General features: G+C 65.9%; 51 protein-coding genes (1 of these 51 only partly in view). 18 read left to right on the forward strand and 33 right to left on the reverse strand.

Going from position 1 to position 56718, the window contains the following annotated elements; genetic code table 11:
• The 12 genes from D5687_RS04775 to D5687_RS04830 form a co-directional block, all read right to left on the reverse strand.
• Nucleotides 1-1371, reverse strand: a 1371-nt coding sequence (locus D5687_RS04775) for a sensor histidine kinase (protein ID WP_148097305.1), incomplete at its 3' end; no start/stop codon positions are given.
• Nucleotides 1368-2048 (reverse strand): response regulator transcription factor, encoded by a 681-nt coding sequence (locus tag D5687_RS04780; protein ID WP_125198633.1) that lies wholly within the window; start codon nt 2046-2048, stop codon nt 1368-1370. The genes D5687_RS04775 and D5687_RS04780, both read right to left, overlap by 4 nt.
• A 3-nt stretch (nt 2049-2051) precedes the next feature.
• Complete coding sequence (locus D5687_RS04785) at nt 2052-2432, reverse strand: PepSY domain-containing protein (protein ID WP_125198634.1); 381 nt, start codon at nt 2430-2432, stop codon at nt 2052-2054.
• Nucleotides 2429-2731 carry a DUF3240 family protein gene (locus D5687_RS04790; RefSeq protein ID WP_125198635.1) on the reverse strand — a complete coding sequence of 101 codons (303 nt, stop codon included), beginning with the start codon at nt 2729-2731 and terminating at the stop codon, nt 2429-2431. The genes D5687_RS04785 and D5687_RS04790 overlap by 4 nt, the downstream gene beginning before the upstream one ends.
• Nucleotides 2728-5826, reverse strand: coding sequence for an efflux RND transporter permease subunit (locus D5687_RS04795; RefSeq protein ID WP_125198636.1), 3099 nt, complete (start codon nt 5824-5826; stop codon nt 2728-2730). The genes D5687_RS04790 and D5687_RS04795 overlap by 4 nt, the downstream gene beginning before the upstream one ends.
• Nucleotides 5826-6953, reverse strand: a complete 1128-nt coding sequence (locus tag D5687_RS04800) for an efflux RND transporter periplasmic adaptor subunit (protein WP_125198637.1) — start codon at nt 6951-6953, stop codon at nt 5826-5828. Before D5687_RS04800 ends, D5687_RS04795 begins: the two co-directional genes overlap by 1 nt.
• On the reverse strand, nt 6950-8182 hold the full coding sequence (locus tag D5687_RS04805) for a TolC family protein (protein ID WP_158611755.1): 1233 nt from the start codon (nt 8180-8182) through the stop codon (nt 6950-6952). Before D5687_RS04805 ends, D5687_RS04800 begins: the two co-directional genes overlap by 4 nt.
• Before the next feature lie 226 nt (nt 8183-8408).
• The gene (locus tag D5687_RS04810) at nt 8409-9197 is read right to left on the reverse strand and encodes a copper resistance protein B (RefSeq protein ID WP_204742140.1); all 789 of its coding nucleotides are present in this window, start codon (nt 9195-9197) and stop codon (nt 8409-8411) included.
• 20 nt (nt 9198-9217) lie between these two features.
• Nucleotides 9218-11143 carry a copper resistance system multicopper oxidase gene (locus tag D5687_RS04815; protein WP_125198639.1) on the reverse strand — a complete coding sequence of 642 codons (1926 nt, stop codon included), beginning with the start codon at nt 11141-11143 and terminating at the stop codon, nt 9218-9220.
• A gap of 48 nt (nt 11144-11191) precedes the next feature.
• The gene (locus D5687_RS04820; RefSeq protein ID WP_204742141.1) at nt 11192-11659 is read right to left on the reverse strand and encodes a plastocyanin/azurin family copper-binding protein; all 468 of its coding nucleotides are present in this window, start codon (nt 11657-11659) and stop codon (nt 11192-11194) included.
• Nucleotides 11660-11937: 278 nt separating this feature from the next.
• Nucleotides 11938-12150 carry an SHOCT domain-containing protein gene (locus D5687_RS04825; RefSeq protein WP_125198640.1) on the reverse strand — a complete coding sequence of 71 codons (213 nt, stop codon included), beginning with the start codon at nt 12148-12150 and terminating at the stop codon, nt 11938-11940.
• Between the two features lie 55 nt (nt 12151-12205).
• Nucleotides 12206-13708 (reverse strand): multicopper oxidase domain-containing protein, encoded by a 1503-nt coding sequence (locus D5687_RS04830; protein ID WP_125198641.1) that lies wholly within the window; start codon nt 13706-13708, stop codon nt 12206-12208.
• Between the two features lie 170 nt (nt 13709-13878).
• Between D5687_RS04830 and D5687_RS04835 the strand changes: the two genes are divergently transcribed.
• A complete protein-coding gene (locus tag D5687_RS04835) occupies nt 13879-14559 on the forward strand; it encodes a heavy metal response regulator transcription factor (RefSeq protein WP_125198642.1) in 681 nt (226 codons plus the stop codon).
• Nucleotides 14556-15962, forward strand: coding sequence for a heavy metal sensor histidine kinase (locus tag D5687_RS04840; RefSeq protein ID WP_125198643.1), 1407 nt, complete (start codon nt 14556-14558; stop codon nt 15960-15962). Before D5687_RS04835 ends, D5687_RS04840 begins: the two co-directional genes overlap by 4 nt.
• Nucleotides 15963-15976: 14 nt before the next feature.
• Here the strand turns inward: D5687_RS04840 and D5687_RS04845 are convergent, their stop codons facing one another.
• Together D5687_RS04845 and D5687_RS04850 are read right to left on the reverse strand one after the other, a co-directional pair.
• Complete coding sequence (locus D5687_RS04845) at nt 15977-16465, reverse strand: Mut7-C RNAse domain-containing protein (RefSeq protein WP_125198644.1); 489 nt, start codon at nt 16463-16465, stop codon at nt 15977-15979.
• The gene (locus tag D5687_RS04850; protein WP_240031422.1) at nt 16437-17975 is read right to left on the reverse strand and encodes an AsmA family protein; all 1539 of its coding nucleotides are present in this window, start codon (nt 17973-17975) and stop codon (nt 16437-16439) included. The genes D5687_RS04845 and D5687_RS04850 overlap by 29 nt, the downstream gene beginning before the upstream one ends.
• A 248-nt stretch (nt 17976-18223) precedes the next feature.
• Here D5687_RS04850 and fhuF point away from each other — a divergent pair, with 248 nt between their 5' ends.
• From fhuF to fhuB, 4 genes are read left to right on the forward strand one after another with little or no spacing between them, the layout of a single operon-like run.
• Complete coding sequence (fhuF, locus tag D5687_RS04855; RefSeq protein ID WP_125198645.1) at nt 18224-19018, forward strand: siderophore-iron reductase FhuF; 795 nt, start codon at nt 18224-18226, stop codon at nt 19016-19018.
• Complete coding sequence (locus D5687_RS04860; protein ID WP_125198646.1) at nt 19018-19785, forward strand: ABC transporter ATP-binding protein; 768 nt, start codon at nt 19018-19020, stop codon at nt 19783-19785. Before fhuF ends, D5687_RS04860 begins: the two co-directional genes overlap by 1 nt.
• 6 nt (nt 19786-19791) lie before the next feature.
• Entirely contained in the window at nt 19792-20676 is an 885-nt protein-coding gene (locus D5687_RS04865; RefSeq protein WP_125198647.1) for an iron-siderophore ABC transporter substrate-binding protein, read from the forward strand.
• Nucleotides 20666-22660 (forward strand): Fe(3+)-hydroxamate ABC transporter permease FhuB, encoded by a 1995-nt coding sequence (gene fhuB / locus D5687_RS04870; protein WP_125198648.1) that lies wholly within the window; start codon nt 20666-20668, stop codon nt 22658-22660. Before D5687_RS04865 ends, fhuB begins: the two co-directional genes overlap by 11 nt.
• A gap of 256 nt (nt 22661-22916) precedes the next feature.
• Here fhuB and D5687_RS04875 read toward each other — a convergent pair whose 3' ends face one another.
• Nucleotides 22917-25103 (reverse strand): TonB-dependent siderophore receptor, encoded by a 2187-nt coding sequence (locus D5687_RS04875; RefSeq protein WP_125198649.1) that lies wholly within the window; start codon nt 25101-25103, stop codon nt 22917-22919.
• 213 nt (nt 25104-25316) lie between these two features.
• Between D5687_RS04875 and D5687_RS04880 the strand changes: the two genes are divergently transcribed.
• The 3 genes from D5687_RS04880 to thpR all read left to right on the forward strand — a co-directional run bounded on the left by D5687_RS04880 (nt 25317) and on the right by thpR (nt 27220).
• A complete protein-coding gene (locus D5687_RS04880) occupies nt 25317-25583 on the forward strand; it encodes a DksA/TraR family C4-type zinc finger protein (protein ID WP_125198650.1) in 267 nt (88 codons plus the stop codon).
• 81 nt (nt 25584-25664) lie between these two features.
• Nucleotides 25665-26672 carry an LLM class flavin-dependent oxidoreductase gene (locus D5687_RS04885; RefSeq protein WP_125198651.1) on the forward strand — a complete coding sequence of 336 codons (1008 nt, stop codon included), beginning with the start codon at nt 25665-25667 and terminating at the stop codon, nt 26670-26672.
• Nucleotides 26669-27220: an RNA 2',3'-cyclic phosphodiesterase gene (gene thpR / locus D5687_RS04890; RefSeq protein ID WP_240031423.1), complete on the forward strand. Its 552-nt coding sequence runs from the start codon at nt 26669-26671 to the stop codon at nt 27218-27220. Before D5687_RS04885 ends, thpR begins: the two co-directional genes overlap by 4 nt.
• A gap of 4 nt (nt 27221-27224) precedes the next feature.
• Here thpR and D5687_RS04895 read toward each other — a convergent pair whose 3' ends face one another.
• The 5 genes from D5687_RS04895 to D5687_RS04915 all read right to left on the reverse strand — a co-directional run bounded on the left by D5687_RS04895 (nt 27225) and on the right by D5687_RS04915 (nt 33572).
• On the reverse strand, nt 27225-29714 hold the full coding sequence (locus tag D5687_RS04895; protein ID WP_125198652.1) for a cation-transporting P-type ATPase: 2490 nt from the start codon (nt 29712-29714) through the stop codon (nt 27225-27227).
• A gap of 125 nt (nt 29715-29839) precedes the next feature.
• Nucleotides 29840-30526, reverse strand: coding sequence for a hypothetical protein (locus D5687_RS04900; RefSeq protein WP_125198653.1), 687 nt, complete (start codon nt 30524-30526; stop codon nt 29840-29842).
• 36 nt (nt 30527-30562) lie between these two features.
• Nucleotides 30563-31378 carry an FTR1 family protein gene (locus D5687_RS04905; protein ID WP_125198654.1) on the reverse strand — a complete coding sequence of 272 codons (816 nt, stop codon included), beginning with the start codon at nt 31376-31378 and terminating at the stop codon, nt 30563-30565.
• Nucleotides 31379-31422: 44 nt separating this feature from the next.
• Nucleotides 31423-31752 (reverse strand): cupredoxin domain-containing protein, encoded by a 330-nt coding sequence (locus D5687_RS04910; protein WP_240031424.1) that lies wholly within the window; start codon nt 31750-31752, stop codon nt 31423-31425.
• Nucleotides 31753-32021: 269 nt separating this feature from the next.
• Nucleotides 32022-33572 (reverse strand): phospholipase D family protein, encoded by a 1551-nt coding sequence (locus tag D5687_RS04915; protein WP_125198655.1) that lies wholly within the window; start codon nt 33570-33572, stop codon nt 32022-32024.
• 358 nt (nt 33573-33930) lie between these two features.
• Between D5687_RS04915 and D5687_RS04920 the strand changes: the two genes are divergently transcribed.
• The 3 genes from D5687_RS04920 (at nt 33931) to D5687_RS04930 (ending at nt 36785) form a co-directional block, all read left to right on the forward strand.
• Nucleotides 33931-35487 (forward strand): PAS domain-containing methyl-accepting chemotaxis protein, encoded by a 1557-nt coding sequence (locus tag D5687_RS04920; protein WP_125198656.1) that lies wholly within the window; start codon nt 33931-33933, stop codon nt 35485-35487.
• A gap of 162 nt (nt 35488-35649) precedes the next feature.
• Entirely contained in the window at nt 35650-36180 is a 531-nt protein-coding gene (locus D5687_RS04925) for a hypothetical protein (RefSeq protein WP_125198657.1), read from the forward strand.
• Nucleotides 36181-36296: 116 nt separating this feature from the next.
• Entirely contained in the window at nt 36297-36785 is a 489-nt protein-coding gene (locus D5687_RS04930) for an MgtC/SapB family protein (RefSeq protein WP_125198658.1), read from the forward strand.
• A 129-nt stretch (nt 36786-36914) separates the two neighbouring features.
• On the opposite strand, the gene D5687_RS04935 is transcribed toward D5687_RS04930, so the two are convergent.
• The 3 genes from D5687_RS04935 to D5687_RS04945 form a co-directional block, all read right to left on the reverse strand.
• Nucleotides 36915-37253, reverse strand: a complete 339-nt coding sequence (locus D5687_RS04935) for a hypothetical protein (protein WP_125198659.1) — start codon at nt 37251-37253, stop codon at nt 36915-36917.
• A gap of 390 nt (nt 37254-37643) precedes the next feature.
• Nucleotides 37644-39005: a pitrilysin family protein gene (locus D5687_RS04940; protein ID WP_125198660.1), complete on the reverse strand. Its 1362-nt coding sequence runs from the start codon at nt 39003-39005 to the stop codon at nt 37644-37646.
• Complete coding sequence (locus D5687_RS04945; protein ID WP_370271304.1) at nt 38995-40323, reverse strand: M16 family metallopeptidase; 1329 nt, start codon at nt 40321-40323, stop codon at nt 38995-38997. The genes D5687_RS04940 and D5687_RS04945 overlap by 11 nt, the downstream gene beginning before the upstream one ends.
• A 225-nt stretch (nt 40324-40548) precedes the next feature.
• Here D5687_RS04945 and D5687_RS04950 point away from each other — a divergent pair, with 225 nt between their 5' ends.
• Complete coding sequence (locus D5687_RS04950; RefSeq protein ID WP_125198662.1) at nt 40549-41058, forward strand: macro domain-containing protein; 510 nt, start codon at nt 40549-40551, stop codon at nt 41056-41058.
• A gap of 83 nt (nt 41059-41141) precedes the next feature.
• Here D5687_RS04950 and D5687_RS04955 read toward each other — a convergent pair whose 3' ends face one another.
• From D5687_RS04955 to D5687_RS04965, 3 genes are read right to left on the reverse strand one after another with little or no spacing between them, the layout of a single operon-like run.
• Nucleotides 41142-42017: an ABC transporter ATP-binding protein gene (locus tag D5687_RS04955; RefSeq protein ID WP_125198663.1), complete on the reverse strand. Its 876-nt coding sequence runs from the start codon at nt 42015-42017 to the stop codon at nt 41142-41144.
• A 2-nt stretch (nt 42018-42019) separates the two neighbouring features.
• Nucleotides 42020-42862, reverse strand: coding sequence for a nitrate ABC transporter permease (ntrB, locus tag D5687_RS04960; protein WP_125198664.1), 843 nt, complete (start codon nt 42860-42862; stop codon nt 42020-42022).
• 3 nt (nt 42863-42865) lie between these two features.
• Nucleotides 42866-44242, reverse strand: a complete 1377-nt coding sequence (locus D5687_RS04965) for an ABC transporter substrate-binding protein (protein WP_125198665.1) — start codon at nt 44240-44242, stop codon at nt 42866-42868.
• 259 nt (nt 44243-44501) lie between these two features.
• Here D5687_RS04965 and D5687_RS04970 point away from each other — a divergent pair, with 259 nt between their 5' ends.
• The 3 genes from D5687_RS04970 (at nt 44502) to D5687_RS04980 (ending at nt 47626) form a co-directional block, all read left to right on the forward strand.
• Nucleotides 44502-46160: a sigma 54-interacting transcriptional regulator gene (locus D5687_RS04970; RefSeq protein ID WP_125198666.1), complete on the forward strand. Its 1659-nt coding sequence runs from the start codon at nt 44502-44504 to the stop codon at nt 46158-46160.
• 113 nt (nt 46161-46273) lie between these two features.
• Complete coding sequence (locus D5687_RS04975; protein WP_125198667.1) at nt 46274-46672, forward strand: PA2779 family protein; 399 nt, start codon at nt 46274-46276, stop codon at nt 46670-46672.
• A gap of 33 nt (nt 46673-46705) precedes the next feature.
• Nucleotides 46706-47626 (forward strand): PA2778 family cysteine peptidase, encoded by a 921-nt coding sequence (locus D5687_RS04980; RefSeq protein WP_125198668.1) that lies wholly within the window; start codon nt 46706-46708, stop codon nt 47624-47626.
• A gap of 106 nt (nt 47627-47732) precedes the next feature.
• Here the strand turns inward: D5687_RS04980 and D5687_RS04985 are convergent, their stop codons facing one another.
• Genes D5687_RS04985 through D5687_RS04995 form a run of 4 tightly spaced genes read right to left on the reverse strand, consistent with a single transcriptional unit; the run spans nt 47733 to nt 51106 of the window.
• Nucleotides 47733-49136: an FAD-dependent oxidoreductase gene (locus tag D5687_RS04985; RefSeq protein ID WP_125198669.1), complete on the reverse strand. Its 1404-nt coding sequence runs from the start codon at nt 49134-49136 to the stop codon at nt 47733-47735.
• Nucleotides 49123-49290 (reverse strand): hypothetical protein, encoded by a 168-nt coding sequence (locus D5687_RS11245; protein WP_158611756.1) that lies wholly within the window; start codon nt 49288-49290, stop codon nt 49123-49125. Before D5687_RS11245 ends, D5687_RS04985 begins: the two co-directional genes overlap by 14 nt.
• A gap of 42 nt (nt 49291-49332) precedes the next feature.
• Nucleotides 49333-50484: an acyl-CoA dehydrogenase family protein gene (locus D5687_RS04990; RefSeq protein WP_125198670.1), complete on the reverse strand. Its 1152-nt coding sequence runs from the start codon at nt 50482-50484 to the stop codon at nt 49333-49335.
• 58 nt (nt 50485-50542) lie between these two features.
• Nucleotides 50543-51106 carry an OsmC family protein gene (locus D5687_RS04995; protein WP_125198671.1) on the reverse strand — a complete coding sequence of 188 codons (564 nt, stop codon included), beginning with the start codon at nt 51104-51106 and terminating at the stop codon, nt 50543-50545.
• Nucleotides 51107-51470: 364 nt separating this feature from the next.
• Between D5687_RS04995 and cynS the strand changes: the two genes are divergently transcribed.
• Nucleotides 51471-51914, forward strand: coding sequence for a cyanase (gene cynS / locus D5687_RS05000; protein WP_125198672.1), 444 nt, complete (start codon nt 51471-51473; stop codon nt 51912-51914).
• A gap of 114 nt (nt 51915-52028) precedes the next feature.
• Here cynS and D5687_RS05005 read toward each other — a convergent pair whose 3' ends face one another.
• Nucleotides 52029-52775, reverse strand: a complete 747-nt coding sequence (locus D5687_RS05005; RefSeq protein WP_125198673.1) for a carbonic anhydrase — start codon at nt 52773-52775, stop codon at nt 52029-52031.
• A gap of 169 nt (nt 52776-52944) precedes the next feature.
• Between D5687_RS05005 and D5687_RS05010 the strand changes: the two genes are divergently transcribed.
• Complete coding sequence (locus D5687_RS05010; RefSeq protein WP_125198674.1) at nt 52945-53346, forward strand: hypothetical protein; 402 nt, start codon at nt 52945-52947, stop codon at nt 53344-53346.
• A gap of 88 nt (nt 53347-53434) precedes the next feature.
• Here the strand turns inward: D5687_RS05010 and D5687_RS05015 are convergent, their stop codons facing one another.
• Complete coding sequence (locus D5687_RS05015; RefSeq protein WP_125198675.1) at nt 53435-55927, reverse strand: YbcC family protein; 2493 nt, start codon at nt 55925-55927, stop codon at nt 53435-53437.
• Between the two features lie 31 nt (nt 55928-55958).
• On the reverse strand, nt 55959-56718 hold the final stretch of the coding sequence (locus D5687_RS05020) for an NADH-quinone oxidoreductase subunit L (RefSeq protein WP_125198676.1). 905 nt of this gene lie beyond the right edge of the window; 760 of the gene's 1665 nt are visible here — the last part of the coding sequence; the start codon falls outside the window, past its right edge — the gene reads right to left on this strand; the stop codon is at nt 55959-55961.

Here is a 56718-nt window from a genome sequence, read left to right on the forward strand (position 1 = left end):
CCGGTCTGTCTCACTCTCATGCAAAGGTAAGATCAACCATTTAATCCGCTTACCCTTCACTTCAAGCCCGCCCAGCGTCTCGGAACGGGAAAAGGCGAGCGAGCCGCCGTAAAGCTCGACGATCTCGCGGACGATCGCCAGCCCCAGTCCATGGCCATCACGGGATTCGTCGAGGCGTGTGCCGCGGCGGGACAGTTCGTGGAGTGAATCGACCGCCACGCCGGGGCCGTCGTCTTCCACCCGGATCAGCCAGCCATCGGGGGTTTGGTTGACCGTCACGCGCACTTCGCTGTTGGCCCACTTGGCGGCATTGTCGAGCAGGTTGCCGAAGAGCTCGTACATGTCTTCGTGATCGGCGGGGAGCTGGGTTCTATCGCGGACCTCCAGCTGGGAGGTGAAGGTCATGTCGCCGTGTATGTGGCGAAACATATTGAGCAGCCGCGGGATTTCGCGGCCAACGTCGAAGCGGTGGGCACCACGTTGTTCCCCGGCCATGCGGGCCTGACGCAGCTCGCGGTCGGTGATCCGGCGCATGCGGGCGAGCCCTTCGGCCACTGTTTCGACATCCTCGGGGGAGAGTCGTTCACGGGATCGTTGCAGCACCTGGTCGATCAGGGTGATCGGGGTCTTCAGGGCATGGGCAAGGTTGCCGAGCGCCTTGCGCGAGCGGGACAGGCGGCGTTGCATCGTGTCCTGCAGGTGGTTGATCTCCTCGACCATGGGCCGGAGTTCCGGCGGGACGGCCTCGTCCAGCCGGTCGATTTCGCCCTCCTGCAGGCGGCGGCAGTCCTGCCGCACTCGATCGAGCGGACATAGGCTTGCCCGGACGATCAGCCGTTGTCCGACGAGCATCATGCCGAGCATGATCAGCGTGAGGACGGCGAAACGCCAGCGGAAGGTCTCGATCCGCTCTTCCAGTGCTGAGAGATCCGCGGCCACGTGTACCTCGATCCAGGTGTCGTCTTTCTGAATCCGGTCGGCATAGACGAGCAAGTGCTGTTCCGCCGGGCCGGTGGCGTGGTAGGTGCCGGGGAACGATTCGAGTTTCCGGGACTGTAACTCGAAATCCCATAGCGATCGAGAGCGCAGCTCGGTGCCGGCCACATCGAGCTGGTAATAATACCCCGAGTAAGGGCGCTCGTAGAGGGGGGTGGCGTAGGCCGGGTCGAGTCGCGGCGCGTCGCCGGTCTGCTCCACGCCAAGGACGAGCACTTCGGCGTCATGCGCGAGGAGGTCGGCGATGTAATTTTTGGTGAGCACCACGGGCGCGCGAGCGGCGACCAGCCAGAACAGGGCCACCAGCACCAGGACGCTGGTCAGCAGCCAGAATGTCAGGCGGGTCTGGATATGGCGGGGCTTGAACCTACTCACGAGCGTTCTCGCGGATCACGATGGAAGACATATCCCTGACCGCGACGCGTCTCGATCCGTTCGCGACCCAGCTTGCGGCGCAGACGCGTGACGTAGGCCTCGATCACGTTGGGATCCCGGTCGTCGTCGAATTCGTAGAGATGATCGGCCAGCCGGCTTTTCGACAGTACGTGCCCCGTGTGATGGACGAAGTAGCGCAGCATGCGGAACTCGGTGCCGGTCAGTTCCACCGGTCTGCCTTCGACCAACGCCTGCTGACGGTCCTCGTTGAGCACGAGGCCGTGGTCCGACTGCATTATCAGGTCGGCAGGGTGTTTGTTGACGCGCCGTGAGAGGGCCCGCAGGCGAGCGACCAGTTCCTCGAGATGGAACGGCTTGGCGAGGTAGTCGTCGGCCCCGGCCTCGAACCCCTCGACCTTCTCGAACCAGGTATCGCGGGCCGTGAGCAGCAGTACCGGTAAGTCCAGACCCTTCTCACGCCATTCGTGCAGTACCGCTAGACCGTCCTTTCCGGGGAGACCGATGTCGAGCACGACCAGATCGTGCACGTGTTCCCTTCCCAGCCAGGCGGCTTCGTCGCCGTGGCGCACCCAGTCGACCGCGTAGCCTCGCTCGCGCAGGCGCGCCTGCAGATCGGCGCCCAGGGTGTCGTCGTCTTCGGCCAAGAGCAGTCTCATCAGTCAGTCGTCATCGTGGTGGCCGCTCCCAAAGAATTCCCCGGTTTCCTTGTGTTCGGAGAGAAGTCGGCCATCACGCGCATCGAAGCGCATTTCGTGGTACTGGTCGTCCTTGCCGTAGACGGTAATCTCGTATATCAGCGCCTCCTCGTCGAGCTTGGCCTCCACCATCTGTCCTGGGTGGAAGGCCTGGGGTCGACCAAGGAGTTCGGCCAGGGAGAGGAGCTCGCCGCGTTGATGCGGCTTGAAGACCTGGTTGTGATCCGCCTGGGCCGACGACACGATCGCCAGAACGGCCAGCATTGCCACCGCGACCAAGCCGGTCCGAAGCCACGAGACGACCTTGCGGATCGGTTCGCCGCCCCGGTTATCAGTATGGTTCATGGGATCTCTCCGCTGTCGTGCACGGGCACAAGCCAGTATCGCAGACCCAGGCCGGCGAGTTCATCCCGCATGGCCTGGATCAACGACTGGGCCTGATCCGACTCGATTTCCAGGTGAAACACCGCGCGGCGCTGGCGTCCCGTGACCTGTTCGACTAGGTTGAACCGGCCGTGCTCCCGGCTGTGGCCCCAGGCAGCCTCGCCGGTGAAGCCGGACAGCTCCTCCCGGCCCAGCAGCCAGTCGACCACGAGTTCCTCGACGTCCGGGCGGGCAATCAATGTCAGCAGTACGTCAGTCATGAGTCGGCTCCCCGGCGGTCGGCTTGGGGTGCCGCTTCACCGAAGCGGCGGTAGAGGATGGGCAGCAGCACCAGGGTGAGCAGGGTGGAGGTCACCAGCCCGCCGATGACCACCGCCGCGAGCGGCCGCTGGATCTCCGAGCCCGGCCCGGTCGCGAACAGCAGCGGGATCAGGCCGAAGGCGGCGGTGGCGGCCGTCATCAACACCGGACGCAAGCGCCGCTTGGCCCCCTCGATCACGGTGTCATGCAACGACAGCCCCAGCCCTCGCAACTGGTTGAAATAGCTCACCAGCACCACGCCGTTGAGCACCGCGATGCCCAGCAGGGCGATGAAGCCCACCGAGGCCGGTACCGACATGTATTCGCCGGATATCCACAGGCCGAACACGCCACCGATCAAGGCAAAGGGGATGTTAAGTAGCACCAGAATGGCCTGGCGGATCGAGCCGAAGGTGGTGAACAGCAGGAGGAAGATCAGGCCGATCGAGACCGGCACCACCATCCCCAGTCGCTTGGCCGCACGTTGCTGGTTCTCGAACTCGCCGCCCCACGCGAGGCGATAACCCGTATCGAGCGATACCTGGTCGCCCACCGCCTTGCGGGCATCCTCGACAAAACCGACCAGATCGCGGCCGGCGACGCTCGCGGCCACCACGACGAAACGCTCGCCCAGCTCGCGCTCGACCTGAACCGGGCCCTCGACGCGCTCGATCGATGCCAGAGCCGACAGGGGCAATCGTTGACCACCGGGCAGGCTGACCAACAGTTCGCGCATCGCTTCCGGTGAACTGGCGATCTCGCGGCTGCCGCGGATCATCAGCGGTGTGCGCCGTATGCCCTCGTAGACCGTGCCGACGCGTTTGCCCTCGAGTTGCGCGCGCAAGACGGTCTGTAGCTCTTCAATGGCCAGCCCATAGCGCCCGGCGGCCTGCCGGTCGGCGGTGATTTTCAGGTACTGCACGCCCTCGTTGCTGGTATAGAAGACATCCGAGGCACCATCGATACCGCGCACGGTCTCGGCGATCGCCTGGGCCTTCTCGTTGAGCACGTCAAGGTCGGGGCCGTACAACTTGATCGCCAGATCCCCGCGCACCCCAGTCAGCATCTCGGAGACGCGCATCTCGATAGGTTGGGTGAAGGCATGGGCCACGCCCGGGAAGTCGGCCAGGACCTCGCGGATGGCATCGATCAGTTCCTCCTTGGTCTCGAAGCGCCATTCCTCGCGCGGTTTCAGCACCAGGAAGTTGTCGGTATCGTTGAGACCCATCGGGTCCATGCCCAATTCGTCGGACCCCGTGCGGGCGATCACGCCGGTGACTTCGGGGACGCGCTCGATCAACGCCTGCTGGAAGCGCTTGTCGATGCGGACCGACTGCCCGAGCGAGATCGACGGCAGCTTCTCCAACTGGACGATCACGTCGCCCTCGTTCATCGTCGGCATGAATATCTTGCCGATCTGGGTGTAGGCCCCGGCCGTTGCCCCCAGGGCCAGCAGGGCGGCTGCGCCGATGGATTTCGGGTGGGTCAGCGACCAGGCCAGGGCCGGGGTGTAGGCCTTGTGCAATTGGCGCACCAGCCACGGCTCGTCGTGCGGCACATTGCGCAGCAGGAACGTGCTGATCACCGGGATCGCCGTCAGCGAGAGCAGCAGTGAACTACCCAGGGCGAAGACGATGGTCAGCGCCACCGGCTTGAATAGCTTGCCTTCCAGCCCCTGCAGTGTGAGCAGCGGCAAGAAGACGATCACGATGATCAGGGTGCCGGCGGTCACCGGCGCGGCCACTTCGCGCACGGCCCGATAGATCACGTGCAACCGGGGCAGGCGCTTGGCCTCCTTTTCCCGCCCCAGGTGGGCGACGATGTTCTCGACCACCACGACGGCGGCGTCGACCAGCATGCCGATCGCGATGGCCAGCCCGCCCAGGCTCATCAGGTTGGCGGACATTCCCACCTGATCCATGAGAATGAAGGTCAGTAGGGCAGACAGCGGCAGGATCAGGGCCACGGTCACCGCCGCCCTCAGGTTGCCCAGGAAGATCACTAGGAGGATCAGCACCAGGACGATAGCCTCCTCGAGGGCCTTGGTCACGGTGTGCACGGCCTGGTCGACCAGCGTCCCGCGGTTGTAGAAGACGTCGATGCTCACGCCTTCCGGCAAGGTGGGGGCGAGCTCGTCGAGCTTGTCCTGCACGCCGGCGACGACCTCGCGGGCATTCGCTCCCCGTAGGCCCAGCACCAGGCCCTGGACGGCCTCGCGGTCGCCGTTCTTGGTCACCGCGCCGTAGCGGGTGAGGCTGCCGATCTGGACATCGGCGACGTCGGCGACGTGGATCGGCGCGCCGCCCGGCGTCATCGCCACCACGGTTTCACGCAGATCGTCCAGTTGCGTGACGGCGCCCTGGACGCGCACCAAAAGCGCCTCCTCGCCGTCCTCGACCCGGCCCGCGCCGTCGTTCTTGTTGTTGCGTGACAGGGCATCACGCAGTTGCCCGAGCGTGACACCGCGGGCGCTCATCCTTGCCGTGTCGGGTTCGACCTCGAAGGTACGGACGTGTCCGCCCAGGGCATTGACGTCGGCCACCCCCGGCACCGTCCTCAGGGCCGGACGGATCACCCAGTCGAGCAGCGACCGGCGTTCGGCCAGCGACAGGTTGCCCCCATCGATGGTGAACATGAACATCTCGCCCAGCGGGGTGGTGATCGGTCCCATGCCGCCGGTCGCGTCAGGCGGCAGATCCTCCCAGACGGCGGCGAGACGTTCGGACACCTGCTGGCGGGCCCAGTAGATGTCGGTGCCTTCGGCAAAGTCGATGGTGATTGCCGTCAGGCCGTACTTGGCCACGGAACGGAGCATGCTCTGGTCGGGAATGCCGAGCATCTCGACTTCCACCGGTGCGGTGATGCGCTGCTCGATCTCCTCGGGCGTCATGCCCGGTGCCTTGATGATGATCTTGACCTGGGTGTTCGATACGTCCGGGAAGGCATCGATCGGCAGATTGAGGAAGGCGCGGGTGCCCAGCCCCGCCGTCAGGGCGACCAGCAACAGGATGAACAGGCGCTGGGTGAGCGAGAAACGGATCAGGGAGGCAAGCATCACTCGTCGCCTCCCATGCCTTGCCAGGCCCCCTTGATGGCGGCCACGCCATCCACGGCCACCTGGTCACCGGCCGACAACTGGCTCTGGTCACCCGTGTCGCTCACCCGGATGGTCAACAGGCCATCGGCCTCGCCCAGCCGCTCGACCGGGAAGGCATCGAAGCCGCCCTCGGTCGCGACGAAGATGAAGAATGCCTTTCCCTGTCGGATGACGGCGTTGCCCGGCACTCGCAGCAGGTCTGCCTGATCCGCACCCTCGAGGCGCACGCGCAGGAATTGGCCTGGACGCAGCCGGCCATCGACCGCGTCGACCCGAGCCCGGACCATGACGGTCTGGTCATCCGGATCGATGCGGCTGCCGACGAGGATGACCTCCGCCTGTATCGCTTCGTCCACGACGGTTACCCGGTCGCCGGGTTGCACGTCGGCGAGGCGTTCGGTCGGCAGACGGACCTCCAGCCAGAGCGTGTCCAGTGCGCTGATGCGAACCAGGGCGGAGGCGGCGTCGACCCGTTCGCCCGCGGTGACCATCCGTTCCATCACGGTGCCGTCGCGTGGGGCGACGAGGTCAAGCACGGCATCGATACGACGGGTCTGATCGAGCCGATCGATGGCCTCATCGCTCATCCCGGCAAGCGACAGGCTCTGGCGCAGAGCGGAAAGACGGGCATCGGACTGGTTGTAGGCGCCGCGGCTCTCATCGAGGCGGCGCTTGGCGATGATGCCCTCCTCCGCCAGTGCCCGGTCGCGTTCCAGGGCCTGTGCCGCCACGCGGTGGGACGCGAGTTCCTCGAGGTAGTCGCGTTGCAAGCCGACCAGTCCCGGGCTCAGCAGGCTGGCGATCGGCTGGTTTTGGGTGACGGTCTCGCCTTCGGCGACCCGGACCTGCTGGATCAAGCCGTCGACCGGGGCGGCGAGCACGGTCTCGTTGGCCGGCGGCACCCGGATCTCGGCGGGGTAGGCGTGTCCAGCGACGTTGCTGGCCGCCTGAACCGCCGCAGTTTCAATACCCAGCGCGCGAGCCTGGGAGTCGCTCATGGTGATATCCGCTGCCTGCAGGGTCGGGCTGGACAGCAGCGCGGCCCCCATGGCGGCGAGAAGCATTTTCTTGATGTGACGATTCACGGCATGACCCCCTGGGCCTGGTTGTATTCGGCAATGCTGCGCTGCAGCCGGACGTGGCTCATTGCGGCGCGACGTTGTGCGGCAAGCTGGCGTTCCTGAACGCGAAGCAGGTCGGCAAGCCCGATCTCGCCCAATGAGTAGGCGCGGCGGGCGAGTGAGAGGCTTTCGTCGGCCAGATCCCGGTGAACCTGCGCCTGCTCCAGTTCCTCGCGGGCGGCAGAGAGGGACTCGTCGGCCTGCACGACCGCCAGGCGCAGACGGCGCTCGGTCAGGGAGGCCTGCGAGTGGGCATCGGCCACGCTCACGTTGGCACTTGCTTCTTGCGGGGCCCGCAGGCGTTGGAATTGGAGTGGCAGGGAAATAGAAATACCCACGCTGTCGATCGAGTCACGGCCGTTTTCTTCCCGGCGGATGTTCATCCCCACGGTCGGTTGCGATCGGCCGCGTTCGCGGACCACCGCCCGGTCGGCTTCGGCGACCTGCACATCGGTTCGAGCGGCGAGGAGGGTAGGGTGCTGTTCAAACGTGGCGTCTGATGCGGGGGACTCGGCCCAGTCGGCGGGGCGAGCGTTCAGGCCGGTGACCTGGCGGTATTCCTCGGCAACCTGGACCAGGGCCAGTTCCGCCTGTCGCAACTCGGCCTGTCGTTGCAGGGTTTCCTCCTGGGCGAGGATCAGGTGAGTGCGCGGCACGTCACCGTGATCCAGTCGCTTTTGCACCTGTGCTTGCAGTTGCTCGGCGGTATCGAGGGCCTGCCGGGCCAACGTCACGCCTTCGTCGGCTTCGGCCAGTCGGGCAAGCAGCCCTCGGACCCGGCCCGCGATCTCCAGACGCCAGGCGGCGGACTGCTGTTCGACGGCCACAAGGTAATCCTCGGCCTGGCGTTCGGCTGCCGACTGCAGGCCGGGCCGGCGGAGGGGGAGCTCGACCGACGTTTCCCATTCGCGCATGCCGGTGTCGCCGCCGAGTGCGTCGGTCTGGTGGGAAAACCCTAGTGAGGGCGGCCCGTCGAGCGGAATGCCGGCGCGTTTGTCCAGGGCATCGGCGTGCACGCGCTGCGCATCGAACCGTTCGTTGTCGGGGCTGTGAGCCAGCGTGGCTGCCGTCACCTCGGCGACGCTCAGCTCGGCGTCAACGGTCAAGGCTTGTGTGGCGTGTGCGGGAGGGAGCATCCCCGCCAAGGCGAGCAATGCCAAGGCGGATCGCAAGGCAGTGTGTATGCGGCGCATGACCATCTCCGGATAAGGTATGCGGCGCATTGAATCAACCGTGCCTGAATCCAGGCTGAACGAGTCGGTCGTGCGTCCTTATCCGACGCAGCGCGGGAACAGGGGCACCCGGGGGAGGAGGGGGGTGAAATCAGGTGGCTACGCCAGATGGGTTTGGCGGGCCGACAAACGAACGCCCGGCGACCTCAGGTCTGCCGGGCGTTTTTCCTTCAGGCGAAAGTGTGGGCTAGAACCACATTCTCACGCCGGCAACGAACCGCAGGTCGTCGGTGTCGTGGCCTTCCGCGCGGGCCAGGTCGGCGGTGTCGCCCAGCTGCTTCTTCCAGCGCACGCCGATGTAGGGGGCGAACTCGCGCTTGATCTCGTAGCGCAGTCGCAGGCCGGCCTTGACGTGGTTGACGCCCTGACCGACGCCGAACTCCTCGACCTCCTGGAAGGCGAACGAGGTGCCGAAACGCGGCTGGAGGACCAGTCTCTGGGTGAGCAGGAAGTCGTACTCGGCCTCGAAGTCGACCGAGGCGTCGCCGTCTTCGCTGACTCGCAGGCTGGTGTCGATTTCGAACCAGTAGGGCGCCAGGCCCTCCAGGCCTACCACCGCAAATCCGCGGTCATGATTCGGGCCGGGGCCGTATTCGAGCTGGTAACCGACGCCGGCCTGCACGGACCAGTAGGGGGCGATCAGGCGGCCGTAGAGGAGATCGAGTGCTTCGATCTCACCACCGTCGCCGCCGGAGACGACGTGTTCGCCTTCGCCCTTGACCACCAGTCGGTTGGTGTCGCCGCCGTACCAGCCCTTGAACTCCCAGTCGACGCTGTCCTCGTCGTCACCGGCGGCGTATTCCAGCCGGTCGAACAGCAGCACGCCGGTCTTCATGTCCGGGACGGGTGAATCCCAACCCTGTTCGCGGGCGTAGTCGCCCCGGCCATCGGCCCATGCCAATCCGGGGGCGAGGGCCAGTGCGCAGGCGGTAACCAACCATCGCGTCGGGTGTTTGATCGTCTTCTGCATAGTCATTGGTCTTTTTCTCCCGAGATTCACGCCACGGACACGACACGGAACATGCCGGCGTCCATGTGATAGAGCAGATGGCAGTGGAAGGCCCAGTCGCCCTTGTGTTCCGGGGTGATCTGCGCGGAGACCATCTCGCCGGGCTTGAGCGACAGGGTGTGCTTGCGCGGCCGGTACTTGCCGTGACGGTTTTCCAGTTCCATCCACATGCCGTGGAGGTGGATCGGGTGGTCCATCATGGTGTCGTTGACCAGGATCAGGCGCAGCCGCTCGTTGTGGTGGAAACGGATCGGGCCGTCGACCTCGGAGAACTTCTTGCCGTCGAACGACCACATGTAGCGCTCCATGTTGCCGGTCAGGTGCAGCTCGATCTCGCGCTCCGGTTCGCGCTCATCCGGCCACGGGGCCAGTGCCCGCAGGTCGTCATAGACCAGGACCTTGTGATCCTCGGTGCTTTCCAGGCCGATGCCGGGGTCGCTCATGCGATTCTGCGGGTTGCTGGCGACCATGGCTGCGCCCGGGCCGTGATCATCGTGGCCGTGACTGATCTTGCGGCCGGCGAGGGGCCACTCGTAAGGCTCGTCATCGGCCATGTCCATGCCACCGGAATCATCTTTCATGCCGGCCGAGTCGGCGCCATTCATGGCCTGGCCACCGCCGCTCATGTCGTGGCCGGCATGCGGGTCGCTAGCGTCGGAGGCCATTTCCTTGCCGCCGTTCATGTCGCCCGACATGTCGTTCTGGCCCATGTCCATGGCGCCGTGGTCCATGTCCATATCCATGTCTCCATGGTCCATGCCCATCGACTCCATGCCGCGTTCGGGCATGGGGCGGCGCTCGGGGATCTCGCCGCGCTCACCTTCCCGGGTGGCCAGGGTGGCGGCGGCATACCCGCTGCGATCCATGGCCTCGGCGAAGATGGTGTAGGCGCGATCCTCGGTCGGTTCGACGATCACGTCGTAGGTCTCGGCCACGCCGATCCGGAATTCGTCGACCGGCACGGGCTCGATGTTCTGCCCATCGGCCTGCACCACGGTCATCTTCAGTCCGGGAACGCGCACGTCGAAGAAACTCATCGCCGAGCCGTTGATGACCCGCAGGCGCACCTTTTCACCGGGCTGGAACAGGCCGGTCCAGTTGTCGGCCGGTGAGCGGCCGTTGAGCAGGTAGGTGTAGGTGCTGCCGGTCACGTCGAGCAGATCACGAGAGCTCATGCGCATTTCGCCCCACATGGCCCGCTCGCGCATGGTCTGCTCCCAGCCCTTGCGCTTGATGTCCTCGAGCAGGTCCTGGACCGTGCGCTTCTGGTAGTTGTAATAGCCCTCGGCGACCTTGAGCTTGCGGAAGACGTCGTGCGGGTCCTCGAAGGTCCAGTCGGACAGCATCACCACGTATTCACGGTCATAGGCGAACGGCTCGGGGTCGGCCGGGTCGACGATCAGCGGGCCGTAATGGCCTTCCTGCTCCTGGAGCCCCGAGTGGCTGTGATACCAGTAGGTGCCGCTCTGGCGGACGGGGTAGTGGTATTCGAAGGTCTCGCCGGGCTTGATGCCGGGGAAGGTCACGCCCGGCACCCCGTCCATCTCGAACGGCAAAAGGATGCCGTGCCAGTGGATCGAGGTGTCCTCGTCGAGGTTGTTCGTCACGCGGATGCGCACGTCCCGGCCTTCCTTGAGGCGGATCAGCGGGCCGGGCACGGTGCCGTTGACCGTGATCGGGCGCGCGTCCTTGCCGTCGATGGGCATCGGCGTGCGGTCGATGGTCAAGTTGACGATGTCGGTATCCCCATCGGCCTCTTTTTCGGCCTCGAGGTTGCCACTGCGGGGCCAGGCGAAGGCCGGCTGAAGGCCCCCCACACCGTAGAGGGCGGCGAGGACGCTCATGGAAGTCGCGTTGCGCAAGAACCGGCGGCGGGACAGCCCGTCGGCGGTTAGGGTGTTGTTAGACTTCATTGGATCTCCTCCGATTACGTCGAGAAGGACAGTTGAGGGGAATGCGTTTCATTGGGCCACGTCGATCCGGCCTTTCATGCCGGCTTCGAGGTGTCCGGGCAGCAGGCAGGCGAAGTCGATCCGTCCGGCCTGCGTGAATCGCCAGACCAGGTCGCCTGACTCGCCGGCGTCGAGCTGGATCATGTTTGGTTCGTCGTGGGCCATGCCGGGGTGCTGTCGCATTTCTTCGGCGTGGGCCTTCAGGTCCTCGATCGAGCCGATGACCATCTCGTGGGGTTGGTCGCCGGTGTTGATTACGCGGAAACGCACCGTTTCGCCCGCTTGCACGTCGATCGACGACGGCTCGAATCGCATTTGGTCGTCCATCCGCACTTCGATGTGGCGATCGACTTCGGCCATCTGTCCCGGCTCGCCTGTGGCCGTCCCGGCATCCCCATGACCGCCGGCGTGTTGACCTGCGGCGAGGGCCGCGAAGGGAAGCAAGAGCGAGGTGATCAGCGCGTGTCTCATTGCCATCGGTCAGTTCCTCGTGGTTTCGACATTGCGTGCCGTGACGTTCTTGTTTCGATACGCATGACCTTACGCAGCCGGGCTGTCATGGACCTGACGGCGGGATTACGGTTTTGTCATCTTTAGGGGTTGTCCGAGGCTTTCAGTTCAGCGGTTGGTTGTCGGCCTATACGACTACGACGTGGTTAGAGGAGAGGGGAGAGTGGGGCAGCAGGTGATGTCGGGATTGGTGCCGCCGTCCCGCAAGGCAATGGCCCCGATCAGGGTGGTCGAGGCCGGTGGGCTCAATCGAGTTCGTCCTTCATGCGTTGGTAGGTCTCCTTGTCGATCTCGCCTCGCGCGTAGCGGCGATCGAGAATCTCCCGGGGAGACGGCTCTCCTGAGGAACGGTCTTGCCTGGACATGGCGACCACCAGCCAGACGATCGCCGCGATGACTAGTATCCAGATGACCCACATGAAGCCTCCGCCAAATCCCATGTAATGATCCCATCCCATTTTCTTCTCTCCTGATAACGCTGAGCCGAGGCCCGCCACCCGCCGGCGAGTCGGTTCAGGAAACGGTGAAATGTCCCATCATTCCGGCATCCTCGTGTTCCAGGATGTGGCAGTGGTACATGAACGGCGTGTCCTGGCTGGCCGGCTGGGTAAAACGAACCGCGATCTCGGCACGGCCATCGACCAGCAGGGTGTCCTTCGCGCCTCGATTTTCCAGCCGGGGCGACTGCCCCGTCTCGTCGGCGAGCACCTGGAAATGCACCCCATGGATGTGGAACGGGTGCATCAGCATGTCGCTCTCGATGGTCCAGTGCTCGATGGTGTCGAGCGCGATGTCCTCGTTGATGCGATGCGGATCGAACGGCCGGCCATTGATGCCCATGGAGGGCCCGGAGCCGTCACCCATCATGCCCCGCATCATCGGCATGCCGCCGAGCATCATGTCGAGGCGGAAGTGGCGTCGACGATCGAAGGTTGCCGGCCGCGATGGCGCGGAGTCGCCCGTTGCGTCGGGGACCCGATCGACCCGGCCCTTGCGGCCATCGGGGTGGAACGACAGCACTCGTTGGTCGCCTTCGACCAGACCGGAGGCAAACGAGCGGATGTTGCTCATCATCCCCATCATGCCGGGGCCGCCCCGGTTTTGATCCGGGCCGGTGATCAGCGCCACCTCGCGCCCGTCGCGGAAATCCACCAGTACCTCGAAGCGTTCGCCCGGTGACAGGCGCAGTTCGTCGGTGGCCACCGGCTTTGGCCAGAACCCGGCGTCGCCCGCGATCACATGCATCGGGCGCCCGTCCTCGAAGCGCAGGTGGAAGATGCGGGCATTCGAGCCGTTGAGCAGGCGTAACCGGACGATGGATTTAGGCACCGGGCTGCGGGGTTGTTCCGCGCCGTTGACGAACAGGCGGTCTCCCTGGAAACCGTGCATGCGATCGAACATGCTCAGCCGGTAATCCAAGCGGCCGGCGTCATCGAGGCGCCGGTCCTGGATCACCAGCGTCAGGTCATCGACGCCGTGTTCGTGTGGCACGCCCCGGTCGGCATCACGCCCATCGTCGACCTGAAACACCCCGGCCAGGCCCGCGTAGACCTGGCGGGCCGTGTGCGGGAAGGTGTGGGCGTGAAACCAGGCCGTCGACGCCGGCTGATCGATCGGCAGGACCGGCTCCCACAACTCTCCGGGGTCAATGGCCTGGTGAGGACCTCCATCGACGTCTCCCGGGATGAGCAGGCCGTGCCAGTGGGTGGCCAATGGCTCGTCGAGGTCGTTTTGTAGCCGAACGGCGACCTCCTGACCCTGACGCGCCCGGACGAACGGGCCGAGGTAGCCCTGGTTGTATCCGAGCGTCGGCGAGGGCGACCCGCCGGCAAAGGCCGTTTTGCCGGTCTGGGCATTGAGTGTCAGGCGTCCGCTCTCGGTGACGTCGAGGAGCTCGGGCATCGGCAAGACGGGACGGTTGCGGTTGGCTGCCTGGACGGGGTGGGCGGTGATCGAGCCCAGGCTTGCCGTGGCGGCCACCGCGACACTGTGCTTCAAGAAACGACGTCGATCCATTTGAGTGCTCCCTTGGGTTGCCTTGTCCGAATGACTTTTCTGGCTACTTGCTCACGAAGGTAGCCCGGGGAGCTGTCAGGCGCCTGACCTGCGGATTACATCCTTGTAATGTTCGTGGGCCAGATCTCGCCAGGTGGCAGAATGACCGCAGTTTGTTCGGGAGCTGTCGAATGAAAGTGTTGATCGTCGAGGACGAGAGCAAGACGGGTCAGTACCTGCAGCAGGGACTGACCGAGGCGGGGTATACCGTCGATCTGTCGAGGGACGGAGTGGAGGGTCTGCATCTGGCGCTCACCGAGCCCTATGACCTGATGCTGCTCGACGTCATGCTGCCGGGCATGGATGGCTGGCAGATATTAGAGACCTTGCGCCGCGGCGGTCGAGACATGCCGATCCTGCTGCTGACCGCGAAGGACCGGGTCGAGGATCGTGTGCGAGGTCTCGATCTGGGGGCCGACGACTACCTGATCAAGCCATTCGCCTTCTCGGAGTTGCTGGCGCGCGTGCGCACCCTCCTGCGTCGTGGCCGTGGCGAGCCGGAGCCCACGACGCTACAAGTGGCCGACCTGGAGCTCGACTTGCTCGGTCATCGGGCGACCCGCGCGGGCCAGCGCATTGACCTCACGGCCAAGGAATTCGCCCTGCTCGAGTTGTTCATGCGGCGTAAGGGCGAGGTGTTGCCCCGATCCCTGATTGCCTCCCAGGTCTGGGACATGAACTTCGACAGCGATACCAATGTGGTCGAAGTCGCGGTACGCCGGTTGCGACGAAAGGTGGACGAGCCGTTCGATACTCGTCTCATTCGCACCATCCGTGGCATGGGCTATGTCATGGAGGCCGAGCCGGCATGAAGCACCCGGCCTCCCTCACGACACGCCTGACACTGCTTTTTGTCCTGGTGTCATCGGCGGTACTGATTGGGCTTGCCTGGGTCCTGCACGCCGCGGTTGAACGCCATTTCGTGGAAATGGATCGCGGCATCCTCCAAAGCAAGGTGGAGGTGCTTGAACGTCTCCTGTCGCGTCCGCCGGCACAAGAGGAGCTCCCGGCCCTGCAGCAATCCGTCGATGAAATGTTTCGCAGCGATCCCGGGCTTCAGTTGTTTGTCGAGACGGCGGGCGGAAACGTGCTGCTGTCATCCACGGAAACCGCCTTTCCCGCCGACAGGATTCGGGCGCTGGCCGAGGGGAAAACGCCCAGCGTGATTTCCTGGCAGGCGGATGAGTCTAGGTACCGGGGGCTGGTCAAGCGGATCGAGCCGGAGCTGGCCGACATTGATTCACTGATCGTGACTGCCGCGATCAATATCGATCACCACGATCGCTTTATGGATCGCTACAGCCGCACCCTTTTTGTCTTTATCCCGATTGCCACCGTGTTCAGCGGGCTGCTGGGCTGGTGGGCTGCCCGGCGCGGGTTGTCGCCCTTGCGACTGATTCAGGAGCGCGCCGCGGCGGTCACGGCCAGCCAGCTGAGCCAGCGGTTGCCGGAGGATTCGGTGCCCCGTGAGCTGACCGGTCTGACCCATGAACTCAATTGCATGCTCGACCGGCTAGAAGAGGCCTTTCGGCGGCTATCCAATTTCTCCTCGGATCTCGCCCATGAAATGCGCACGCCGGTCAGCAACCTGCTCACCCAGACCCAGGTTGTCCTCAGCCGTTCGCGCAGTGCTGCCGAGTACCAGGAAGTGTTGGCCTCGAGCGCCGAGGAGCTGGATCGATTGTCGCGGGTGATCAGTGACATGCTGTTTCTTGCCAAGGCGGAAAACGGCATGTCGACCCCCTCCACGCAGGAGCTTCGGTTGGACGAGGAAATCGCCGACCTGTTCGAATTTTACGATGCCCTTGCCGAGGAGGAGGGGGTGTCGCTTACCTCATCCGGACGTGCCGTCGTCCGCGGTAATCGACTGATGCTGCGCCGGGCGCTGAGTAACCTGCTGTCCAATGCGCTGCGCCACTCTCGGCCGGGCGGTCATGTCGGGGTGTTCATCCGTGACCGGGATGGGACAGTCGAGCTCACGGTCGAGAACGAGGGCGCGGCCATCCCTGCCGAAGAACTGCCGCGGCTGTTCGATCGGTTTTACCGGGGTGATCCCGCTCGCAGCCGGGACGATACCGCCGGCGTGGGGTTGGGTCTCGCTATCACCCAGGCCTTGATTCGTGCCCATTCCGGCACGATTCGGGCGGAATCCGGCAAGGGGGTGACGCGTTTTGTCGTGGAACTGCCCCGGTCGGCGCCAATGCCTGCCGCCTGACCGGGCGCGGTCGGTCAGTCCTTTGCGATACACCACTCGCCGCGATCGAAACTCTCCAGCGTGTGGCGCATTCGGCGCACGTGGCTGCCCCGCCAGAGGACTTTCTCGCACGTGGGGCAGTACCAGCCCTCCCGGGCGATGGCCAGCGCCGTTTCCGGCACGCGATCGAGTTGGGCGGGCGTCGCCGGGAGCAGGGGTGTGTTGCAGTCCAGGCAGCGGCTGAACGGATGGTGCAGCCAATCGATCTCGAATCGAGCGGTCAGTTCGGCGGCAAGCTCGGTGGTCTCGTTGGCGTTGAGCAGCACGACGCGTCCGTCGCCGTTTCGAAAGCGGGCCAGGTGCCGATCCCGGGTGATCAGCCAGCGTTTCTCGACATCGGCCTGGGCGACCAGTGCACGGTCCTCGCTGCCCGGGGCGGCGATGGCGGTATCAAAGCCGGCGGCGCGCAGCCAGCGCCCCAGTCGCTGCAGCATTTCATCGCAGAGAAAGCGTGGCTCCGCCATGGTCGGTCACGGGTCGGTACGGTGTCTGTTGCCTGCCGGTAGTGTCCCAATCCGATGGGGCGGTCACGGAGCCTGCATAGAAGACCTCGCAGCTTTCATCGCCGCGTGAAATCGCGGCCAGTCCCCGTTGTAGCAGGCCGATCGGCGCGCCGAGAAGGGCTTCTATCAGGTTGGGTTCCTCGACCTGGGGCGCATCGAAGCTGCCGTGGACCTCCTGCGTCACGACCGGGCAGCCCTGCCGATCCACGACCGCCACGGTGGCCTGGTTGATCCGTCGCGACGGCAGATCGAGCGAGGCCTGGGCCGCGACACGATTGCGTGTGGTCGAGAGGGCGACATCGCGGGTCCGGGCAGTACCCTCCTTGATGGTCCAGTCGGAGACCAGTTGGACCACCTGGGTCTGCTTGTCCTGGGCCCCGTCCAACATGCGCACGAAGTCGGACCCCTTGGTTGCCAGCAATGCGGCCGGGCCGAGGAAGATGACCGCGCCCGCATCCACGAGACTGAACCGCTGGGTACGCCGGTAATCGGCCAGTTCCGCGTCCAGGTCGACGCCGCGCAGTCGCAAGTCCCGTCCGCTCAGCTTCACCTCGCCCTGCAGGTGGCGCAGCACCGAGCCGGGTTCCACTTTGCTTGTCAGCGAGGCGGTCAGTTCCGCGCTGCCGGAGACACTACCGGCGGGCGCCCATTGTTCCGGCAGGTTGGCGAGTTGCAGGGAGTCGAAGGCAATCTCGAGCGTGGCATTCGCCGGCGAGTTGCGGAAATCCAGCGTGGCGTTCCCTTTTCCGCGGCTGTCGAGGAATGTCATTTGCCAGTCGTCCGTGGCAAACATACCGTCCTCCGCTGACCCCGACAGGGTCACGTCTGACAGGTGCAGGGTATTGAGGCGCACGGCATCGGCGGAGGCCGTCAGGTTCAACGACGTCTGCGCCAGCGCGTGCTCTCCCTCAGCCGGCCTCTGCCAATGCAGGTTGTCGAGGTCCAGGTCGAGACCGTTTATCGACATCTCCCGATCGCCTGCCGACGTCCGCCAATGGATCTCGCCATCGCGGACGCGCAGGTCCAACGGCTCGTTCGGATCGCCACGCCCGGTATCGGTCGGCGTGCCACGCGCGGCCAAGGCCTCGAGGGTGCTTGGTGTCAGACGCGCAACCGGGGCATCCAGCCGCAAGGTTTCCGGTACCAGGTCACCGCTGATCAGGGGCCACCAGCGCATGGACAGGCTGATTGCTTCGAGCTCGCCGACCGGATCATCACCCGACCCGGGCGCCGGCCCTACCCTCACCTCGGTCGCGTGGAGGGTAGGGAGGGGCCAAAACCGTAACGAGACGTCGCCATCGACGTGCACCGGCAGACCCAGTTGATCGCTTGCCAGTTGCGTGACGCGCTCTCGCAATTCGTCGGCGGACCATAACCGTGCCGCGACGATGGCAAGCAGGATTAGACCCACCACGATTCCCGCTAGCACGATGACTAGCGAACGGACCGGGTGGCGAGTGATGGCGTTCATGGCACGGCAACTTCCTCGCATGTTTGCCCAAGTGTAGGCAGGCGAGCGTGTTTCGACTGCATTTTTGACTGATCCGGTATCGATGGAGGTCACGTCTCGGGCTGGATGTGGGGGAGGCCGTGAAGATTTTGCCTAATAGGTAACAGTAATGCGAATGGTTTGCATGTAGATAGGCGATCCGATACGATCCGGAAATCGAGTCACGGGGGCGTCGAGCCGCCGCGCGGGCGTAACGGTGGGAGAACGACATGCAGGCAATTTCGGTGCAACCGCCGGTTCGCGTGGGGCGGCCCGGTCATTCCATCATCCTGCGCCCGGATGACCTGATGTTCTCCGGCTCGCTGGCGGAGATTCCTCAGCCGGTGAATCTGGCGGGGCCCCGCAGCGTGTCCGGCGCCTCCCTGCGGAATGGCTCGGCTGTCGACGAACCCCTGGATCGTTTTGCCACCGCCTTCCCGAGTGGCGATCGGCGCGCGATCGCCTCGCAATGGTCCAAGTGGCTGTTTCATGCCTGGCTGTCACCAACCATCGCCGTCATGGTTCTGGATGGGTATTCGTTGCCTCGCCAGTCGGCCGACTGGGGGATTCGCTTTACGCCGGATGGATGCCCCGAGCGGCTTTGGCTCAGCTCGACGACTGTCCCGGTGCGACGTCAGCCCGTCGATCAACTGTTGGCGCAATTGGTTTGCGAGGAGCTCGACGACGTGGTGGCTACTCTGGCTCGCCATTCCGGAGCTTCGGTCAACGTGTTCTGGAGCAATGCAGGCAATCTTGTCGAGCATGTGCTCACGCGGCTGGCCGAGCATCCCGTCATCTGTGCGGATCGGCTGGCCCAGGCTCGGGCGTTTCTTGAAACACCGCGACTGGCCGGCAGGCGCAATCGACTGTACCGGCCGGTGGTCTACCGCGTTGACGAGGGCTCAATCGAGCCCCAGCGACTGCGCCGGGTCTGCTGCATCCGCTATCGACTGGATGAACTCGACTACTGCGAGAATTGCCCCCTGGCCTGCCGGTCGGGCAAGCCGGCCGGGGAGGGGCGCTGATGTTCGAGGTGAGCGCGGCCACGTTCGTCGCCGGCGGCACCCGGGTGCTCGGGCCGGTGGATGCCGCCTTCGCACCGGGCGAGGTGGTCGGGCTGATCGGTCACAACGGTTCGGGCAAGTCCACGCTACTCAAGCTGCTGGCCGGCCAGCAGGTGCCCTCGTCGGGAACGGTACGTTTCGAGGGGGTGCCGGTCGCCGATTGGGGGGCGCGAGCCTTCGCGCGGCGCGTTGCCTACCTGCCGCAGCACCCGCCGGTGACCGGGCACCTCACCGCCCGCGAGCTGGTGGGGTTCGGTCGGTATCCCTGGCACGGCCTGCTGGGGCGGTTCACCGCCGACGACCGTCGTCGCGTCGACACCGCCTTGCACATGACCGATACCGAGGCCTTTGCCGACCGCGCCGTGGACACGCTTTCCGGGGGCGAGCGCCAGCGGGTGTGGCTTGCCATGCTGCTGGCGCAGGAAAGCGATTTCCTGCTGCTCGATGAGCCGCTCTCGGCGCTCGACATCGCCCACCAGGTCGAGGTGCTCGAGCTGATTCGTCGCCTGTCGCACGAGTTGGGGCTGAGCGTGGTGATCGTCCTGCACGACATCAACATGGCCGCGCGCTTTTGCGACCAGCTGGTGGCGATGCACGGCGGCAAACTGCTGGTGCGCGGCACGCCGGGCCAGCTGATGGACTCGGCCACCCTGCGCAGCATCTACGGCGTGTCCATGCAGGTGCTCACCCCACCGGGACAGTCCCGTCCCGTCGCCATCGTCGATTGAACCGTGATGCGGTCCTCACCAAACGGCCGCCGACGGTGGCGCTGGCCGCTGGCCGTGTGGTTGCTGCCACTACTGATGGCGGCGTTGTCCGTACGGGCGGCCGACACGGCCCCGCGCATCGCCACCCTCGATTGGACGGTTGCCGAGACCTTGATCGCCATCGATGCCCGCCTGGTGGGCCTCGCACAACTCGACGGCTACGCGTCCTGGGTCGCCCGGCCGGCCGTGCCGAGCACCGTGCGTGACCTGGGCCTGCGGGCTCAACCGAATTTCGAGCAGCTGGCCGCGATCGCCCCCGATCGGATCGCCCTCTCGCCCCTATTCGCCAACCTCGAAGGCCGTCTGTCGACCGTCGCGCCGGTCGAGGTGTTCGAGCTCTATGGGCCCGGGGTCGACACCTGGCCGGCCTTGCGGCGAGTCACCCGCGAGCTGGGGGAATACGCCCATCGCCAAGGGCAGGCCGAGGCCCTCATCCGGCGCACGGAGGACCGCCTCGACGAGATCGCCGATCGCCTGCCCGACCATCCGCCAGCGGTGATCGTGGTCCAGTTCATGGACGAACGTCACGTGCGGGTCTTTGGCCAAAACGGCCTGTATCACGCGGTGCTGGGGCGGCTCGGCATCGACAATGGCTGGACCGGCGCCACAAATCGCTGGGGCTTTTCCCTGGTGGGACTCGAGGCACTGGTCGGACTCGACGGGCGCATCGTGGTGGTCAAGCCCTATCCCGTCGGTGTCGAGCGTGCCTTGTCGAAAAGCGCGTTTTGGCAGCGGCTGACTCACGGTGCAGATCGCGATCCACTGGAGCTCGAGCCGGTCTGGAGCTTCGGTGGCCTGCCGTCGGCCGGCCGGTTTGCCGAGCAACTGCTGGGGGCGTTCAATGCGGACTGAGGTCCCGGCCCGGTCGGTTGCCGCGCCCCTCGGCGTGACCGCAGGGCTGTTCGCCGTCCTGGTGGGGTTGGCCGTCTGGCAACTGCAGCAGCAGACCGGCGGTTTTGCGTGGTCGAGCTGGTGGCCGGATCTTGGCGGCGCGTCGGTGTCCGCCGCCGACTGGGCGTTGGCGCTCGGTTGGTGGCCGCGTCTGATCACCGCCCTGATCGCCGGTGCCGGGCTCGCGCTGGCGGGCGTGCTGATGCAGCAGGTGTTGCGCAACCCGCTTGCCTCGCCGACGACCCTGGGCGTCGCCGGCGGGGCGAATCTCGCCCTGATGGCGGCGACGCTGTTCGCCCCGGCGCTGATGGGGTGGGGTGCCGAGTGGGTGGCCTTGGCCGGCGGCGGGCTGGCCATGGGGCTGGTGTTCCTGCTCTCCTGGCGCCGCGGGCTGGCGCCGCTGGTGGTCGTGCTCGCCGGGCTGGTGGTCAACCTCTATCTCGGCGCATTGGCCATGGCGCTCCTGCTGTTCAACCAGGAGACCCTCCAGGGCCTGCTGATCTGGGGGGCGGGGTCGCTGGCGCAGGACGGTTGGCACGACGCCGCGTTCCTGCTGCCACGCTTGGCGATCGCGCTGGTGATTGCCTGGTTGCTGCTCCGTCCGCTGCGACTGCTCGAACTGGACGATGCCAGCGGGCGTGCGCTGGGGGTGAACCTGGCCTTTCTGCGGCTGGCCGCGCTCGGGGTGGCGGTATTCCTCACGGCGGTGACCGTCAGCGTCGTGGGCCTGATCGGGTTCATCGGCCTGGCCGCGCCGAACATCGCCCGGCTGCTGGGCGCGCACCGACTGGCATCCCGAGTGGTCTGGTCGATGCTGATCGGGGCGTTGCTGCTCGCGGTAACCGATCTTTCCCTCCAACACTTGGCTGCCTGGTTGCCCGCCATGATCCCGACCGGGGCGATGACCGCCGCCCTGGGGGCCCCGTTGCTGCTCTGGCTGATCCCTCGGTTGCGCCTGGCCAGCCGGACCCCGCCGGAAACGATGGGCTCGGGCTGGCCGCGGGCGGAGCGGCCGGCTCGCCGCTTGCTCGTCATGGCGCTGCTGATGCCCTTGGTGGTGGCAGTCTCGCTACTCAGTGGCCATCTCGCCGACGGCTGGTCGTGGGTCAGCGGTGCCTGGACGGTTTGGGAATGGCGCCTGCCGCGCCTGCTGGCGGCCGCCGGTGCGGGTCTGCTGCTTGCCGTGGCCGGCACCCTGCTGCAGCGCCTGAGCGGCAACCCGATGGCCAGCCCCGAGGTGCTTGGCATCAGTGGCGGGGTGTCGATCTTCCTGTTGCTCGGCATTGTCTGGATGCCCGCGGCCAGCACGTCGATGCTTGCCGCGCTGGGTGTGGGTGGAGCCTTGGCGGCCCTGGCCCTGTTGATCGTGCTCAACCGGCGCAGCGGATTCCTGCCCGAGCGGTTGCTGTTGACCGGGGTGGCCATCATGGCGCTGGCCGAGGCGGTTCGGGCGCTGGTGCTGGCCGGTAGTGACCCGCGCGGCCAGCAGATCGTGGCGTGGCTGTCGGGCTCGACCTACTACGTCGGCCTCGAGCAGGCGCTGCTGATCGTCGCGCTGGCCGGTATGGCATTGGTGGTCGCGCTGCTGCTGTCGCGCTGGCTGGAGGTCTTCCCGCTGGGCGCCGCCGTCAGTCGGGCGGTCGGGGTGCGGGTGACCGGCGGGCGACTGGCGGTGCTGGTGCTTGCCGCCGTGATGACCGCCGCGGCGACGTTGGTGATCGGCCCGCTCTCGTTCATCGGGCTGCTCGCCCCCCACATGGCCCGTCTGTTGGGCCTGTCCCGCGCTCGCGACCACCTGCTGGGTGCGGCCCTGATCGGCATGGGGCTGATGGTCCTCGCCGACTGGATCGGCCGGCAGATCCTGTTCCCCCACGAGATCCCCGCCGGTCTGGTCGCCTCGCTGATCGGCGGGACCTATTTCCTCTGGGCGTTGCGCCGCTTCTAGGTGCCATCGGCTGTCGGCCACGGGTTGGTCGCCGTCGAGCATCGCCGCGCGACTCAACGCCCCACTTTCCCAAGCATGACCCTTCCGCCTCCGTCACGGCCCCCGTCGCCGTAATCCGTCGCCGCAATTCGCCGCGGCAATCGGCGTGTCGCCGTCACGGTTGGCCATGCAGATCGGTTCGGGAACCCGCACGCAGCGCAAAAAAAAGGCCCCGCACGGGGCGGGGCCTTGGGGGTCATGAGGAGGTGTTGCCGACTCAGTACTTCCAGTCGAGCGTCAGCATGACGTTGCGCGGCTCGCCGTAGAACGCCTGGTCGTACTCGACACTGTTGAGATACTTCTCGTTGCCGACGTTGTTGACGTTGAGCGAGGCGCTCAGGTTGTCCGAGAACTCGTAGCGCGCCATCAGGTCGGTGACCAGGTAGTCGTCCTGACGGGTCTGCCCGGTGTTGTACTGCTGGTCGCGGAAGGTTTCGCTCTGCCAGCGGATCTGGCCGCCGACGGTCATCTGCGGCCAGAACGGCAGCTGGTAGGTGGTCTGCGCGCGCAGCATCTGCTCCGGGATGAAGGTGCGGGCACGTTCGCCGTCGCTATCCTCGATCTCGAGGTAGGTGTAGCCACCGCTGGCGCGCCAGCCCGGCAGGATCTCGCCGGCCAGCGTGAGTTCGATGCCTTCGCTGGTCAGGTCGCCGCTCGCCTCGTAGTAGTTGAAGTACCCGGGGCGCGGGTTGCTGAATGTGCCGGCGAGAGTGGCCGTGTTGTTCTGCTCGGTGCGGAACACGGCGGCAGTGGCATCCACGCGCTCGTCGAACAGGGCGGCCTTGAGTCCGACCTCGTAGCTGCGTCCCTCGATCGGCGGCAGCGGCTGGTAGTTCTGCGTCACCTCGTTCTGCGGCTCGAAGATCTCGGTGTAGCTCGCGTAGGCCGAGAGCGTGTCCGTCAGGTCGTAGACCAGGCCAGCGTAGGGGACGATCTCGGCGTCGTACTCGCTTTCGCGGGCCACGGTGTAGCTCACGCCGCTGTTCTCCAGCCAGGTGGCGCGCGCGCCGAGGATGGCGGTTGTCCGGTCGGTCAGGCTCAGGCGGGTCGCGCCGTAGATGGAGCTTTCCTCCTGGGTGAAGTCACTGCCGCCGTCGGAGGGGCCGAAGGTCGGGCGCGGGTAGTTGCCGTCCCACTGGTCGAGCGGCACGTCGATATCGCTGGTCTCGTAGAGGCGGGCGGAGTAATCGGTGATCTCCGACTGGCTCCAGTTCACGCCGACCATGGCCTCGTGCTCGCGGCCGAACAGATCGAAGGGGCCCTTGGCCTGGGCATCGGCGACCCATTGCTCGTTCTCGTAACGGTAGTTGTCCATGATGATCGACAGGTCTTCCGTGGTGCCCGGACGCAGCTGCTGGGCCGGGTCGTAGAGGTAGAAGATCTCGCTGTCGGAATCGGAGGTGAGGTAGGTGCCCGTCAGGGTCGCCTCCCAGCCGCCGGGCAGGAACTGCTGCAATTCGACGAAGCTGCGGTGGTCCTCGTTGTCCCAGTAGCTCCACTCGGGCGAGGAACTGGCCGAACGATCGTAGTTGGTGGGCGAGCCATCGCCGTAGTACATCGGCAACGCGCCCCAGAGCGGGCTGTCGCTGTCGTTGTTCTGCCAGGTATGACCGGCGGTCAGCAGGGTGGAGTCGGTGAGATCGGCCTCGATCACGCCGTAGGCGACCTGGCGCTCGCGTCCGTGGCGGTCGAGGTAGGAATCGCCATCTTCGGCGGCCACCACCAGGCGACCGCGCACCCGGTCACTGTCGAACAGGGAACCCGAGACGTCGCCTTCGATGCGGCGACGATCCCACGACCCGGCCGAGACGCTGGCCGAGGCCTGCGTGTCGGCGGTGGGGCGCTTGCGGATGAAGTTGACGGTCGCCGACGGCGTGCCGCTGCCGGACATCAGGCCGTTGGCACCGCGCACCACCTCGATGCGGTCGTAGACGGCGGTGTCGATATCGCCCTGGACGTTGTCGTAGGGCAGGGGGGCGCCGACGCCGTCGATCTGGAAGCGCTGGATGGTGAAGCCGCGCGAGGTGTAATAGGTGCGATCGGTTTCCGGCTGCTCGACGGTGACCCCGGGCGTGGACTCCAGCGCGCTGTTGACGTCATCGAGCTGGAAGTCCTCCAGCTGCTGGCTGGTAATCACGGACAGCGATTGCGGGGTCTCGCGCGGCGTGAGGGTCAGCCCGGTCGCCGACGAGGAAGCCGGGGCGCGGTACTGCCCGGTCTGCTCGGTGGGTTGGAAGAACCCACCTCCCTCGACGACCACCTGATCGAGCACGACGGCGTCGTTTGACTGCTCGGCGGCGTGAATGACTCCGGTTCCGAGCGCGAGGCAGGGCAGGGAAAGGGTCAGGCAGTGCCGAACCGCTCGATTGATGGGTGTGCGCCGGGCACGTTTGGTTTGGGTCATGGCAAGCGGTCTCACGGATTGGATGACGAAAAATGGATCGATTCTTTGATCGCGACGGGTGTCGCTGTGGCGAATCTACATGAGAACGATTGCCATGCGCAATACCGATTGTTTGCTTGGGCGGCTTCCGTCCATGGGGAAACGAGTGAGGAGTAGGCTGGTCCTAACATTCGAGATGTCGGCGTGCGTCGACCACAAACGAGGAGATTGCCAATGGCTGGCGGCTGGGCGAAAGACGGCGCCGAGCAGGCGCAGATCGACGATACGGTCGAGGATGCCCTGCAACGGGTGCGCAGCGAAATTCCGGCAGGCGAAAGCCTGGCCGAGTGCGAGGAGTGCGGTGAGCCGATTCCCGAGGCGCGTCGTCGCGCCGTGCCGGGGGTGCGACTGTGCGTGGTCTGCCAGGCCGAACGCGACGAGGCGCAGGAGACGGCCTCGCCCTACAACCGCCGGGGATCGAAGGACAGCCAGCTTCGGTAGGGATTAACGAGATGTGCCGGCGCCGTGGTGATGAATCGCCGACCCGCTGTCGCCAGGTGTCGGTCCGCTACACTCCCCACCATGATTCCATTTTCCATTCTTGATCTTGCACCTATCACCGAAGGCTCGGATGCCTCCACGGCGTTGGCCAATACAGTGGACCTTGCCCGCCAGGCCGAAGCACTCGGCTATCGACGTTACTGGCTCGCCGAACACCACAACATGCCCGGTATCGCCAGTGCCGCTACGGCGGTGGTGATCGGTCAAGTGGCCGCGGCGACCCACCGCATCCGCGTCGGTGCCGGCGGCATCATGCTGCCGAACCACTCACCGCTGGTGGTGGCCGAACAGTTCGGCACGCTCGAGACGCTGTTTCCCGGGCGGATCGACCTCGGGCTGGGACGTGCGCCGGGCACGGACCAGACCACCGCGCGCGCCTTGCGTCGCGAGGGCAGCGATCCCAATCGCTTTCCCGACGACGTGGCCGAGGTGCTTGCCCTGCTGGACGATCCCGAGCCCGGACAGGCGGTGCGGGCGATCCCTGGCGCTGGGACGCGGGTGCCGGTGTGGATCCTCGGGTCGAGCCTGTTCGGCGCGCAGCTCGCCGCGGCCCTGGGGCTGCCGTACGCCTTCGCCTCGCACTTCGCCCCGGGCGACCTGATGCCGGCGTTGGCGCATTACCGTGAACATTTCCGTCCGTCGCGTTTCCTCGACCGGCCCTACGCGATGGTGGGCTTCAATGCCTACGTGGCGGACACGGACGAACAGGCACGTTTCCATGCCAGTTCCATGGAGCAGTCCTTCGTCGCCCTGCGACAGGGCCACCCCGGTCCGATCCCGCCGCCGGTCACCGGCTATCGCGAGCGGGTCGATCGGTTCGAACGGATGGTGATCGAGCGGACCATGGCCTGCTCGGCGATCGGCTCGCCCGAGACGGTCGAATCGGAGATCGATCAATTCCTCAAGGCGACCGAGGCCGACGAGCTGATCGTCACCAACTCGAGCTTCGATCACGGCGCGCGCTGCCGCTCCTACGATTTGCTGGCCGAGGTGCGCAATCGACTCGGCGCGAGGAGCGAGCCGGCTTGAGTCGGAGTATTGAGGCGGGCAAGCCGGGCGCGAATGCGAAGAAGCGGGTCTTTTTTGCGCTGTGGCCGGACGAGCCTACGCGCACGGCACTGCATCACCTAGCGCGCGGGGTGGATGTCGGCGGCCGGGGGGTGCCGCGGGCGCACCTGCACCTGACGCTTGCCTTCCCGGGCACCATCGATGCCGCCCGGGCTGACTGCCTGGCCGAGCGATTGCCCAGCCTGCATTTCGACCCGATCCCGATCCTGCTCGACCGCCTGGGGCATTTTGCCGGGGCACGGGTCGCCTGGGCGGGGCCGAGTCATTGTCCCGGGGAACTGCGGCGGCTGGCCGAGCAGGCCCGCGGGCTGTGTCTTGCCTGCGGGGTGGAGACCGACGACCGACCGTTCGAGCCGCATGTCAGCCTGCGCCGTTTCGCTCGCCCGCCGGCCGTCGACGCGCCCGAGTCGCCGATCCACTGGTTCGCTGATTCCCTGGTGCTGGTCGAATCGGGCTGCGGTGGGCACCCCGGTGCGTACCGGGTGCTGGCATGCCGGACCCGGGGCTGAATGGTCAGGTGGCTCGTCCGATACAAGCCTTCGGCGGACGCCGGCGCCACTGGTTGACCGCGGCGAGCGAGGCGGCCGCCAACGCCCCGCTCGTCGCGATCAGCCAGTCGTCCCAGTGAAGCGGCTGGAGGTGAAGCAGGTCGGCCACTGGCGGGACCTGCACCAGTACGATGGCCGAGATAGCCGTCGCCGCAACGAGCCCGCGCGAGAGGCGGTCGCGCAGGCCGCTCAGGACGGCGGCGATCAGGGCGCTGGCGAAGGTGAGCATGACCAGCGCGATGCTTCGTGCGTGCTCGATGCCCTGACCCGAGTGCAGACCATTGGCCACGCCGGCGATCACCACCGCGGTTAGCAACAGCCCGCTGCCGAGGATGGCGAGCCATTCGCGCCGGTCGAAGAAGCGATTGTCCGGCGGTCGGTAGCCGGCCATCAGCGGGCGAGCCGACTGTCGCGCCTGGAAGGCGAGCAGGGCGGTGGGATGGATGATCAGCTCCAGCCAGACGATGTGTAGAGGCAGGTAGAGCAGGGGGTGGCCGGCCAGGGGAATCGCCGCCGCGGTCACCACCAGCGGGATGTGGATCATCAGCAGGTACTGGAAGCTGCGCTGCAGGTTGGCGAACAGCTGCCGCCCCTCGCCGATCGCCTGCACGAGGCTGCGGAAGTTGTCATCGAGCAGGACGATCGAGGCGACTTCCCGCGCGCTGCGCGTGCCGCGCTGGCCCATCGCGATGCCGATGTCCGCCGCCTGCAGGGCCGGCACGTCGTTGACCCCGTCGCCGGTGACCGCGACGACCTCTCCCAGGGCCCGCAACCGCTGCACGAGGGCAAGCTTCTGCATGGGCGTGGCGCGGGCGATCACGTCGGCGGCCGGGTCGTGGTCAGCCGACCGGTCGAGAGCCTCGTCCAGTTCCTCGCCCGACAGTACCCGGGGCGAGTCGCCGCCGATCCCCAGCTGCCGGGCGATCGCCATGGCCGTCTCTCGGTGGTCGCCCGTCACCATGATCACCCGCAGGCCCGCCTCGCGGCATTGGGCGATCGCCTCGGTAACCCCGCCCCGCAGCGGGTCGCCGAAAGCCAGCAGTCCGAGGAAAGTGAAGCCGCTTGTCGGTTCCTGCCCCGCGGGTGCCTCGGTCGCTCCCCGTCGCTCGGCGACCGCCACCACCTTCTGGCCTGAGCCGGCAAGTCGATCGGTTTCCCGGTGCCAGTGTTCGAGCTCTGGCGGTGTGAGCTCGCAGCGGGCGAACACCGTTTCCGGGGCTCCTTTCATGGCCGCGACAAGGTGACCCTCCGGGGCTCGCCAGGAACTGATCTCACAGCGTCGCTCCTCGGTAAAGGGAAAGGTCGTCAGGCGCAAGAATGCGGGGTCCATGGGCGGTTGGATCGCGAGCAAGGCAACGTCCATTGGGTCGCCGCCCTCGGCACGTGAGGCAAGGGCGGCGGCCCGCAGCAGGGCCGCCTCCCTGTGCGCCGAAACCGGAAGACGATGCGTGAGCTCCAGTCGCCCCTCGGTCAGCGTGCCGGTCTTGTCGGTGCAGATCGTGGACACCCGGCCGATGTTCTCCACCACCACCGCCCGCCGGACGAGCGCCTTGCGTCGGGCCAGACGGTAGATGCCCACGCCGAGAAAAAACGTGAGGACCACCGGAAATTCCTCCGGCAGCGCGGCGATGGCCAGGGTGACCGCGCTGAGCAGGGCATCGACCAGACCGTGCCCCTGTTCGAGGCGAACCCAGGCAAGCACCAGGCAGAAGGCCAGGGCGGCGACGATCAGCGTACGTACCAGTGCCGCGACAGCTTGCTGCAGAGGTGTACGTTCCTGTCGGCCCCGGGCGGCGGAACGCACGATCTCCCCGTAGCTGGTCTCCGCTCCGGTATGCACCACCAGCATCTCGCCGCTACCCGCGAGCACGCGGGTGCCGCCCTGGACCCAGTTGGCCTCGTCCGGCAATCCTCCCGGCAGCGTGTTGGGGGGCAGGGTGGCCTTGCGCAGCGGGTAGGACTCGCCGGTCAGCAGCGACTCGTCCACCTGCAGGCCTTCCACCCGGACCAGAAGCCCATCGGCCGGCACGGGTTCGCCCGCCGAGAGCAGAACACGATCACCGGGGACCAGCTCGGCGGCTGGACGCGTGACCGTGCTGCCGTCGCGGCGCACCCGGGCCGTGGCAGCAAGCTTGCTCTTCAGCCCGGCGGTAGATGCCTGGGTGCGCCGATGCAGCCAGGCATCCATTGCCAGCAGGGGCAGAAGAGCGACCAGCAGGATCATCGCTTCGCCTAGGTCGCCGAGCCAGGCGAACAGGAGACTTGAGGCCAGCAGGAACCACAACATCGGGTCGGTGACCGAGCTCTTCAGCACATCGACCCAGCTGCCCGCGGTGGCCTCGATGATCCGGTTGGGGCCGAATAGTGACAGGCGTCGTCCGGCTTCCATGCTGGTCAGGCCTGCCTCGGGGGTGGCGAGCAGTTCAAGTCGATTTGGGGGGAGGGGGCGTGGCATACGGTCGACTCCATCCGACGCGGCGGCGAATGGAAGAGAGCTTAGCCCTTAGGTTGGCGGCCGGGAACGAAAAAGCCGTCGCGACTCGGGCGACGGCGTGTGTCGGATCGAGCAAGGTGCTGTGATCAGAACTCGTATTCGAGCTGCCAGCGCAGGATGTTGTCCTCGGTCTCGTCATTGAGACCGAACAGCAGGCCGGCTTCCCATTTCACGTGCTCCATGCCGAAGGGGTTGGCGCCGATCAGGACCGGACCGACGGCGTGGGTCTCCTCGTCGCCGTAGTACTCGATGCCCGGCTCGAGGTTCGGGCTGAGACGGTATTTGAGCTGGACGGAGCCCAGTGTCTCCCACTCGCTTTCGGCGACGTCGTCGCCGAACTTCTTCTCGAACAGCAGGTTGCCGGTCGCGACCATCTTGCCGAACTGCTTCTGTACCAGCGGGCCGACCTTCGTTTCCCAGGCATCCTCGTCGAAGGCCTTTTCCAGTTCGACCAGCAGGCCGAAATCGGCCCAGTACTGACCCTGCTCGGTAAGTTGGAACTTGTTCTCGATCTCGGCTTCCTCGACCTCGAAATCGCCATCTTCCTTTTCGCCGATCAGGTAGCCCTCGACGAACCAGCGCGAGGTCACGCCATAGCCGATGCCGACCTTGGTCTTGTACTCGCCCGAATCGAGGCCATGCACGCCCCGGACTTCGAGTTCGACCTCGCCTTGCTCGACGTAGGGGTCATAGACCTTGTCGACACCGGCAAAGGCGGGGGCGGAAGCGAGGGCGGTCAGGGCGGCGAGGCCGCTCAGCGACTTTTTCCACATACGATAGATTCCTGGGTTTTCAGTGGGTTGATGAAACTAGCGATGGAAGGCCGGTGCCCGTTGGCGCGACAGAGCCATGCCGACGGCGATCAGCACTAGCGTGGTGAGATAGAAGGCGAGCTGGATGGCGGTGGGGCGATCCTGGTAGCCCACCAGCACGTGCAGGATCTCGCCGGGCACCGAGTGCTGCGAGAGCAGGTCGGAGCTGTTCCAGAGCGGGTTCTGCACCGGCAGCCAGCCGGCCTGGGCGAGAAAGCCCGCCGCACTTGCGGCCATACCGGCGGCGAGCAGCAGGATCAGCCAGCCGGTGACGGTGAACAGGTGACGAGTGGGGATGCGCACCAGACCGAAGTAGATCAGCGCGCCGAGGACCAGGCCGGCACCCAGCCCGATAACCCCGCCCCAAAGCAGCGACAGGTTGTCACTGCCGCCGGCGGCCATCCCCTGGGTGAACAGCACTACCTCCGAGCCTTCGCGCAGTACCGCCAGGCCCACGGCCGTTGCGAGAAAGTAGATCGGCAGTTGGCCGCTGGAGACATTGCTCCCCACCTGCCTGAGATGGGCGACCAACTGGCTAGCATGCCGCGACATCCAGATGTTGTGCCAGGCGAGCATGGCCACGGCCGTCAGCAGGATGGCCGCGTTAAACAGCTCCTGGCCGACGCCCTCGAACGCCATCGAGATCTCCTGGGTGAGGCCCGCCACCACGAACGAGCCGAGCAGGCCACCGGCGATGCCACCGATGATCCAGCGGCTACGCCCGGCCAACCCCTGCGTGGCGGCGAGGACGACGGCGACTACCAGGGCCGCCTCGAGGACTTCGCGGAACACGATGATTGCCGTACTGAACATGCGTCACCTGTGCATTTCCTGGAACGAGGTATCCGTGAGCGGGGTTACTCGGCGATTACGCGGCCCTGTGCGGTGGCCTGATTGAATTCGCCAAAGAAGGGGTATTCGCCGGGCTCCAGAGGGCCGACGAAGATCACGGCCTTACTGTTGCCGGGGATGATCTTCTCGCGGTTGAGCTCGTAGCTTTCGAACTCCTCCGGCGTGGCGTCCTGGTTGTGCACCATCAGCTTGACCTTCTCGCGGGCGGGGATGGTGACGGCCTCGGGTTGGAAGCGATGGTCCTTGATGGTCAAATCGAATGTCTGGGGTCCGGCCTGTGCGGTACCGGCGGCGAGCAGGGCGGCAGTAACGAACGAGAATGTAATGCGTGTCATGAAGCAAACCTCAATTGGAACGAGAACAGTTCGCATTCTGCACAAAAAAGATTGCAATGCAATGGAATGATCTTGAGGAGGTTCCCCCGGTCGGTTTGTCGATGGGCAGGTGGCGACCGAGCGTGATCTCGGTGGTGGTCGGATCTGCTCTTACGAGGAGGTTGTGTTCACCGGGGTGTGGAGAGTGGGCGCAGCTGGTCGGGTGCTACCGGGGCTGGGGGCATCGGTTCACCCCTTGGCGCGATGGGCGCGGCTCCCGGTGTGTCCAGTTACAACATCCACTCGATCGGCATCAGCGAGAAGAACCACGTCACCGCGCGCTTGATTGGTCCGGCGCCTGGCTCCCTCGTGTGCCGGGTGATTTCGTTTTCTATCCGCTCGATCCACCGAATCTCGCCGTCTTCCAGTTCCAGCTGATATGTGGTCTTGGGTACGTGCATGCCGAAGGTGTGGCTGATCGCGCGGGCGAGATCCGGGCTGTCGATGACAAAACCCAGTTCGGTGTTGAGCAACACCGAACGGGGATCGACGTTGTAGGACCCGATGAATACCTGCGCGTCGTCGATCACGATGGCCTTGGCGTGCAGGGTGGTCGCCGGACTGCCGAAGGGGCCGGCGTCTGCGGGTTTCGGTTCCTGGTCGGCAACGCGACGCATTTCATATAGCTCCACCCCGGCTTCGAGCAACGCGACGCGGTAGCGGGCATACCCGGTATGCGCCGGTGCCATGTCGGTGGCATCGAGCGAGTTGGTTAACACGCGCACGCGCACGCCCTGACGCGCCAGGGCAACCAGGTCGTCGGTAAGTGTCGGCGTGGGAACGAAGAACGAGGAGATGATATCGAGCGACTGCTGTGGGGTGCGCAATTGCTCACGCAGCGACAAGGTCAGCAGGTCATTCGGTTCATGTTCCCCCAGCCCCTTGGCAGGCGGGTCGATGACCAGTCGGGTGGGTGCCCAGGCCAGGCCCAGTTCTCCGTTGAGCAGCTGGCTGACGACGTAGTTCTCGCGCACCGCCACCATCAGGTCGCCAGCCTGGGGATCGAGGGCGATGGCGTCCGCTTCGAAGTCGAGCGTTTCCAGGGTTTCGGCCACCGCGTCGTTTTTCGGGGTGGGCAGGATACGGTCGGCCGGATAGGACGAGCGGCTCTGCCAGTACTGATCAAAGCCGCGCGAGACCTCGTCGACCACTGGCCCCACCGCGAGTATGTCGAGATCCGAGAACAAGAACCCCTCGGTCGAACCGAAATAGCTGTCGCCGATATTGCGTCCGCCGCTGATCAGGACCTGGTTGTCGGCGATGAATACCTTGTTGTGCATGCGACGGTTGGCCCGATCGAAGTCGGTCAGAAAACCGAGCCAACGCGCATCGCGAGTCATGAACGGATTGAACAGGCGCACGGCGATGTTGGGATGGGCGTGCAGGGCGGCGAGTTGGTCATCCAGCTGGCGTGTGCCCTGATCGTCGAGTAGCAACCGCACGCGCACCCCTCGGTTGGCGGCATCCAGCAGTTCGCGCAGCAACAGGGTGCCGGAGCGGTCGGCGTACCAGATGTAGTACTGCACATCGAGACTGCGCTGCGCGGTGCGCGCCAGATGAGTCCAGGCGGCGAAGGTCATCACCGGATCCGACAGGAGGTACACCCCGGTCTGCCCGGGATGCGCGGCCTTCTGCGGGGCGAGGGCATCGCCCAGCGGGGTGGCGCGTGCGTCGGCCGGCGCGATGGTGGTGCTGACGTGACGGCCTTCCAGTGGGGGCAGGGCGCACCCGGTCAGCAGCAGGGCGAGCAGGGCGACGAGCCCCGTCTGTCGTATCGGCATTCCCTTGATCAATCGCGAATCCTCCCTGGTTGTCCGCGGATCGAGCCTCTCGATGATTCCACGAATACCGGCTTGCCGTCATGGGGTTGTCGCACGGATGCCCTGACTGGTTGGAGGCGGGGGAGCAGGCGGGGTTCCGGCTGAGCGGAAAACCGGTGCATCGGGCCAGCCTGGGTGGCACAATCGCGCCCCTTTGAGCAGATCGTTTGCTTGCTTATCGATAGTGAACCTTGTTCGGTTGGGGTAAATCCTCGTAGAACACTAAAGTTTTCCTTCGCAGGCTCGAAAACGTCGATACCTGTGCGAATGGACCCATCTCGTCCGGCTTCCGTCCCATCCCCATCTTAGTCTCTGCTTCATGCGAAATAACCTACCCGTCACCGATACCGAACGAACCTTCGCCCCCGGGGAGCGGTTGGTCTCGACCACCGATCTCAAGGGGCGGATCACGCATTGCAACGAGGCGTTCGTCTCGATCAGCGGGTATTCGCGTGACGAGCTGATCGGTAAGCCGCACAACATCGTGCGGCACCCGGACGTGCCGCCGTTGGCGTTCGAGGTGATGTGGAACCATCTCAAGGCCGGCCAGCCGTGGATGGGCTTGGTCAAGAACCGCTCGAAGAACGGCGACTACTACTGGGTCGACGCGTACGTCACGCCGATCACCGAACACGGCGAGGTGATCGGCTACGAGTCGGTACGTTCCTGCCCGTCACGCCGGGATATCCAGCGCGCCGAGCGGCTGTACCGGCGCATCAACCAGCGGGGATACCGGGCGCGTCGTTTCCGCCTGCACCGCCAGGATGTGACCGGGTTGGCGGGTCTGATCGGCTCGGCCGGACTGTGGGCCGGTGGGTACGGTCTGCCGGCCTTGTGGGCATTGGCCGCCACGGGGCTGGTGTTCGGGGCGATGGGGCGGCTGCGTGAACGGCAAATGATTTCCGCTCTGACCGAGCAGTTGCCCAATGCCTTCAGCCACCCGCTGGCAGTCGAGTCCTACACCGGCGACGTGGGGCTGTTGGGGCGACTGAAGGTCTCGATCAAGAGCGAGCAGGCGCGGATGATCACCGTGCTCACCCGGATCGAGGATGCCTCGGACCAGGTCAGCCGCCAGTCGTCGGTGAGCCTCGATCTCTCGACCCAGGCCAAGGAGGAAATCGCGCGCCAGCAGGCAGAGACCGAGCAGGTCGCGGCGGCCATGCACGAGATGTCGACCACCATCAACGACGTCTCCGAGCACGTCCAGCGCACCGCCGACGAGGCCAATCGTTCGCAGGAACTGGTCGAGGAAGGGCGGGGGCTGTCCACCCGCACGCGCGAGTCGATCGTCGACCTGCAGGAGACGGTCAACGCCATCGGCGAGTCGGTGGAAGGGGTCTCGAACCAAACCGGCGCGATCGCCAGTGCCGCCGGCATCATCGACCAGATCGCCCAGCAGACCAACCTGCTGGCCTTGAACGCGGCCATCGAGGCGGCGCGCGCCGGCGAACACGGCCGCGGCTTTTCCGTGGTGGCCGAGGAGGTACGGGATCTGGCCCGCCGCACGCAGGAGTCAACGCGCGATATCCACGAGATCATCGCCACCCTGACGCAACAGGCCGAGGAATCCGTGGCCGTCGCCCGCCGCGGTCGCGAGGCGGCCACCGCCGGGGTTGATCGCGTGCGTGAATCCGAGGAAATGCTCAATGGCGTGGCCGAGGCGGTGGCGCAGATACGCGACATGGCCACCTCGATGGCCGCGGCCGTCGAGGAGCAGGCAACCGTGTCCGGCGAGATCGACCGGCAGGTGCACACTATCTCCGATCTGGCCAGCTCCAGCCTCGGCCAGTCGGCCTCCGCCGAGGAGAAGATCCACGATCTCGAGCGCATCGCCGCCGAGCTTCACGAGCTGGTCACCCGCTTCAAGCGACATTGATGCCGAGCATCCCTGCCGGTGTGGGGGCTGCGGTCATCGATCGGGCCCCACCTCTGGCATGCCGGTTGCCGGTCCGTGAACTAAGGTCCCCTCTACAAATCCCATGAACAGAAGTGCATTTCTGGTTGAAATGTGCCGGTTCACCCGAGAAGGAGGTGGTTCATGACCCAGGCAGAGATCATCAGCGAACAGTTTCCCCATAAGGTCAGCGCCGTATTCAACGATGCCGGTCGTGCCCGCGATGCGGTCAATGCACTGGCCGCCAAGGCCGGTTTCGCTTCGGACCAGATCGAACTGGTCGAACCGCATGACCAAAACCTGTCAAGCAAGGTCGAGAGAGATTCGGGCGCAATCTTCTCGACGATCCTGCGTTCACACGCCATATTGGGAGTTATCGGCGCCGTCGCCGGTTTGATCCTGGCCGGGATTCTGGTCGGTGCCGGCTTGGATTGGGCCACGACAAGTCCGGGCTGGGTCTTTGGCGTTTTCGCTGTGGTCGGCGGGGCAATCGGCATGCTCGGCGGGGGGTTGGTCTCGATCCGCCCGGACCACGAGCGGGTGATCACCGATGCCGAGGATGCCAGCGAGCACGGCCGATGGACGGTGGTGGTCCACGCACGCGACGAGGACGAGAAGCACCGCGCCGACGAACTCCTCGAGCGCCACTCCAAGAATGTGGCCGAATCCCTCTGATGCGGCGGCCAGTCGACCCCGATACATCGATCGTGGGCTGTGCATGATCCGGGAGTGGGTTTCGGGAAATTGCCAAGGCCGACGTGGTGGTCGACGCGTCGGCAGGGAGCCCGCGGATGCCATTTGATATCGATTGGGTCTCGGTTTACTCGAACCTGACCTACATGGCAGCAGCCTACGTGCTGGCCTTGCCGGTGGCTCTGGAGCGAGAGACGCACTCGCGCTCGGCCGGTTTGCGTACGTTTCCGCTTGTGGCGGTCGCCAGCTGCGCGTACATGCTGCTCGGCATCAACGTGCTCGAATCCAGTGGCGCCGAGGCGCGCGTTTTCGAAGGCATCATCACCGGCATGGGTTTCATCGGTGGCGGCGCGATTCTCAAGAGCCAGAATCGCACCACGGGCACGGCTACGGCAGCCAGTCTCTGGACCACCGGGGCGATCGGCGTGGCCGTGGCTTGGAACCATTTCGAGATTGCCTTGCTGCTTTCGATCGTCACCTTCGCCAGCCTGAAGCTGCTTTCACCGGCGAAACAGGTGCTCAATGGCCATCGGGACGAAGCGCGCGAACCCGCCGCGGCGCGGGACAAAAGGGACGAGGACGGCTAGTTTGGACCGTAGTCGCAACGTCCCGCCGTCGGCGGGCCGGAAGCAGCGTTAGGCGCGATCGCGCGCGTCAGCCAGAAACGAAAGAAGGCCACCGATCACTCGGTGGCCTTCTTGTCGTCAGGGGAGGAATTAGCAGCGGCCTTTCTTCGCCTGGCCCGGCGGACAGAAATTACCGTGGCCGTGCCCATGGCCGTGGGTCTCGTGATAGCGATAGCGCTCATGGTGGCCATCGTCGCGATAGTAACGATCATCACGGCTGTTGCGCGTGGTGACGCCGGTGCCGACGGCCGCGCCGATGCCCGAACCGACGATCGCGCCTCCGCGGCCGCCGACTTCAGCGCCGACGACACCGCCCAGTGCACCGCCGAGCGCACCGCCAATAGCGGCGTCGCGGTGAAGATCGCCGCCGAACGCGGCCGTGGCCGGCAGGATCAGGGCAGCGAGCAGCGTAGGAATGCGTTTGGTCATGGTCTTGCTCCTGTGAGTGATGTCACGGGCGTGCCAAGCGCTGCCTGGCCGTATCGTGAGCCCGTGATGTTCAACCGATGACCGGTTTGATAGTCAGGCTTATCGCAAGTTCCCAAGGGAAGGTCTGGACGAATAGCCAATGCCTCTGGCTTACCGGCTTGTTCGCCATCAAGGCGCCGATGCGAAGGCGGGCTCGTTGCCCGGCGAGGATCGGCAACACCGAAGGCGGGCAAGCCGGCAAGCCCCGCCGGGCCGGGCCGCCAGGCGCCCATCTGCGGTGTTGCCGCGCTTGCCTATGACTACGGCCATTGGGCTGCGCACGGCGCCTTGCATCTGGACGCCTGACGACCCGCAGAGACGTTGGCTATTCGTCCAGACCTTCCCAAGGCGTTATTCGGCCCCGTCGTCCACCTCGGTTTCCTCGGCCGTGGGGCCGACGATCACCACCACCCGTTTCTGCGGCTCGACATGCCGTTCGAAGGCCTGACGGATCTCGTCGGCCGTCACGGCCTCGACCCGGTCGGTGTAGTCGTCGAAGTAATCCAGCGGCAGGTCGAGGAAGGCCAGCGCACCGATTTGCTCGATGATCTTGTCGTTGCTGTTCAGCCGCATCGGAAAGCCGCCGACGATATTGGCCTGACTGTCGGCCAGTTCCTCGTCGGTCGGCCCCTCGTCGATGAAACGTGATAGTTCCTCATCCATCAACGACAGGGCCGTCCCGACCTGATCATTGCGCGTCTGGATGCCCATCACCAGCCGTCCACCGACACGCAGCGGCATCAGGTAGCTGTAGGTGCTGTAGGCCAGGCCGCGTTTCTCACGCAGCTCGGACATCAGCCGCGAGGCAAAGCCGCTGCCACCCAGCATGTGGTTGCCCACGTAGAGCGGCAGGTAGTCCTGGTGCTTGCGTGGAATGCCGTCGAGTGCGACCAGCACCGTCGACTGCTCCGAGGGGAAGTCGATGCGCACTGTTTCGGACTCTTGGAGCGGCTCCACCTCGGGCAGGGCAGGCGCGGCCTCGCCCGTTGGCAGGTTTTCGGTGAGCGTGCCCGCCAGGCGGCGCGCCTGCTCGCTGTCCAGGTCGCCGACGATCACCACGGTGGCGTTGGCGGCCACGAACCGCTGCTGGTGGAAGGCACGGACATCCGAGGGGGCAATCGACTCTACCGACTCGCGGGTGCCGTCGGTGGGGTGGGCGTAGGGGTGATTCCCAAACGCGGTCTTGCGCAACGCGTCGCTGGCAACCGCCTGCGGGGATTGCTGGCGCGACTGGATGCCGCGCAACTGCTGTTCGCGCTCACGCAGGATGTCCTTGTCCTCGAAGGCCGGCTTGGCGATGACCTCGGCCATCAGCTCGACCGCCGGCCAGAGCCAATCCTCTTCGGTCAGGCTGCGCAGGCGCACGGCGGTGGATTCGAGGTTGGCGCTGGCGGAGAATTCGGCACCCACGCGGGCGAAGCCATCGGCGATCGCCTTGGCATCCCGCTTGCTGGTGCCTTCCTCGAGCAATGAGGCGGTGAGGCTGGCCGTGCCGCCCTTGCCCGCGGGGTCGCGTGCGCTGCCGGCATCGAAGATCACCCGCGCGTCGACCATCGGCAGGCTGCCGGTGGGGTAGAACAGCACATCGGCGCCGTTGTCGGTCTGCCAGGTCTCGACCGGCAGGACCGGCTCGGCACGCGCGGTGGTCGACAGAAGCAGGGCCCCGGCAGCGAGGATTGCCAGCCAAATGGTGTTGCGGGCATCAGTGGACACGTTCGATACCTCCGGTCGGGCTGGGCAGGGTGGTCGGCTTGTCGCTCACCGGGTCGAGGGTGGCGATGGTCAGACCATCGTCTTGGAAATACTCGCGCGCAACGGCCTGTACGTCCTCGACGGTGACCGCTCGCACGCCTTCCACAAAGCGGTCGGCCAGTCGGTAGTCGAGTCCCACCGTCTCGTACATGCCCAGCTTCATGCCCTGGTAGAACAACGAGTCACGCTGGTAGACGTCCGAGGCGACCACCTGGGCCTTGATGCGCTCGAGTTCCTCTTTCTCGACCGGTTCGTTCTTCAGCCGTTCGATCTGTTCACGCAACAACCGCTCGACCTCGTCGAGTGGCTGGCCGTCGCGCGGAGTGGCATCGACGGTGAACAGGGTCATTTCGCGGGCATTCAGGTTGTAGCGCGTGGAGGCTGAGGAGAGCTTGCCCGCGCGCACCAGGTCGTTGTTCAGGCGCGCCCCGGAATCGCCGGCGAGGATGCCGGAGACGACGGCGAGCGCGTAGGCGGCACCCGAATCCTCGGCGGTGACCAGCGAGGGCACCTTGTAGCCCATCGTCAGGTGCGGCAGCTTGGCGGGGATGTTGAGGCTCGCCCGCTTGAGGCCGTGTTGGGCCATCTCCTCGCGAGGCTTGGCCGGGGCCAGGTCGCGCTGCTCGACCTGGCCGTAGTGACGCTCGGCCAAGTCGACCACTGCGTCGGGCCCGACGTCGCCGACCACGATCAGGGTGGCGTTGTTGGGCGCGTAATGCTCGCGGTACCAGCGTTGCAGGTCCCCGACGGTGTAGGCATCGATATCGGTCTTCCAGCCGATGACCGGGTGGTGATAGCCGCTGCTGGTAAACGCCGTGGCGTAGAGCAGCTGGTTCAGGCGGGCATTGGGGTTGTCGCGCACACGCGAGCGCCATTCCTCCTTGACCACCTCCTTCTCGCGGGCGAACTCCTCGGGATCGATCTCGAGGTTGGCCATGCGATCGGCCTCCCAGCGCATCACCGTCTCCAGTTCATCGGCCGACAGGGTCTGGTAGTACCCGGTGAAATCGCGGCCGGTAAACGCGTTCTCCTCGCCACCGAGGCGCGCGACGATGTCCGAGAACTCGCCGGGGCCGAGGTTTTCCGTGCCCTTGAACATCATGTGCTCGAACATGTGGGCAATTCCGGTGACCCCGCCGGGTTCGTCGACCGAGCCGACCTTGTACCAGATCTGGTGCGTGACCACCGGGGCCCGCTCGTCCGGCAGGACGAGGACCTTGAGGCCATTGTCGAGCGTGGTTTCGTGGACCGCGGCGCTCGTCTTGCCCGCGGCCGCCATCGGGGCGGCAATCAGCGCAAGCGAGGAGAGCACGACGGGTAGGAGGGCGGCGAGATAACGTCGGGGTTGCATGCGTTTGGGCTACCAAGGGTTGAACGAACGGTCAGCCACGCGGGCATGGCATGGGACAAGTGTGACCTGCGCCAACGGCGGCGGTTTCAATCTCCCGCACCCGGGTCCAGACTCGAGGCCGGGTTCCGAGAGACGGCCGCGGGAGGTGCTTGCATGGATTTCTCGATCATACAGGGCAATATCGCGACGCAATCGGCCGATTGCCTGGTCAATGCCGCCGGCACGTCACTCGCAATGGGCAGCGGCGTGGCCGGTGCCCTGCGTGATGCGGCCAGCGGGCCGATCAACGAGGCGGCGATGGCCCAGGGGTCGGTCCCGCTGGGCGGTGTGGCCGTGACGCAAGGCTTCGATCTGCCCGCTCGCTGGGTGATCCACGCGGCGGCCATGCCGCATTACGGCGATGGGCGCGCCACGGAGCATAGTATCCGTGCGGCGGTTCGCAACACCTTGGCCAAGGCCGACGAACTGGGGTGTTGCTCAATGGTGATCCCGCCGCTGGGCTGCGGGGTGGCCGGTTTTGATTTTGCCACCGGGGTGCGCCTGATCCTCGAGGAGATCGACCGCTACGAGCCCGTCACGTTGACCGACCTGCGGTTGATCGTCTATCGCGAGGCGGATCTTCAGGTGGTCGAGGACGTTGCCCGCGCGGTTCGTGGGGGCTGAAAAACCAAGGTGACCACGAAAAAATCCGGGCCCGGTTGTGCTCCCGGGGCCGGATGGTGGATGGAGCGAATGCTCCTCGTGGATCAGGCGTTCACTACCCGTCGGGGCCCACTGCGCGGCGCCTCCTCCATCGCCGGCGGCGTGCCGTCGGATGCCTTGTCCGCGTAGGGCGTGCTCGGCCCGTTGACCAGGAAGTCCATCAGGTGGTTGCGGAACGGGTAGTAGTGCTCGTCGTGGTGCATTTCCTGGCGTGAGCGCGGCTTTTTCAGCGGGTTGTAGGCGCATTCGGCCACCTCGGCGAACGGCCCGTTGGTCATCAGCAGGATCTTGTCGGCCAGCAGGATCGCCTCGTCGACGTCGTGGGTGATCATGAAGACGGTCTGGTTGGTGGCCTGGCAGATCGCCAGCAGCTCGTCCTGGATCACGCCGCGGGTCAGCGCATCCAGTGCACCGAAGGGCTCGTCCATCAGGAGCATCTTCGGTTCGATGGCGAACGCCCGGGCGATGCCGACGCGCTGGCGCATCCCGCCGGAGAGCTGGTGCGGCTTCTTGTCGATCGCCGGGGTCAGGCCGACCATGTCGACGTACTTTTCCACCTGCGCGTTCACTTCATCCTTGGAGTGGCGCTTGAAGCGGGATTTCACCGCGAAGGCGACGTTCTCGCGCACCGTCAGCCAGGGCATCAGGGCGTGGCCCTGGAATACCACGCCGCGGTCGAGACCCGGTCCGGTGACTTCCTTGTTCTCCATGAAGACGTAGCCGTCGGTCGCGGCATCCAGCCCGGCGAGGATGTTGAGGATGGTCGACTTGCCGCAGCCCGAGTGGCCGATCAGGCAGACGAACTCGCCCTTTTCGATCTCGAAGTCGAGGTTCTGGAACACGGTGACCGGTTCCTGGCCCATCGGCGCGGGGAAGGTCTTCTCCAGGCCGTCGACCTGGATGAATGCGGGGGTAGTCATGTTCAGACCTCCTTATAGCTGACGGCCTTGCCAAGCAGGCCGAAGATCATGTCGAGGATCATGCCGACCACGCCGATCAGGAGGATGGCGAAGATCACGTTGGCGAGATCGAGGTTGTTCCACTCGTTCCAGATGAAGTAGCCGATGCCGGTACCGCCGACGAGCATTTCCGCGGCGACGATGACCAGCCAGGCGATGCCCATCGAGATGCGCATGCCGGTGAGAATCGTCGGGGCCGCCGCCGGCAGGATCACCTTGAACGCCTTCTTGATCGGGCTGACCTCGAGGGTCTTGGCCACGGCGAGCCAGTCGTCGCGGACCGAGGCGACCCCGTAGGCGGTGTTCACCATCATTGGCCAGATCGAGCAGATGAAGATCACGAAGATCGAGGAGATCGAGGCGTCCTGGATGATGTAGAGGGCCAGCGGCATCCAGGCGAGCGGCGATATGGGCTTGAGGATCTGGATGTACGGGTCGAGTGCCTTGTGCATCAACGGCGACATGCCGATCAGAAAGCCCAGCGGCACGGCGACCAGCGCGGCGAGCGCGAAGCCGGCGAGCACCCGCCAGAGCGAATGGGCCAGCTGGATGCCGATGCCCATGTCGTTGGAGCCCGAGACGTAGAACGGGTCGGACAGGTGCGTCCAGATCGCCGAGCCGATGTCCCCCGGGGTGGGGATGTCGGATTCCTGGACGGTATCCAGCCCCATCATCGCGGCGTAATCGGGATCCATGTCGCCGAGGTCGACCTGGGTGGGCAGGGTCGCCCCCCACCACGCGCCGATGAAGGCGAGCAGCAGGAGAATCGAGACGATGCCACCCCGTAAGCGCAGTGACTGACTCATGACTTAGGCCCTCCCGATCTCGAACGATTCGAGGTATTCCTGCGGGCGCGCCGGGTCGAATTCCTTGCCCATGATCATGTGCGTCCGACTGTTGATCTCGGGTGCCGGCAGGCCCATCTCGGCCAGACGCTGGCGCGCGTCGGTCGCGCGGAAGATCTCCTCGGCGATGTCGGCGTAGTCGATTTCCTCTTCGATGTAGCCCCAGCGCTTCATCTGCGTGAGGATCCACACGCCCATCGATTCCCACGGGAACGGGTCGAAGTCGGCACGCTCCGGCTCCTCGATGATGTTGCCCAGGCCATCTGCATAGCGGCCGGTCATCACCTGGTCGAGCACGATCTTCGGCTGGTTGAGGTAGTTGGCCGGGGCGATCGCCTCGATGATCTCCGGGCGGTTCTCCTTCTTGTGCGCGTAGACCGTGGCGCTGGCGATGGCGCGGAACAGCGCGGAGAAGGTGTTGGGGTTCTCCTCGACGAAGCTCTTGGTCGCACCGAAGGCACAGCAGGGGTGGCCGTCCCAGAGGTCTTTCGACAGCACGTGGATGAAGCCGGCGCCCTCGTAGACCGCGCGCTGATTGAACGGCTCGGGGCCGAGGAAACCGTCGATATTGCCGGCCTTGAGGTTGGCGACCATCTCCGGCGGGGCGATGACCTTGAGCTGGACGTCCTTGTCCGGGTCGACGCCGTGCTCGGCGAGGTAATAGCGCAGCAGCAGGTTGTGCATCGAGTGGTCGTAGGGGATGCCGAAGGTCATGCCCTTCCAGTTGCTCGGATCACGATTCTCCTTGTGCTTGTTGTGCATCGTGATCGCCTGACCATTGATGTTCTGGATGGTGGCGACGTAGGTGTCCTGCTGGCGCGCACCGACCCCGAGCGAGGCGGAGATCGGCATGGGCGAGAGCATGTGCGAGGCGTCGAGCTGGCCATTGGCAACGTTGTCTCGGATCAGTGCCCAGCCGGCGGTCTTGACCACCTCGACGTCGAGGCCCTCGCGCTCGTAGAAGCCCATCGGGTGGGCCATGATGATCGGCGTGGCGCAGGTGATCGGGATAAAGCCGACCTTGAGCTTCTTCTTCTCCAGCGGTCCGACCGGGTCGGCGGCGACGGCCTTGGCGGCGGCCATCGGGAAGAAGGTGGAAACCGCGGCCATCGCCGTGCTCACGCCGACGGCCTTGAGGAAGTTGCGACGGGTGCGGTCTTCCGGGAACAGCGAGCGCATCACGGACGATTCGACGGCGCGATTGAGGGCCGCCTCTTCATCCGTCGGGTTGGGGCTGGCGGCGATGGCGGCATTGTGGTCCGCCTGGCTGGCGTGCTTGCCGCAGGTGCAGCCGCGGTGCAGTGACTTGTCGGGATCGAACGGGTTATCGAATGTGGACATGGTTTCGTTCTCGGGTCGGTGAGTGACGACCTCGAGATTGCAGATGCCGTGCCACACCGACCGTTTGCGTCAGATCAGCGCTGAATGGCCGAAAATGACGTATTTTCGCACTACGAAAGAGCGGTGGCGCGCGAGCAATCCCGTTCTTGGTGCGTCCGCGAGGGCCGTATCGGCGCGCAATGCCCGCCAATGGCGGACAAAGTCATGGGCCTGCTTCTTGCAGCTCCGGGAATGTCACCTATTCGTCCGGAGTTGCCCCATGACCCACGCGCAAGTCATTCAATCGTCGGCCCGTGCCGACAGTGCCGATGCTGAACTGCTGGTCGTGCACGAGGCCACGCAATGGCTTTCGCACTTGAACGACCCCGACACCGTGATCGGCCGGATGCTGCGGTTGCTCTCGCAGATCACCGGCCTTAATCGCGGCCGCGTGGTGCTGCCCGATGCCAGCGGCGAGTTCATGGAGATCCGCTACGCCTACGGGCTCTCATCCGACGAGCGCGACCGCGGCCGCTACCGGGTGGGCGAGGGCGTGACCGGGCGGGTGATGCGCACCGGGCAGGTCGCGGTGGTCCAGGACATCGACGAGGAGCCGGTCTACCTGACCCGCGCGGTCGAGCGCGACACCCTGCCGCACGAGACGGTGGCCTTTTTGGCCGTGCCGATACTCAACGAGGACCAGCCGATGGGCGTACTCGGCGCGCACCGCATCCGCGAGCGCCACCGGCCGTTGCACCGGGACATCACGCTGCTGCGCATCATGGCCGCGCTGATCGCCCGGGTGCTCAAGGTCGACGACCTGATTCGCGAGCAGACCGCCGCGCTGGCCGAGGAGAACGAATCCCTGCGCGAGGCGCTGTCGAGCAACCAGGAGGCGCGTCACGGCATTCTCGGCGAGAGCCCGGCGTTGCGTCAGGCCTTTCGCCAGACCCTGCACGTCTCGCCGACGCAGGCCACCGTGTTGCTCAACGGCGAGTCCGGCACCGGCAAGGAGCGATTTGCGCGCATGGTGCACTTGACCAGCCCGCGTTGCGACGGGCCGTTCATCGCCATCAACTGTGCGGCCATTCCCGATGCGTTGCTGGAGTCCGAGTTGTTCGGTCACGAGAAGGGGGCGTTCACGGGCGCGGTCTCGGCGAAGAAGGGCAGCGTCGAACTCGCCTCCGGCGGCACGCTGTTCCTCGATGAAATCGGAGACTTGGCCTTCGATTTGCAGTCCAAGTTGTTGCACGTGCTGGAAAAACAGACCATCCACCGCGTGGGTGGCACCAGGGACGTGCCGGTCGACGTGCGCATCATTGCCGCCACGCACAAGAACCTGCAGGAGGCGGTCAACCAGGGGCGCTTTCGCATCGACCTGTTCTACCGGCTGAACGTCTTTCCCATCCACCTGCCGGCCCTGCGCGAGCGCGACGGCGACGTGAAACTGCTCGCGCGGCACTTCCTGCAGGTCGCCAGTCAGGAGTTCGACCGCAACGCCACGTTCGAGGTGGGCGTGCTCGACCGGTTGGCGGCCTACAACTGGCCGGGCAACATTCGCCAATTGGAGAACGTGATCAAGCGGGCGGTGCTGGTGGCGCAGAACGGCTGGATCACCGTGGCCGATATCGAACTGATCCTGACCCACGAATCGCACGTCACCGACCACCTCGAGGCGGGTGGCACCCCAAACACACCCGAACCGCCCTCTGACTGGGGCGCGGCTGAAAGCGGCCGCCCGCGACAGGGTGGTCATGCATTCCCCCAACCCGCGGCGGTAACCGAGCGCAGTTATCGGTGGGTGCGCGAGGACGAAGCCGAGTCGCTGCTCCAGGCATTGCAGGAAACGGGCGGGAACAAGACGCAGGCCGCCAGGCGATTGGGCATGACGACCCGGCAGTTCCGCTATCGTCTCGATAAACTGCACTTGAGCGGGTAAGGACGCCCGGTTGGCCAGGTCGTGGTCGCGAGTGGAACTTCACGAAAGCGGTCTAGACTAAGTGGCACGTCGTGGTTGCGGCGTTAAGTCGATTTCAACCAGAGGGAAATGTGATGAAACGAGTCGCCCGAATCGTCAGCCCATTCGTGATCGCCTCATTCACCGTCGGCAGCATGCCGGCGATGGCTACCCCGTCGGCCGTGGCCGATGGGCTGGTCACGACCCAGGAAGCGGTGAGCGCCGATCAGGCCAGCGCCGATCGTGAGCGGATTGTCGAGCTGCTGTCCCGCGATGAGGTGCGTGACCAGCTGATTGCCCAAGGTGCCGATCCGGCACAGGTCGAGGAGCGTGTCGCCGCCTTGTCCGATCAAGAGGTGCGCGAGATGAATGAACGTCTTGATCAGATGCCTGCCGGCGCCAGTAGCGTCGTTGGTGTGCTGTTTGCGGTGTTCGTGATCTTGCTGGTCACCGATTTGCTGGGCTTGACCAACGTGTTCCCGTTCACCCGCTGATAGCGAGTCGTCGCGAGCATGCGATATCGATCGATGAAAAGCGCCCGCTGGTCGGGCGCTTTGTTGTTTTTGGCGGCCGCCTTGTTGAGTGGCTGCGCCACGACGCCGCCGTTGTCCGAGGACACGCATTCTGCCGTACCGGAGCGACATCTGATCGAGGAGGTGCCGTTTCACGGGCAGCGTGATTACCAGTGTGGTCCCGCGACATTGGCCATGGTGCTCGACCAGGGTGGCCGGACGGCCAGCGTCGACGAGCTGATCCCGCAGGTGTTCCTGCCCGGCCGCGAGGGCAGCGTCCAGCCGGAAATGCTGGCCACCGTTCGTCGTCACGGGCTGATTCCGTTCGTCATTCCGGGGCGGCTGGATGCCGTCTTGCAGGAGGTGGCGGCGGATCGGCCGGTGGCCGTGCTGCAGAACCTGTCCCTGCCGTGGTGGCCGATGTGGCACTACGCGGTGGTGATTGGTTACGACCTCGACGACGAACGCCTGGTGCTTCACAGCGGCGAGACACCACGCATGGACGTTTCCATGGGGCGCTTTGATGCCACTTGGGCGCGTTCGGATCGCTGGGCCTTCGTCGCCTTACCGCCGGGCGAATTGCCGGCCTCGGGCGTGGATCGCGAGTCCGCCAAGGCCATCTCGGCATTCGAGTCGGTGCAGGGGGCCGATACCGCGCTGCCAGCCTGGCAGGCGCTGGCCGACCGTGAACCCTCGTTGGCCCTGGCGCAGTTCGGACTGGGGAATGCCCTGGCCGCCACCCGTGACCTACGCGAGGCGGCCCGAGCCTTCGGCCGCGCGGTAGACGTGGACCCGGAGTTCGCGGCCGCCTGGCTGAACCTGGGGCTGGTGCTGCGCTCGCTCGACCGGACCGAGGAGGCCGAGGATGCGCTGCGTCGAGCCGCCGAAATCCCCGGCCCGTTGCAGGAACGGGCACGAGAGCAGCGGGCCCGGTAACTGGCACAGTAAACAGACGTCACAGACCGTTTTCGACGGGCAAGCCGTGGCGATTCGGATCAATCCGGGGCCGGTCCTCAGGCATGGCTTTTTGCCGGCGCGCGGGTCAGTTCGTGGGTTGACCGAGCTGCCGGTAAAGGGCTTCGTGTTCACTGACCGCCTTGCCGGCCAGGGCGTAGCCGGCGAGTTGGCCGCGGCTCACGAAGTCGTTGCGTTGGCCCTCGGGCACGGTGTGCGGGGTCCAGCGGCCCAGGTCGGCAAGCCGACGGTCGGGCGGGCAGAGCATGATCGGCAGGCTGGGGGTCTTGACGCGAATCGCGGCCGGGCGGTGCTCGAACGGCACGCAGTCACCGCTCAGGGCCGCGGCGGCGGTCGTGGCCATGCGGCGGATCGGCTCGATGAAGAAGTAGCTGCGCCCCTTGATCTCGGCGCAGTCGCCGATGGCGTAGACGTGCGGGTCGCTGGTCTGCATGGTCTGCGCCGAGGCGAGAATGCCGCGGTTGATGACCAGCCCGGCGCGCTGGGCGAAATCGGTGTTGGGCACCAGGCCCATCGCGGAAATCACCTCGTCGGTATGGATCTCCCCGCCGTTAGTCAGCGTCACCTTCAGGCGCCCGCCGCTTTGATCGACGCGGGCGAGGCTGGTGCCGGGGCGAAAATCCACGCCCTTGGCCGAGAGATGCCGGCCCAACTCGTTGCCCAGCGGGGCGGGGGCGAGCCGGTCGAGCATGCGTTCGCCGAGATCGAGCACGGTGACGCGATGGCCGCCGGCGGTCAGATCCTCGGCCAGTTCCACGCCGATCAGGCCGGCGCCGATGATGGTGACGTGGCGCGGTTCGCCGTCGAGACGGGCGCGCAGGCGCTGGTAGGCGGCGAGATGATTGAGCCGCGTGATGCGAGGGGCGGCATCGCCGTCGAAGGCGCGAAAGCGCTGGCGGGCACCGAGGGCGAGCACCAGCTCCCCGTAGTGGACCGGGCCGCGGGTGGTCAGCAGGCGCTTGCCGTCGGTGTTCAGCGCCAGCACCGAGGTGTTCGGTTGCAGGGTGATGCCCAGTTCGGCGGCCTTGGCCGGCCCGCTCTGCTCGACGAGATCCTCGGGGGCGCGGCCCTGGCTGATCGCCATCGACAGGCCCGGCTTGGTGTAGGCGGCCGCCTCGTCGTTGCTGATCAGGGTGATGGGGCGATCGGGGTCGCGGGCCCGAAGCTCTTCGGCGACCGTCCAGCCGGCGATGCCGGCGCCGACGATGACCACCGAATCCGGACCGCCCACGCCGCCCTGTGCCGCGCGGGGCCGCGGGGCATCGTTCTGCGCGGCGCGCTGGGCGGCGTACTCGTGCAGCGGCATGAAGTCGGCCTTGGTCACCCCGCACAGCGGGCAGTACCAGTCGTCGGGGATGTCCTCGAAGCGGGTCCCTGGCGCGATGCCGCTGTCCGGGTCGCCCTCGTCCTCGTCGTAGATCCAGCCGCAGACGGTGCAGATCCAGCGGATGTCTTCTTCAGGCGTGTTCATGGCGGGTCACCTTGGTCTCGTTTACTTCATTGGGCGCCGACGGGCGCGGTTCTGCCTTGGGGCGGGTCACGTCGATGGCGGCGATGCACAGCCAGGCGAGCAGGCTGCCGGCCAGGAGCAGGATCGGCGTGCGTGCCGCGCGGGGCGCGGTCATGACAGCGCCTGCTGGTTGTCGGATCGTGGGCGGGGCATGGGATTAATCGATCAGTGCCTCGATTTCCTTGCGCAGATGCTTGATCGCCGGGGTGACGATCGCGACGAAGTAGGCCTCGCGCAGCTTGCGTTGGGCCGGGGCGTCGACGAGGTAGCCGTTCGCGCCGATGTGCAGCATGGCGCTGTTGGCCGCGCGCAGGGCGAGCTCGGAGCCGGCCAGTCGCAATTCCAGTACCTGGCGGAAATAGGCCGGGTCGGGGTTGTGCACGTCGGTGGCCAGTTCGCGGACCAGGGCGCGCGTATCTTCCAGGGCCTCGCGCAGCTCGTCGGGGCGATCGTCGAGGTAGCAGTTGACGTGGCCGAGGCGCGGTTCGACGTCCTCGCACAGGCGGATACAACCCTCGATCACGCCCGTGGCCATGCCCGCCTGCAAGAGGACGAAGCCGGCCTTGATGCGGTTGAGGAACGGGCCGACCGGATCGGCGATGATCTGGTTGTGCGGGATGAAGACATCCTTGAAGAACAGGGCGTAGGTGCCGGTGCCTTCCATGCCGCAGAACTCGACCAGTTGGCGAAACTCGAAGCCCGGGGTGTCGGTGTGGACCAGGGCCATCACGTCGCGCGGGTTGTCGCCCTCGACGCGGAAGATCGAGCCGAACACGTGCGATTCGCCCAGGTTCGAGATCCACGGCAGCTGGCCATTGACGATGAAGCCGTCGGCGGTCTCCTCGGCGTGCAGCAGGATGTCCTCGATGCCGGCGAAGTACTTCATCGGGTTGGACAGGGCAGTGCCACCGAGCAGTTCGCCGCTGGAGAGCTTCGGCAGGACGGTGTCCTTGAGGTGCTGGTTGTCGGAATTCTCGACGTACCAGGCCACGGCGTCCTGGCACCAGGTCATGAAGCCGGTGGACATGCATTCGGCCGAGATGCGGTCCATGTCGTCGATGGCCGCGGCGATGTCCATGCCGGCCGGATTCTGTGAGGCGAGGTGGTGGCGATAGGCGCCGGCCGCACCGATTTCGTGCAACACGTCGGCGGGGTATTCGCCGTGGTCGATCGCGATCACCTTGGGCTTCAAGGCGCGGCGAATCACCGTGTCGAGGTCGGGCGTCGCGTCGGTTTTCAGGAACGCCGGTACGTCGGGCGGGGCCGCGGTGGGCCGGGCCGCCACGGGGTCGTGGGTGGCAAGATTCATGGGATCACCTCCGGTAGAAGGCCCGGCGGACCGGGCCGATTGGACGACGTCTCGGCGATCAGGCGAGATGGCAGGAGAGGTCGACCGGACGGGTCATGGTGTTGGCCACCGGTGACCACTTCTCGGCGGTGTCCAGCAGGTCCTGCAGATCTTCCTGGCTGATCGGGTCGACCGTCTCGACGTCGAAGTAGACGCGGATGGCGGTGAAGCCCAGCGGCTTGGATTCGTCGAGGTCACCCGTGCCCCAGACGGCGGTGACGTTGATGTCCGCTTCCATGTTCAGCTCGAGCTTGCTGATCTTGATCTGGCGCGCGGTGGCGTTGGCGTGGACGCCCACGGCCAGGCAGGCACCCAGCGCGGCCAGGGTGGCCTCGGACGGATTCGGGGCGGTGTCGTCGCCCAGCAGGTGCGGCGGCTCGTCGACCACCACCGGATCGAGGTCGCGGATGTAGGTCAGGTTGCGAAACCGGCCTTCGCAGACGGTCTTCGCCTTGAGCGTGACCACCGCATCCGGGTTGGCCTTGCCCTTTTCACTCAGTGCCTTGAGGCCGTCGGCATCGATTTCCTTGATCGCCTGGCGGATGCAGGACGGGGCGACGGGTTGGGCGGTTGCTGTGCTCATGGGTATTCACTCCGGTTCTGGATTGGCTTGGACGTGGATCGGGATGTCTCTCGACGAATCCCGTCGTCGCCTACTGCATTGCAGAGGCTGTGCCAAGAACCGTAAATTGCGTTGTGGCGCCGTTTGGAAGGGATTGTGCATGGCGCTGCCCCAGGGTGGGGCGGGCATTGTCGGACAATGTCCGGTCTTTCGCCGGCGTGGGGCGGACAATGTCCGGTTGGCGGCGTGTTGTTGCGCTGATCGAATGCGTAAGTGTTGGAAAGAAAAGGATAAGTGCTGCTTGGCAGGCTTCTTGTAACGACAGGGGACAGTGGCCTTGACGGTCACGACGACAAACCCGATATCCCTTGACGGAGATGCCCGCATGATGACCAAGCAAGCACTGACCGACCTGATCCTGGAAAAGAAGACCGCGCTCGGCCTGTCCTGGGCCGATATCGCCAGTGGCGTAGACCTGTCCCCGACGTTCGTCACCTCGGCCTGTCTGGGCATGAACAGCCTCAAGCCCGAGTTCGCCGACAAGCTGATCGCGATCCTCGAACTGCCCGCCGAGGCCAAGGCCGCGATCGAGGCTTGCCCCATGAAGACCTGGGAACAGACCGTGCCGACCGACCCGCTCATCTATCGCCTCTACGAGGTCGTGGGCGTCTATGGTTCGACCATGAAGGAGCTGATCCACGAGGAATTCGGCGACGGCATCATGAGTGCCATCGACTTCTCGCTCGACGTCGACCGCGAGGTCAACCCCGCCGGCGATCGCGTCGTGATCACCATGAACGGCAAGTTCCTGCCCTACAAATCCTGGTAGGCCGCTCGCGACGGAACCGCGAGCCGAACGTGAAAAGGGCGCGTCCGAGACGCGCCCTTTTTACATGACCGGCGGATGGCGATCCGTCCACCGGGATCGGCTTTGCCGACGCGATCAGTCGATCAGGACCCGGGCGTTGATCGGTTGAACCGGCCGGTTGTTCTCCGTGCCGATCGCTTTCTCGAACGACGTGATCTGCTCGGTGGAGAGGGTGGGGTGCTGTTGTATGACCACCCAGCGGACACCCTCGCTGCAGGGCGGCGTGGTCAGCGAACCGTTGTAACGATAATGTTCGGTTCCGGCAGGTAGCAGTTCGGCCGCGTTGAACGCGGCATCCAGCTCAACCTCTTCGCCTGCCGAGCCGGGGAGCTTCTTCACGAGCGGCTCGAGCGCGTCGTTGGCTTCTCCTTCCTCGAACAGCGCGGCCACGACGGCTAGGTTGCCGTCCGGGTCGGCATGGACGAAATGCACTTCCAGCGGGAAATGTTTCCCATCAATGGTGTGCTCGCTCGGGGCATGGAAATGGAACTGTTTGAGCTGGAAGTCCCGGCCGTCGAGCGTAAGGGTGCTGCCTTTCTGGTAGTCGACCTGAATGGCGTGGCCATTATTGACGAGGTGGGTGCCGCCGTCGCTGTAGTCGAATGTCGGGGCTGACTGATCCGCCGACAAGGATGCGGTTACATCGATGGGCGACTGGTTCACGCCGTCACCACAGCTCGAGTACGCCGGGTCGAGCGAGGCCCACTGGTCCGGGCCGGCATCGCCCTTGTAGCTCCAGTGAGTGGCGTCAGCTGCCATGGCGTGATGGGGCAGGCCGAACGTGGCGACCACTACGGCAATGGTTCCGGGAGTAATTCGCATGTGGGACTCCTTGTTTGTTGTGGTTGGCGGATGATCGCTCAGATGCGACTAGGTAGCCAGGCTATTAGTTCCCGGAACGGTGAACGCTTTTGGTCCAAGTGCATAGACTGCTAATAAAAAGCCCGCTACCCTCGTGCCGTGCCTCGAACCCATGACAAGGAGAGTGACGATGCTGATGCTGGACGTGAAGGATCTCGGGTGGTGGTACTGGCTGGTGACGGCCGTGCTGCTGAGTGTCGGGCTGTTGATCGATCCGGTGGGTCTGTGGCTGGCCGTCGGGCTGACCGTGATCAACCTGGCGCATTTTGCCCTGCGCGCCGATCGCCTGACCGCCTTTCCGGTGCAGGTGAGGTTCTTCTACCTGCTGTTGCTGCTGGTCGCGTTGCCCGAGGCGATGCGCTGGCTGTTCTGGATCCCCATGATCGGCACCTGGGCGCAGGTGCTGGTGGGCTATTGCACCATGGCACGCCTGGTCTCGCTGCTGCCGTGGAATCGCCGCGAGCCGCTGACCTGGCGGCTGGTCTGGCGACGGTTTGCCTCGGCGCCGGTACGGGGCAGCGTGGCAGACTGAGTCATTGAGGCTAGGGACGTGAACAAAAAAAACGGCGCGGATGATTCCGCGCCGTTTGCCGTTCTGGGTGCAGAGTTTCGCTAGGGGCTTACACCGCTTCGCTGACCCAGTCCCCCGGGCCGCGGCGGCGCTGCACGTCGCCCTCGTCGGTCAGACGCAGCAGGGTGAGCCAGCGATTGCCCACCAAGTGCTGCAGGGTCTCGTTGCCGGCGATGATGTCGTCGATCGCCTCGGCCGGCGCCTCGACGAAGGCCGACAGGCGCAGCGGCTCGTGGCGCCAGTTCTCGCCGTCGTGCAGCGACTGCATCGACAGGCCGACCCGCAGGTCGCCGCCGTTGCCCTCGAGCACGCCGACCAGGCCGCCGACGACGTTGTGCAGCACCTTGTTGCCCGAGCCCTGGCGCTCGTTGTCGACCGTCGAGCCGTAGTACTGCAGGTTGATCCAGCTCGCCACCACCAGCGGGGCGGTGAGGATCAGCTCGAGCACGCCGAAGCCCTCGTCCTGGCGCCAGTCGTAGTCGTGCAGGAACGACCGGCCGCCCAGATCCAGGTCGCGGGTGCGCTCACGCGGCGCGGCGATGAAGGCGGCGTTGCCGGCCAGGCCCCACTCCGGGCGCACCTCGGACCAGTCGCGCCCGCGGTGGGCCACGGCCTTGCGCGCGGCCTCGCGGTCCGCTGGGCTGTCGGACAGGTTCTCGCGCAATGTCACCAGCCGCTCCAGGCGGGTGAGGTCACCGGCCTGCACCAGTGCCTGGCGTAGTTCGTCGAGCCTTGCCCGATCAACCGCCCCCTCGTCGAGATCGAGCAGGTCGACCTCGTCGGTGGTGGTGTCGTGCAGCGCGGCGACGAAGCGCGTGTCGGCGGGGATCTCGATGCCACGCCCGACCAGGCCGTCCCGGATCGCCGGGTCGTTCAGCAGGTCGGCGGCCACCCGGGCGCTGACCTCGCCGGTCTGTCCGGCGCAGGCACCACAATCCAGGCCCGCGCGGTGCGGGTTGTTGGTCGTGGTGCTGCCGTGGCCGGCCAGCAGCACGATCGGCGCGATCGACTCGGTCAGGCCCAGGCCGCGCAGGATGCCCTCGGCCATGCCCACGCGGGCCTCGAGGTCGGCCTCGGAGGCCAGCGACGGGTGGACGCGGGCGCGCTCCTCGTCGCTCAGCCCGGCCTGGTCCGGCGGCGGGGCCGGGGTGTGCCAACCGAGCGTGTCGCCGATCAGCTTCGGGATGTAGGTCAGGCCGGCCGACTCGACAAAGGTGAAGCAGGAGGCCGCCGAGAGCTTGAACTGCTTCCACGACAGGGTATTCCCGATGCGCTGTTCACGACGCGCGGCCAGTTCCTGACCCGCCTGGTCGCCGCCCTCGGCGCGATCCGCGACGGTCACGCCCGGGTTCAAGAGCACCGGGGTGTGGGTGCGGCACTGCGACTCGCCCAGGCGCTGGTAGGCCAGCGGCACGCCGAAGAAACCGGCAAAGCCGATGGTCCGCGCGCCCGGGAAGCTGGTTTCCAGGTGACGGCGGAAGACCTCCGAGCGCACGTCGATGCAGAAGGCGGCCTGTACCGGCGGGCGTGCCGCGTCGGTCTGCGCGGCGGGGCTCGCCTGACGGAAATGCCGGATGACCGGGTCGCGGAAGGCGATCTCGGTGGCCGTGAGCATGACCTCGTCGATCACCGCCTCGTTCTCGGCGGCGGCGATCGCCTCGTGATGGCGTTCGATCTCGCGCTGCCAGTCGCGACGAATCGCGGCGCTGTCGGTGGCCTTGAGCGCGAGCGCCTCCCAGACCAGCCGCACGGCGAGCAGGTCGGTGAGGTCCTTGTTGCTGCCACCGGTCAGCTCGGCGCCCCACAGGCGGTAGCGGCAGTAGGCCGCCCAGCCGTTGATCGACTTGAGCGCGGCGAACAGGTAGTCGGCGTGGACCGATTCCGGCAGTTGCAGGGTCTCGATCGCCCAGGCGATCGCCTCGATCGGGTCGGCCGGCACGTCCTGCAGGTATCGGCGGGCCTTCCCCAGACCAGCGGCGCGCGCGCTGCGATCGATCAGCGTGTACTCACGCCACGCGGTGTAGAGCGACGCGTTCTCGTCGGGGGCACTCCAGATCGCCTGGCCGCGGTCGAAGTGGGCGGCGAGGAAGTGGCTGATCTGGTCGACCACGAAGATCGAGATCGGCGCCGCACCCGGGCGGTCGAGCATCTCGACCAGCATCGGGATCGGCGTGCTGCTTCGGTGCGGCGCCTCGAGCGCCTTGATCACGGTCTCGATGCCCACCGGGTGGCCCAGGTGCTCGACGGCACGCTCGATATGCGCGCGGGTCAGTCGCCCGTCGCGCCAGCGCTGGGCGTACCACTCGTGGTCCATGACCGTGCGCTCGACGGCGATCGCGCCGAGGTAGCCGGCCGCCTCGCTGAACGGCTGGTCGATCAGGCCGAGGTAGGGGTTGACCGCGACGAACGAGTCCAGCGGCCAGAGCGGGGCGATCTTGCGCCCGGCCGCGTCGGCCAGTTCGCGGACGTGGTCGAGGTCGAGCCGCCCGGTCGCGCGGGTCGTCTCGGCGTTGTGCTGTTGGGTCTGCGTTGCCAGTGTCATGGCCGTGTCCTCCCGGTAGATACCCGGCGAATCAGTATTGGGTGGTAGTAACGGGCGTTTGCGCCTTGAGCGCGTCATGGCGCGAGCGGTGCTGACCGACCTTGTGCGGCCAGAGGCGATGCGCGGCTCGCTCGACCAGCAAGTCGACGTACAGCCCGTTGTAGAGGTGGACGAACAGCCCCTTGCGGCCCGAGCCGTTGAAGTGATCGCGGCCGGGGCCCTGCAACCACGCGAGGAACAGGAAGCTGATCGTGGTCAGCCCCAGCATCAGGCCGTAGGCCGGCGTCAGGGTGTCGGGGATCCCGGCGACCGTCGGCCCGAACAGGGTCACGAAGGCTTCGTGCAGCGCGAAGTAGACCGCGGCCATGATCGCGGCAAGCCCCGCGGCCCGCGCGATGCCTACAGCGCCCGGCGCGACGATGATCGCCTTGAGCACCAGCTGGGCCACGGCCAGGGCGACGATCGCGATTAGGGCGATCAGTGCCGGTTCGTGGCTCACCGACAGGCCGAGCACGGCGGCCAGTGCCGAGGTCAACGCGAGGCTCGCGGCGATTGTGATCGCCCAGGTGCCGAAGCCGACGCGGCGGCGCGCTGCCGGTTTCGGCTGGCGCAGCTGGTCGGGGATGCTGCCGGCGGCGAGGAAGGCATGCGCCTTGTAGAGCGAGTGGCCGACCAGGTGCAGCAGGGCCAGGGCGAACAGGCCCAGGCCCAGCTCGAGCAGCATGAAGCCGAGTTGCCCGGTGGTCGACCAGGCCAGCGAAGACTTCACGGCCGTCTGCGTGAGCATGACT

The sequence above is a fragment of the Guyparkeria sp. SCN-R1 genome (assembly GCF_003932495.1).
GTDB lineage: Bacteria > Pseudomonadota > Gammaproteobacteria > Halothiobacillales > Halothiobacillaceae > Guyparkeria.

Coding starts and splice junctions, on each gene's coding strand:
- D5687_RS04780 (WP_125198633.1), bottom strand. CDS start 2,048: ATGAGACTGCTCTTGGCCGAAGACGACGACACCCTGGGCGCCGATCTG.
- D5687_RS04785 (WP_125198634.1), bottom strand. CDS start 2,432: ATGAACCATACTGATAACCGGGGCGGCGAACCGATCCGCAAGGTCGTC.
- D5687_RS04790 (WP_125198635.1), bottom strand. CDS start 2,731: ATGACTGACGTACTGCTGACATTGATTGCCCGCCCGGACGTCGAGGAA.
- D5687_RS04795 (WP_125198636.1), bottom strand. CDS start 5,826: ATGCTTGCCTCCCTGATCCGTTTCTCGCTCACCCAGCGCCTGTTCATC.
- D5687_RS04805 (WP_158611755.1), bottom strand. CDS start 8,182: ATGCGCCGCATACACACTGCCTTGCGATCCGCCTTGGCATTGCTCGCC.
- D5687_RS04810 (WP_204742140.1), bottom strand. CDS start 9,197: ATGACTATGCAGAAGACGATCAAACACCCGACGCGATGGTTGGTTACC.
- D5687_RS04815 (WP_125198639.1), bottom strand. CDS start 11,143: ATGAAGTCTAACAACACCCTAACCGCCGACGGGCTGTCCCGCCGCCGG.
- D5687_RS04820 (WP_204742141.1), bottom strand. CDS start 11,659: ATGGCAATGAGACACGCGCTGATCACCTCGCTCTTGCTTCCCTTCGCG.
- D5687_RS04825 (WP_125198640.1), bottom strand. CDS start 12,150: ATGGGATGGGATCATTACATGGGATTTGGCGGAGGCTTCATGTGGGTC.
- D5687_RS04830 (WP_125198641.1), bottom strand. CDS start 13,708: ATGGATCGACGTCGTTTCTTGAAGCACAGTGTCGCGGTGGCCGCCACG.
- D5687_RS04835 (WP_125198642.1), top strand. CDS start 13,879: ATGAAAGTGTTGATCGTCGAGGACGAGAGCAAGACGGGTCAGTACCTG.
- D5687_RS04840 (WP_125198643.1), top strand. CDS start 14,556: ATGAAGCACCCGGCCTCCCTCACGACACGCCTGACACTGCTTTTTGTC.
- D5687_RS04845 (WP_125198644.1), bottom strand. CDS start 16,465: ATGGCGGAGCCACGCTTTCTCTGCGATGAAATGCTGCAGCGACTGGGG.
- D5687_RS04850 (WP_240031422.1), bottom strand. CDS start 17,975: ATGAACGCCATCACTCGCCACCCGGTCCGTTCGCTAGTCATCGTGCTA.
- fhuF (WP_125198645.1), top strand. CDS start 18,224: ATGCAGGCAATTTCGGTGCAACCGCCGGTTCGCGTGGGGCGGCCCGGT.
- D5687_RS04860 (WP_125198646.1), top strand. CDS start 19,018: ATGTTCGAGGTGAGCGCGGCCACGTTCGTCGCCGGCGGCACCCGGGTG.
- D5687_RS04865 (WP_125198647.1), top strand. CDS start 19,792: ATGCGGTCCTCACCAAACGGCCGCCGACGGTGGCGCTGGCCGCTGGCC.
- fhuB (WP_125198648.1), top strand. CDS start 20,666: ATGCGGACTGAGGTCCCGGCCCGGTCGGTTGCCGCGCCCCTCGGCGTG.
- D5687_RS04875 (WP_125198649.1), bottom strand. CDS start 25,103: ATGACCCAAACCAAACGTGCCCGGCGCACACCCATCAATCGAGCGGTT.
- D5687_RS04880 (WP_125198650.1), top strand. CDS start 25,317: ATGGCTGGCGGCTGGGCGAAAGACGGCGCCGAGCAGGCGCAGATCGAC.
- D5687_RS04885 (WP_125198651.1), top strand. CDS start 25,665: ATGATTCCATTTTCCATTCTTGATCTTGCACCTATCACCGAAGGCTCG.
- D5687_RS04895 (WP_125198652.1), bottom strand. CDS start 29,714: ATGCCACGCCCCCTCCCCCCAAATCGACTTGAACTGCTCGCCACCCCC.
- D5687_RS04900 (WP_125198653.1), bottom strand. CDS start 30,526: ATGTGGAAAAAGTCGCTGAGCGGCCTCGCCGCCCTGACCGCCCTCGCT.
- D5687_RS04905 (WP_125198654.1), bottom strand. CDS start 31,378: ATGTTCAGTACGGCAATCATCGTGTTCCGCGAAGTCCTCGAGGCGGCC.
- D5687_RS04910 (WP_240031424.1), bottom strand. CDS start 31,752: ATGACACGCATTACATTCTCGTTCGTTACTGCCGCCCTGCTCGCCGCC.
- D5687_RS04915 (WP_125198655.1), bottom strand. CDS start 33,572: ATGCCGATACGACAGACGGGGCTCGTCGCCCTGCTCGCCCTGCTGCTG.
- D5687_RS04920 (WP_125198656.1), top strand. CDS start 33,931: ATGCGAAATAACCTACCCGTCACCGATACCGAACGAACCTTCGCCCCC.
- D5687_RS04925 (WP_125198657.1), top strand. CDS start 35,650: ATGACCCAGGCAGAGATCATCAGCGAACAGTTTCCCCATAAGGTCAGC.
- D5687_RS04930 (WP_125198658.1), top strand. CDS start 36,297: ATGCCATTTGATATCGATTGGGTCTCGGTTTACTCGAACCTGACCTAC.
- D5687_RS04935 (WP_125198659.1), bottom strand. CDS start 37,253: ATGACCAAACGCATTCCTACGCTGCTCGCTGCCCTGATCCTGCCGGCC.
- D5687_RS04945 (WP_370271304.1), bottom strand. CDS start 40,323: ATGGCGGCCGCGGGCAAGACGAGCGCCGCGGTCCACGAAACCACGCTC.
- D5687_RS04950 (WP_125198662.1), top strand. CDS start 40,549: ATGGATTTCTCGATCATACAGGGCAATATCGCGACGCAATCGGCCGAT.
- D5687_RS04955 (WP_125198663.1), bottom strand. CDS start 42,017: ATGACTACCCCCGCATTCATCCAGGTCGACGGCCTGGAGAAGACCTTC.
- ntrB (WP_125198664.1), bottom strand. CDS start 42,862: ATGAGTCAGTCACTGCGCTTACGGGGTGGCATCGTCTCGATTCTCCTG.
- D5687_RS04965 (WP_125198665.1), bottom strand. CDS start 44,242: ATGTCCACATTCGATAACCCGTTCGATCCCGACAAGTCACTGCACCGC.
- D5687_RS04970 (WP_125198666.1), top strand. CDS start 44,502: ATGACCCACGCGCAAGTCATTCAATCGTCGGCCCGTGCCGACAGTGCC.
- D5687_RS04975 (WP_125198667.1), top strand. CDS start 46,274: ATGAAACGAGTCGCCCGAATCGTCAGCCCATTCGTGATCGCCTCATTC.
- D5687_RS04980 (WP_125198668.1), top strand. CDS start 46,706: ATGAAAAGCGCCCGCTGGTCGGGCGCTTTGTTGTTTTTGGCGGCCGCC.
- D5687_RS04985 (WP_125198669.1), bottom strand. CDS start 49,136: ATGAACACGCCTGAAGAAGACATCCGCTGGATCTGCACCGTCTGCGGC.
- D5687_RS11245 (WP_158611756.1), bottom strand. CDS start 49,290: ATGACCGCGCCCCGCGCGGCACGCACGCCGATCCTGCTCCTGGCCGGC.
- D5687_RS04990 (WP_125198670.1), bottom strand. CDS start 50,484: ATGAATCTTGCCACCCACGACCCCGTGGCGGCCCGGCCCACCGCGGCC.
- D5687_RS04995 (WP_125198671.1), bottom strand. CDS start 51,106: ATGAGCACAGCAACCGCCCAACCCGTCGCCCCGTCCTGCATCCGCCAG.
- cynS (WP_125198672.1), top strand. CDS start 51,471: ATGATGACCAAGCAAGCACTGACCGACCTGATCCTGGAAAAGAAGACC.
- D5687_RS05005 (WP_125198673.1), bottom strand. CDS start 52,775: ATGCGAATTACTCCCGGAACCATTGCCGTAGTGGTCGCCACGTTCGGC.
- D5687_RS05010 (WP_125198674.1), top strand. CDS start 52,945: ATGCTGATGCTGGACGTGAAGGATCTCGGGTGGTGGTACTGGCTGGTG.
- D5687_RS05015 (WP_125198675.1), bottom strand. CDS start 55,927: ATGACACTGGCAACGCAGACCCAACAGCACAACGCCGAGACGACCCGC.